Annotated in this window: 44 protein-coding genes and 1 riboswitch (1 of these 45 cut by a window edge); of the genes, 35 read left to right on the top strand and 9 right to left on the bottom strand. The window is 46.9% G+C overall.

The annotated features are described in order from the left end of the window. Positions 1–110 precede the first annotated feature (110 nt). The 9 genes from ACXAD6_RS15150 to ACXAD6_RS15110 all read left to right on the top strand — a co-directional run bounded on the left by ACXAD6_RS15150 (position 111) and on the right by ACXAD6_RS15110 (position 8,672). Entirely contained in the window at positions 111–719 is a 609-nt protein-coding gene (locus ACXAD6_RS15150; RefSeq protein WP_474969589.1) for a pyroglutamyl-peptidase I, read from the top strand. A gap of 150 nt (positions 720–869) precedes the next feature. Next, the gene (locus ACXAD6_RS15145; RefSeq protein WP_474969588.1) at positions 870–1,487 is read left to right on the top strand and encodes a hypothetical protein; all 618 of its coding nucleotides are present in this window, start codon (positions 870–872) and stop codon (positions 1,485–1,487) included. 131 nt (positions 1,488–1,618) lie between these two features. Further along, positions 1,619–2,455: a MurR/RpiR family transcriptional regulator gene (locus ACXAD6_RS15140; protein ID WP_474969587.1), complete on the top strand. Its 837-nt coding sequence runs from the start codon at positions 1,619–1,621 to the stop codon at positions 2,453–2,455. Positions 2,456–2,482: 27 nt separating this feature from the next. After that, the gene (locus ACXAD6_RS15135; protein ID WP_474969586.1) at positions 2,483–3,859 is read left to right on the top strand and encodes a YjiH family protein; all 1,377 of its coding nucleotides are present in this window, start codon (positions 2,483–2,485) and stop codon (positions 3,857–3,859) included. 13 nt (positions 3,860–3,872) lie between these two features. After that, entirely contained in the window at positions 3,873–4,997 is a 1,125-nt protein-coding gene (locus ACXAD6_RS15130) for an amidohydrolase (protein ID WP_474969585.1), read from the top strand. Then, the gene (gene menC, locus ACXAD6_RS15125) at positions 4,994–6,142 is read left to right on the top strand and encodes an o-succinylbenzoate synthase (protein ID WP_474969584.1); all 1,149 of its coding nucleotides are present in this window, start codon (positions 4,994–4,996) and stop codon (positions 6,140–6,142) included. The genes ACXAD6_RS15130 and menC overlap by 4 nt, the downstream gene beginning before the upstream one ends. A 1-nt stretch (position 6,143) precedes the next feature. Further along, positions 6,144–6,839, top strand: coding sequence for a GNAT family N-acetyltransferase (locus ACXAD6_RS15120; RefSeq protein WP_474969583.1), 696 nt, complete (start codon positions 6,144–6,146; stop codon positions 6,837–6,839). 121 nt (positions 6,840–6,960) lie between these two features. Beyond that, positions 6,961–8,325: a hypothetical protein gene (locus ACXAD6_RS15115; protein ID WP_474969582.1), complete on the top strand. Its 1,365-nt coding sequence runs from the start codon at positions 6,961–6,963 to the stop codon at positions 8,323–8,325. Positions 8,326–8,516: 191 nt separating this feature from the next. Continuing rightward, positions 8,517–8,672, top strand: coding sequence for a hypothetical protein (locus ACXAD6_RS15110; protein WP_474969581.1), 156 nt, complete (start codon positions 8,517–8,519; stop codon positions 8,670–8,672). 58 nt (positions 8,673–8,730) lie between these two features. On the opposite strand, the gene ACXAD6_RS15105 is transcribed toward ACXAD6_RS15110, so the two are convergent. The 3 genes from ACXAD6_RS15105 to cidR form a co-directional block, all read right to left on the bottom strand. Further along, positions 8,731–9,102 carry a hypothetical protein gene (locus tag ACXAD6_RS15105; protein ID WP_474969580.1) on the bottom strand — a complete coding sequence of 124 codons (372 nt, stop codon included), beginning with the start codon at positions 9,100–9,102 and terminating at the stop codon, positions 8,731–8,733. Next, on the bottom strand, positions 9,077–9,631 hold the full coding sequence (locus ACXAD6_RS15100; protein ID WP_474969579.1) for an acyl-CoA thioesterase: 555 nt from the start codon (positions 9,629–9,631) through the stop codon (positions 9,077–9,079). Before ACXAD6_RS15100 ends, ACXAD6_RS15105 begins: the two co-directional genes overlap by 26 nt. A 210-nt stretch (positions 9,632–9,841) precedes the next feature. Next, on the bottom strand, positions 9,842–10,732 hold the full coding sequence (cidR, locus tag ACXAD6_RS15095; RefSeq protein WP_474969578.1) for a cidABC operon transcriptional activator CidR: 891 nt from the start codon (positions 10,730–10,732) through the stop codon (positions 9,842–9,844). 149 nt (positions 10,733–10,881) lie between these two features. Here cidR and ACXAD6_RS15090 point away from each other — a divergent pair, with 149 nt between their 5' ends. The 13 genes from ACXAD6_RS15090 (at position 10,882) to ACXAD6_RS15030 (ending at position 30,698) form a co-directional block, all read left to right on the top strand. Continuing rightward, entirely contained in the window at positions 10,882–11,811 is a 930-nt protein-coding gene (locus ACXAD6_RS15090; RefSeq protein ID WP_474969577.1) for an aldo/keto reductase, read from the top strand. A 93-nt stretch (positions 11,812–11,904) separates the two neighbouring features. Beyond that, positions 11,905–12,249 carry a VOC family protein gene (locus ACXAD6_RS15085; RefSeq protein WP_474969576.1) on the top strand — a complete coding sequence of 115 codons (345 nt, stop codon included), beginning with the start codon at positions 11,905–11,907 and terminating at the stop codon, positions 12,247–12,249. Positions 12,250–12,428: 179 nt separating this feature from the next. Next, positions 12,429–16,400, top strand: a complete 3,972-nt coding sequence (locus tag ACXAD6_RS15080; RefSeq protein ID WP_474969575.1) for a cell wall-binding repeat-containing protein — start codon at positions 12,429–12,431, stop codon at positions 16,398–16,400. Between the two features lie 98 nt (positions 16,401–16,498). After that, positions 16,499–18,976, top strand: a complete 2,478-nt coding sequence (locus ACXAD6_RS15075; protein ID WP_474969574.1) for a cell wall-binding repeat-containing protein — start codon at positions 16,499–16,501, stop codon at positions 18,974–18,976. A gap of 126 nt (positions 18,977–19,102) precedes the next feature. Further along, positions 19,103–19,207: riboswitch (SAM riboswitch) on the top strand. Between the two features lie 86 nt (positions 19,208–19,293). After that, positions 19,294–20,703 carry an amino acid permease gene (locus ACXAD6_RS15070; protein WP_474969573.1) on the top strand — a complete coding sequence of 470 codons (1,410 nt, stop codon included), beginning with the start codon at positions 19,294–19,296 and terminating at the stop codon, positions 20,701–20,703. Further along, the gene (gene mmuM / locus ACXAD6_RS15065) at positions 20,669–21,619 is read left to right on the top strand and encodes a homocysteine S-methyltransferase (protein WP_474969572.1); all 951 of its coding nucleotides are present in this window, start codon (positions 20,669–20,671) and stop codon (positions 21,617–21,619) included. Before ACXAD6_RS15070 ends, mmuM begins: the two co-directional genes overlap by 35 nt. Before the next feature lie 273 nt (positions 21,620–21,892). After that, entirely contained in the window at positions 21,893–23,617 is a 1,725-nt protein-coding gene (locus ACXAD6_RS15060; protein WP_474969571.1) for an LTA synthase family protein, read from the top strand. Positions 23,618–23,915: 298 nt separating this feature from the next. Beyond that, entirely contained in the window at positions 23,916–25,097 is a 1,182-nt protein-coding gene (gene pgsB, locus ACXAD6_RS15055; RefSeq protein ID WP_474969570.1) for a poly-gamma-glutamate synthase PgsB, read from the top strand. Positions 25,098–25,116: 19 nt separating this feature from the next. After that, positions 25,117–25,566: a poly-gamma-glutamate biosynthesis protein PgsC gene (gene pgsC, locus ACXAD6_RS15050; protein WP_160837953.1), complete on the top strand. Its 450-nt coding sequence runs from the start codon at positions 25,117–25,119 to the stop codon at positions 25,564–25,566. Between the two features lie 12 nt (positions 25,567–25,578). Beyond that, a complete protein-coding gene (locus tag ACXAD6_RS15045) occupies positions 25,579–26,736 on the top strand; it encodes a CapA family protein (protein WP_474969569.1) in 1,158 nt (385 codons plus the stop codon). A 43-nt stretch (positions 26,737–26,779) separates the two neighbouring features. After that, positions 26,780–27,157 carry a hypothetical protein gene (locus ACXAD6_RS15040; protein ID WP_474969568.1) on the top strand — a complete coding sequence of 126 codons (378 nt, stop codon included), beginning with the start codon at positions 26,780–26,782 and terminating at the stop codon, positions 27,155–27,157. Between the two features lie 183 nt (positions 27,158–27,340). Continuing rightward, on the top strand, positions 27,341–29,005 hold the full coding sequence (locus ACXAD6_RS15035) for a gamma-glutamyltransferase family protein (RefSeq protein ID WP_474969567.1): 1,665 nt from the start codon (positions 27,341–27,343) through the stop codon (positions 29,003–29,005). A gap of 85 nt (positions 29,006–29,090) precedes the next feature. Continuing rightward, the gene (locus ACXAD6_RS15030; protein WP_474969566.1) at positions 29,091–30,698 is read left to right on the top strand and encodes a C40 family peptidase; all 1,608 of its coding nucleotides are present in this window, start codon (positions 29,091–29,093) and stop codon (positions 30,696–30,698) included. 808 nt (positions 30,699–31,506) lie between these two features. Here ACXAD6_RS15030 and ACXAD6_RS15025 read toward each other — a convergent pair. After that, the gene (locus ACXAD6_RS15025) at positions 31,507–31,851 is read right to left on the bottom strand and encodes a VanZ family protein (protein WP_474969565.1); all 345 of its coding nucleotides are present in this window, start codon (positions 31,849–31,851) and stop codon (positions 31,507–31,509) included. A gap of 232 nt (positions 31,852–32,083) precedes the next feature. Between ACXAD6_RS15025 and ACXAD6_RS15020 the strand changes: the two genes are divergently transcribed. Further along, positions 32,084–33,025 (top strand): LCP family glycopolymer transferase, encoded by a 942-nt coding sequence (locus tag ACXAD6_RS15020; RefSeq protein WP_474969564.1) that lies wholly within the window; start codon positions 32,084–32,086, stop codon positions 33,023–33,025. Positions 33,026–33,139: 114 nt separating this feature from the next. Here ACXAD6_RS15020 and ACXAD6_RS15015 read toward each other — a convergent pair whose 3' ends face one another. Beyond that, entirely contained in the window at positions 33,140–34,867 is a 1,728-nt protein-coding gene (locus ACXAD6_RS15015; RefSeq protein ID WP_474969563.1) for an ABC transporter ATP-binding protein, read from the bottom strand. A 155-nt stretch (positions 34,868–35,022) separates the two neighbouring features. On the opposite strand from ACXAD6_RS15015, the gene ACXAD6_RS15010 reads away from it, so the two are divergent. From ACXAD6_RS15010 to ACXAD6_RS14975, 8 genes are all read left to right on the top strand, one after another. After that, positions 35,023–35,976, top strand: coding sequence for a hypothetical protein (locus tag ACXAD6_RS15010; protein WP_474969562.1), 954 nt, complete (start codon positions 35,023–35,025; stop codon positions 35,974–35,976). A 354-nt stretch (positions 35,977–36,330) separates the two neighbouring features. Next, positions 36,331–37,086 carry a YveK family protein gene (locus ACXAD6_RS15005; RefSeq protein WP_474969561.1) on the top strand — a complete coding sequence of 252 codons (756 nt, stop codon included), beginning with the start codon at positions 36,331–36,333 and terminating at the stop codon, positions 37,084–37,086. Then, entirely contained in the window at positions 37,079–37,726 is a 648-nt protein-coding gene (locus ACXAD6_RS15000; protein WP_474969560.1) for a CpsD/CapB family tyrosine-protein kinase, read from the top strand. The genes ACXAD6_RS15005 and ACXAD6_RS15000 overlap by 8 nt, the downstream gene beginning before the upstream one ends. Before the next feature lie 20 nt (positions 37,727–37,746). Continuing rightward, positions 37,747–39,207, top strand: a complete 1,461-nt coding sequence (locus ACXAD6_RS14995; protein WP_474969559.1) for an oligosaccharide flippase family protein — start codon at positions 37,747–37,749, stop codon at positions 39,205–39,207. Positions 39,208–39,445: 238 nt separating this feature from the next. After that, positions 39,446–40,441, top strand: coding sequence for an O-antigen ligase family protein (locus ACXAD6_RS14990; RefSeq protein WP_474969558.1), 996 nt, complete (start codon positions 39,446–39,448; stop codon positions 40,439–40,441). A gap of 14 nt (positions 40,442–40,455) precedes the next feature. Beyond that, on the top strand, positions 40,456–41,550 hold the full coding sequence (locus ACXAD6_RS14985; protein WP_474969557.1) for a glycosyltransferase family 4 protein: 1,095 nt from the start codon (positions 40,456–40,458) through the stop codon (positions 41,548–41,550). Positions 41,551–41,579: 29 nt separating this feature from the next. Beyond that, positions 41,580–42,845, top strand: coding sequence for a sugar transferase (locus tag ACXAD6_RS14980; protein ID WP_474969556.1), 1,266 nt, complete (start codon positions 41,580–41,582; stop codon positions 42,843–42,845). 14 nt (positions 42,846–42,859) lie between these two features. After that, entirely contained in the window at positions 42,860–43,627 is a 768-nt protein-coding gene (locus tag ACXAD6_RS14975; protein ID WP_474969555.1) for a glycosyltransferase family 2 protein, read from the top strand. 782 nt (positions 43,628–44,409) lie between these two features. Here the strand turns inward: ACXAD6_RS14975 and ACXAD6_RS14970 are convergent. Genes ACXAD6_RS14970 through ACXAD6_RS14955 form a run of 4 tightly spaced genes read right to left on the bottom strand, consistent with a single transcriptional unit; the run spans position 44,410 to position 50,133 of the window. After that, a complete protein-coding gene (locus ACXAD6_RS14970) occupies positions 44,410–45,519 on the bottom strand; it encodes a glycosyl hydrolase family 8 (protein WP_474969554.1) in 1,110 nt (369 codons plus the stop codon). Next, complete coding sequence (locus ACXAD6_RS14965; RefSeq protein ID WP_474970436.1) at positions 45,497–46,777, bottom strand: glycosyltransferase family 2 protein; 1,281 nt, start codon at positions 46,775–46,777, stop codon at positions 45,497–45,499. Before ACXAD6_RS14965 ends, ACXAD6_RS14970 begins: the two co-directional genes overlap by 23 nt. Next, complete coding sequence (locus ACXAD6_RS14960) at positions 46,770–48,485, bottom strand: DUF2334 domain-containing protein (protein ID WP_474969553.1); 1,716 nt, start codon at positions 48,483–48,485, stop codon at positions 46,770–46,772. The genes ACXAD6_RS14965 and ACXAD6_RS14960 overlap by 8 nt, the downstream gene beginning before the upstream one ends. Positions 48,486–48,537: 52 nt before the next feature. Then, positions 48,538–50,133: a DUF2334 domain-containing protein gene (locus ACXAD6_RS14955; protein WP_474969552.1), complete on the bottom strand. Its 1,596-nt coding sequence runs from the start codon at positions 50,131–50,133 to the stop codon at positions 48,538–48,540. 559 nt (positions 50,134–50,692) lie between these two features. Between ACXAD6_RS14955 and ACXAD6_RS14950 the strand changes: the two genes are divergently transcribed. The 4 genes from ACXAD6_RS14950 to ACXAD6_RS14935 form a co-directional block, all read left to right on the top strand. Then, positions 50,693–51,463: a tyrosine-protein phosphatase gene (locus ACXAD6_RS14950; protein ID WP_474969551.1), complete on the top strand. Its 771-nt coding sequence runs from the start codon at positions 50,693–50,695 to the stop codon at positions 51,461–51,463. Between the two features lie 175 nt (positions 51,464–51,638). Further along, positions 51,639–53,705 (top strand): S8 family serine peptidase, encoded by a 2,067-nt coding sequence (locus tag ACXAD6_RS14945; RefSeq protein ID WP_474969550.1) that lies wholly within the window; start codon positions 51,639–51,641, stop codon positions 53,703–53,705. Between the two features lie 116 nt (positions 53,706–53,821). After that, complete coding sequence (locus ACXAD6_RS14940; protein ID WP_474969549.1) at positions 53,822–54,226, top strand: GNAT family N-acetyltransferase; 405 nt, start codon at positions 53,822–53,824, stop codon at positions 54,224–54,226. A 228-nt stretch (positions 54,227–54,454) separates the two neighbouring features. Next, positions 54,455–57,671, top strand: partial view of a cell wall-binding repeat-containing protein gene (locus ACXAD6_RS14935; RefSeq protein ID WP_474969548.1) — the 5' portion only. The gene runs 1,073 nt beyond the window's last position; 3,217 of the gene's 4,290 nt are visible here — the first part of the coding sequence; the start codon lies at positions 54,455–54,457; the stop codon falls past the right edge of the window.

Here is a 57,671-nt window from a genome sequence, read left to right as displayed (position 1 = left end):
TAATGATTTTTTTATTGGTTTGAAGGTTTTTATATAAAGATAGAGGGAAAACTTTAATGTGGATAATATTACCTTTTATAAAGTTATTCTGAACGAAAGGGGATGGAAATGTGCCGACACTTTTACTCACTGGTTTCGAACCGTTTCTCAACTTTCCAATCAATCCAACTGAACAAATCGTAAATCAGCTTCATGGCCGCCGGATCAACGGATATCACGTTGAGGGACGTATTCTCTCTGTCGATTATCATACGTCCGGAGAGGAAGTTCTATCTCATATCGAAGATGTCCAGCCGGATCTGGTCATATCCCTCGGACTGGCAGCAGGAAGGCATACCATCACTCCGGAGCGGATTGCAGTCAACTGTAATGAGAGCAGGGAAAGAGATAATAAAGGAAACATGCCGGACGGGGAACCGATTCATGAGGGAGGACCTGATGGCCTGTTTTCATCGCTGCCGATTCATAGATTTGTGGAAGTTCTCCATGATAGGGGATATCCCGCGGAAATTTCGAACACGGCTGGGACGTATCTATGTAATCATGTGATGTATCAGGTGCTCTATCATTTTCAAAAGAAAGGAGAACAGGTTCCTGCCGGGTTCATTCACCTCCCTGCCTCACACGAACTGGCTGTACAGCACGGGAAGCTTCCGAGCTGGCCGCAGCGGGATTTAACGGAAGCGGTCGAATGCGTCATTCAATCGATAGACTCCTAGTTGAAAAGAGGGGGATGCTTCTTTCCTGCCAAAGAAGCATCCCCCTTTTAGAGGAAAAAAAGAAGGTTCAGATCCTTTTTTGTCAGGATGGTTTATGTAAAATCAATACAGGAGATAGACAAGTACTGTTGATGACAGGAGGGAAGGGAAATGACGCTGCGGCGTTCTTTATTTTTCGTATTGTGGATGCTTTTTATCTTATACGCCGTCTTCATAGCTCCGGATGGGAACGAAGGTTATCTTACCCAGCTGATCCAAATGAATGATCCTGATCCGATGCTCCTTATGGTGTTCAGCTTTTTAGGGATTTACCCGATCACTTTTGCGGCTTTTCTACTTGGGGAGGATGACGACCGCGTACCTGTATGGCCTTTCGTCATCGGCTCCTTTATGCTGGGGGCTTTTGCTTTGATGCCTTATTTTTTCTTAGCCGGAAGGGGATCAGATCGAAAGGTAAGAACGCCCGCCTGGGTGGTAAAGGTGCTTCGTTCAAAGGTTCTCCTCGTAGTAATGACTCTTGGAACAGCAGCTCTTTTCTTCTACGGAGTTATTCTGGGCAGTCCGGCTGCATACGGAAACGCCTTTCAAGTGTCACAGTTTGTTCATGTGATGACGGTTGATTTCTTCGTCTTGACCGTACTGGCTGTGTACGTTATCTACTGGCGGGAGCGGAAGTATGGCAGGGAGAATCAGCGACATTGGATGGGATGTATTCCTATTATAGGGTTGCTGGCTTATTTGGTAAGCGTCCGTTTATATGAAAAATAAAGCTGTTCCTCTATTAAGAGGGACAGCTTTATTATTGAATTTTCTAATAATTATTGATATGAAGGAAAAAGTACGGTAGATTAATAGAAACGAAGGAAAAACTTCACACATTCTTAGAAAGGAGGAGGAAGATGGAGGAACCGATCCTTCAGACCATTAAGACGTATTATCCCTCTTTATCTCAGGGCCAGAAAAAAGTGGCTTCTTATTTGATTGAGCATAAAGAGGAAGGAGCCATTATAACTGCGTCACAGCTGGGGCGGAATGTCGGCGTCAGCGAAACGACGGTCATCCGTCTGGCCAATGTGCTTGGGTTCCGCGGGTATTCCCATATGCAGGACGCCATCCGCTCCAACTGGCTTCAGTCCTCTCAGTCTTCTCCGATGTCAGGGCAGGTAAAGGAAGAAGACCGGTTTTATCAAGTGGCGGAACAGGAAAAGAAAGTGTTTGCTCATATGATGGATCAGCTGAATCCGGAGGAAATCCTGCATGCAGCGGAGGTCATGATGAAAGCGGACCGGGTATTCATCGGGGGCTTCGGAGGTTCTTATGCGGCCGGGTATTGGTTTTACTACGCGCTGAGACAGCTGAGAGACCGCGTGTCCCTTTTCAGCGCTGAGGGACTGCTCCCTGAGGAAATGATAGATATCGATCAACGGTCCGCGGTCGTCATTTTTTCTTTCCCGAGGTATCGGATAGAAGGAAAAGAGCTGTCAGACGCTGCCGGGAAAGCCGGCGCATCCATCATCGCCTTCACAGATAAGCCTTTGTCACCGGTTGGCAGGGAAGCGGATGTGACGATTACGACAGAAGAGCGGATGGAGACGGACTATCATTCTATTGCGGGGGCCGTCAGCGTTTCTGAAATGGTTATCCAGACGGCAGCGGACAAGTACTCGGAACAGGTGAAAGCGAGGCAGCAGAAAATTGAACTGATGTATGCAGAGCGGGGGATGTTTTTAGAGTAGGGACCTATAAAAAAAGGAGTGGGGATTATGCAGGGAGAGTTTCAGACGTCGAATGTTACAGAGAAAACCTATACGAAGAAGGATTACTGGAAATTTATACTGCCGTCATTATTCGGTCTTTTATTTTTTATCGTTCCTATTCGTACAGAATCAGGCATGACTGTTCCGGTAGCCTATTTTGCCAACAGCATCAACGGTGCTCTTGGTGCATATATACCAGCTTTTACCGTAGCGGTCATCACGCTTTCTGTTTTAGGTTCCATCCTGGCCAGAGGAATGAAGCCTGGCTGGATCATGAATTCTGCGTATATGAAAAATCTCTTCTATGTAAGTAACAACTGGCTCGTCACCCGGACAGCCGGGATGGTCTTCGGGTGGATGGTGCTGTTTGCTTTCGGTCCTGATTTTCTTGTATCGGATGTGACCGGTGGACTGCTCCTGAATGATCTGCTGCCTGTGTTGTTCACAACGTTTCTTCTGGCAGGATTCCTTCTGCCACTGCTTCTCAATTTTGGCCTGCTTGAATTCGTCGGGGCTCTGTTGATGAAAGTGATGCGCCCGTCTTTTACACTTCCGGGACGATCCTCGCTGGACTGTCTGGCTTCATGGGTGGGGGATGGAACGATCGGAGTGCTGCTGACTTCTAAACAGTACGAAGAAGGCTATTACACGAAGCGGGAGTCCGCCGTTGTAGCGACCACGTTTTCAATAGTTTCCATCACGTTTACGATTGTGGTCATCACTTATTTGAACATGGAGGCGTACTTCCTGCCTTATTATGCAACGATTATCATTGCCGGTCTGGCCGCTGCGATTATCATGCCGCGGATTCCACCGCTTTCAAGAAAATCGGATGATACGTACGAAGGCGCCGAACGAAGAACAGAGGAGCTGATTCCGTCCGGTGTATCTGTTGTCACATGGGGGAAAGGCCAGGCCCTTGAAAAAGCACGCCACAGTGGCGGGGCGAAGGCAACGATGAAAGAAGGACTGCAAAACGTGCTGGATATGTGGATCGGTGTCATGCCGGTCGTCATGGCTATCGGTACGGCAGCTGTTGTCATTGCCGAATTCACCTCTTTCTTCACGATCATCGGCAAGCCGTTTGAATGGCTGCTTGTAGCGATGCAGGTGCCGGAAGCGTCGGCAGCCGGCCAGACGATGGTCGTCGGGTTTGCTGATATGTTCCTTCCGGCTGTTATTGGAAGCGGCATTGAAAGTGAAATGACCCGGTTCATCATCGCCTCTGTTTCTGTCACCCAGCTTGTCTACATGTCGGAAATGGGCGGACTTCTGCTTGGGTCGAAGCTTCCGGTAAGCTTCAAAGATCTTGTTTTCATTTTTTTATTGCGTACCATCATTACACTGCCGATTGTTGTCGGTATAGCCCATCTCATTTTCTAAGGGGGAATGCATCGTGAATCAGCACCAGGATGACCTGATACAAACATACGAAGCGCTCCACGCGCTTGCGGAACCGAGCGGAAAAGAAGAAAAAACCTCCCATTATTTACAGAGCCGTCTGAAGGATGCCGGCTATCAAGTGCACAGCTTCGCCCGCCACTATGGATTTTACGTGGATTATCCGGGGGAGACAGAGGAAGTCATTGCGTTGAGGGCGGATATGGATGCGCTCGTTCAGGAGGTGGACGGGGAAGTGCGTCCGAATCACTCGTGTGGTCATGACGGCCATAGTACGATGGTGCTCCATACCGCATTAAAGCTTATGGAATCCGGTGAAAAGCCACATCATACGGTCCGATTCATCTTCCAGCCCGCGGAAGAAACGGCAGCCGGGGCGTTGCAGATGATGGAAAGCGGAGCCCTTGCGAATGTGAAATTCTTAGGCGGTATCCATCTGCGTCCGGAACAGGAAGTACCTGACGGCAAGGCCGCACCCGTGATTCTGCACGGGGCGATTATTACATTGAAGCTGACGATTAAAGGAGTACCCGCTCATGCTGCCCGTCCGGAACTCGCCAGAAACCCGATCGAAGCTGCGGGCCGCTTGATGGCTTCGTTAAAAGCTGTACATGTGGATACCGGCTATTCCTTGAAGCCGACAGAACTGCATTCCGGCGAAGCAGCGAACCTCATTCCGGAAACGGCGAGAATGACGTTCGATATCCGCTCCGTGTCCAACGACGGGCTGCAGCAGCTCATCGACCAGACGAAGGAAATCATCCAACAGATCGAGCAGGAAACAGGAACAGCAATCGGGAGCGAATGGGTGGAATTCTCGCCTGCCGCTGTCCCAAACGATAAGGCTGCAGGGCTGGCTGAACATGCGGTGGTGGAAGCCTGTTCCAAGGATGCTTTGGCACCGCCGTGTGTTTCACCGGGAGCGGAGGACTTTCATTTTTATACCTTCCACAACAGTGGACTGTCTGCGACGATGATCGGACTTGGGTGCGGGCTTACTCCAGGACTGCATCATCCAGCGATGAACTTTAACAAAAAGGCTCTGATTACCGGCCGGGATATTTTATATGAAATGCTGCGTCTGGCCGATCAAGTAGACTGGAAGGAGGGAACTCCGTGAATATCGAAAAAGTGATTCTCCGTCAGATTAAGATGGATCTTCTGCATCCATTTACGACCAGTGTCGGTACTGAATATGATAAGGACGTCATTCTTGTGGAAGTCCAGTCTGCCAACGGTCATTCCGGCTGGGCGGAGTCCGTATCCATCAACGAGCCGATTTATAATGAAGAAACGATTGATACCAACTGGCCGATGCTTCGGAAGTTTCTCCTGCCCGAACTGCTGGAAGCACCGATCGGTCATCCGAGTGAAGTTTCAGAGCGCTTTCAGTCCATACGGGGCCAATTCAACGCAAAAGCTGCTGTGGAGCAGGCGGTCTGGGACTTATACGCCAAGGAACAGGGACGTCCACTGGCCGAAGTGCTCGGTGGAACGAAAACGTCCATTGATGTGGGCGTCAGCATCGGAATTACGGAAAGTAAAGACGCCCTGCTTGAAAAAATAGCCGGCTATGTGAAGGAAGGATACAAGCGGATCAAAGTGAAAATCAAGCCCGGCTGGGATGTAGAGCTGCTTCGCGCAGTCCGGCACCGGTTTCCTGATCTTGAAATGATGGCGGACGCCAACTGCGCCTACACGCTCGATGACATTCCCCGTCTGAAGCAGCTGGATGATCTGAACCTGATGATGATTGAACAGCCGCTGGCTCATGACGATATCATTGATCATGCGGAACTGCAGAAGCATTTGAATACACCGGTCTGTCTCGATGAGAGCCTGCACTCCTATGATGATGTCCGGAAAGCGATTGAGCTTGGCAGCTGCAGGATCGTCAATTTGAAGATCGGCCGTGTTGGAGGCCTGCAGGAAACGCTGAAGATTCATAAGCTCTGCCAGGACCACCATATTCCGATGTGGTGCGGCGGCATGCTGGAAACCGGCATCGGCCGGGCGCATAACATTGCTGTCACAGCCCTGCCTCAGTTCCTTTATCCAGGAGATACAGCTCCTTCCAATCATTATTGGGAGCGTGACATCATTCATCCGGAAGTGAGGATGGACCGCGGTGAAATGAAAGTTCCGGACCAGCCGGGCATCGGTTTTGAGCCCGATATCGACTATATTGAACAATTAACGAGCCATAAAGAAACGTTTACACCAAAGGAAATGACTGCCGACAGCACGATTGGAAAGCAGGGATAGAATGATTGCCGAAGGGATATTACAGCATCAACCAACAGGACAGGAAAGGAAGTACAGCGTCCATGTTCTTTCTTTGGATGCCCTGAAAGAACTGCAGAGGATGCAGAAGGAAGTGGAGCAGCATGTTGATGATTCATCGACGCTGCAGCCGCTGAGCGAAGAAGAGTTCACGACTATTTTAACAGGCGGAGGGCTGCTGATCGGGGTTTATGTGCGGGATACCCTGGCTGCCTTCCGGGCATTATGGTATCCAGGAAAGCACATAGAGAATCTCGGCCGCGACGTCGGTCTTCCGGAAGCCGAGTGGGAGAAGGTCGTCCATCAGGAGATTTCATGCGTGCTTCCTGAATACAGAGGGAACCGTCTGCAGAAAAGCATGGGTGTTTGGATTATGGAGGCTTTCCACGCAGCTGACCACGGCAGGACTCATCTCTTTTGTACGGTTCACCCTGAAAATCCCGGAAGTTTAAAGGATAAGTTCTCTCAAGGGATGGTCATTGCTGCCGTCAAAGAAAAGTATGCCGGTATGCTCCGCTATATTTTCTATCGTCCGATTTCCAGCCCTGTGCTGTGGGATGAGTCTACCATTGTAACCGTTCAGCAGAAGGATTACGCTGAACAAAAATCTTTGATTGAACATGGGTACGTAGGCGTGCAGTGGCAGCCTTCCACGCTTCTCTTCGCTAAAAAACGATAAATAACAGAGAGGTGATAACGTTGTAGGCGTTGTCACCTTTTTGAGCTTTAGGATTGAAAAAAGTTCCATTCCTCTATAGGATGAGATCATTGGATACGCTACCATAGTGAGGAGAATACCTGTGCGCCATTGGTCGAATTATCTCTATTTATTCTACTCGTTTGTCTTTTTACTGAATATCCTTCATACGTTCTGGGCACATGAAACGCTGTACATAATCATTGGGGTCCTGGGGATGGTGATGACGGCCGTCAGTTTCCCCAGATCGGACCGCGTCTTTAAAATTTTAGGAACCGTGCTGCTGACAGCCGGCGGATTTTTCTACTTTTCCAGTGATGCGGTCCTCTCTGATATCCCTCAATTTTTTGCCGGGAATATCAGTCTGCTGCTGCTCATTTCCATGCTTCCGTGGATGAACAGTGTTGTGAAGGCCGGCAGATATAACAAGCTCCTCCAGTCGCTTATCGGAGGTGGGGATCAGAGCTTAAGCGGCTTGTATACGCGCAGTGAGGTTACGATGGTCTCTCTGGCGGCTTTCTTGAACCTTTCTTCCGCTGCGGTCTCTCAGGATCTGCTGAAGGAAAAATTGAAGCAGATGAACAAGAAGATGAAGAATAACTTCATTCTGATGGTCACCCTGCGGGGCTATTCGCTCGCTCTTCTTTGGAGCCCGCTGGAGATTCTGCTGGCCACATCCATCTTTATTACGGGAGCCGACTACCTCCAAGTGCTGCCATGGATGCTTGCGATTTCCGTGATCGGCATTGCTCTTGATTCGTTTGCGGCAACATTCACGTACAGGGGTGAATCGATTCCAGAAAACGACCGCACAGGAGCAGCTCCATTGAACAAACGGAAGTTCATGCAGTTTATTGCTGCCCTGGTCTTTTTTTTGTGCTTCGTTGTTTTTCTTGGAAATGTCGTCCAGCTTGATTTTCTATTTTCCGTGACGATTGCCATTTTTCCGTTTGCTTTTGTCTGGTCGCTGCTGATCAAGCGCAGGCGCAGTTTTATGAATATTGGGTGGCCGACATGGAAGTGGAAAACAAACCGGCTTGATAACTTTATCGTCCTGCTTCTGACCCTTTCGTTCTTAACGAAAACGCTGAATGCATCCCCTTATCTCCAATACTTACAGGATCCTCTCATCGCAATGGAAGGGCAGCCGATTTTCATCATGTTGTTCATCCAGGCCGCGTTTTTAGTGATGACCCTGCTCGGGGTCCATCCGATTGCTACGATGGGAATCTTTGGAGGGGTGAGCGGACTGTTGACCAGCGCCTTCCCGCCGGTGACCCTTACCATTCTGCTTTCGGTCTGTGCGATAGCCACCGTCCCGTCGGCGCCGTATGGATTGATTGTGACTTTAACGTCTGTGGCATTGAAGGTAAATCCTTACCAGATTGTGCTGCGGAATTTACCATACAGCATCGGGCTTGGTTTTGTAGGCATCGGAGTCGCTCTATTTTCGATGTGGATCTATTGATCTTGTAAAAAACCTCCAAAAATTGGAGGTTTTTTACATGGTTCATTTCTGCAGCAATGGGGTATTTATCTTTTGTCGAAAGATTATAGTTGCAAAATTCGTCATTATTTAACATAATTTTTACAAAGTAACGTTTCTAGTAGTAGTTTGAGTCGACTGGTAAACAACTGAAAAGAAAGAGGGGACATTCTATGAGAGAAGATATGATCCGTGTGTTAGACCAAAGAGATATTCTTGTGAAGGAAAATGAGAAATTGCAGCAGCAGCTGGAAGAAGAGCGTGAGAAAGTATCCATGCTTCAGGAAAAGCTGCAACAGGAGCAGCTGCTTTCTAAAAGTGGTGCTTAATGATCGTTGAGGAAAGAAAATCCCCGGGGTGTTGTTAAACCCCCGGGGATTTTCTTCTTTACTTCATGATGGTAGAACCGCGCAGCAGCTCTGGTTTAGCCCCGAGAATGAGGAGGAAGAGCTTGGCATCTCCGACTTCCCTGTGCTTGTCGAGAAACGCCTGCACGACCGGGAAGTCCTCGTGGTTTTTCAAGCGGTTCACTTCCCTTTGGTAGACGGAGAGAATCGATCCTTTGATAAATTCAGGATGGTAGGATTCCAAGTCTTCCTCCATCAGGAGGGCCCCCATGTATCCGTACTTGATCTGGAGCTGACGTGTGAAGCTGACTACATGATTGAGAATGGCGTACACATCCGGGTAGCGGGTTCGGATGTCCTGGATATCTTCTTTTGCCTCATAGAGCTCACCCAAGCTTGCTAATTTGATCATGTTCATCCACTCCTTTTTCCCATGGTTTTTCTAATCCGATGATCCGTGTTAACTCAGCACTATGGTCGCGGCGGAATCGTCTGCGCTTGGCGCGTTCCTCCCCGGACTTATAAAGGAACTTCTCTTCTTCGGTTTCAGGGATGACGTTTGGAACTTTCACGGCACGTTTGTTTTCGTCCAGAGCTACAAACGTCAAGAAGGCGGTGGCAGCCATCCGCCGCTCCCCGGTAATCATATCCTCGGCAATCACCTTGCAGAAAATCTCCATCGATTTCGTTCCTGTATAAGAAACAAAGGATTCCACACAAACCGAATCCGTCTGATGAATCGGGTGAAGGAAGTCGATAGAGTCTGTCGACGCTGTCACACATTCCTTGACTCTGGCGTGCCTTCTTGCAGAAAGGGTGGCATTGTTATCCAGCTTCTTCATCAACACCCCTCCGAACAATGTATTGTAGTTGTTCAAATCGTTTATCATCACTTGATCTGTATTAATTACAAGGCTTTCTCTGGATCGTTTATCTGTCATTTTTCCGACTTCCTTTCTGTAAATAAAATCATTTCGAAGCGCTTATTCGTAAAGACATGTCCCTACAAAAAGGAGAACACCATCAGTGTAAGCCTGAAAAAAGAGAAAGTGAAATAGCAATCCGGCATTCCTACGATAGACAATATCTATGGAAATGCTTACAACCAGTCAAAAATGGCATGAAAAAATCAGCTTGGAAGTCCAAGCTGATTAATATTCAATGCTGTGCATGCGGTTTTGGGTGTATGCCAGCCACTCTTTGGCGGCAAAGGAGATGTATTGATCTTTCGGCCAGATGATAGCCAGTTCCCACGCCATGGAAGGCTGGGTCACTTTGATTCTGCGGACGTTGTCATTCAGTAGTTGGGAGACGCTTTTAGGAAGCAGGGAAATCCCGAAATTGGAAGCGACCATTTTGCCTATAAAGTTCCATTGAGAGCTCTCCGACACAATTTTCGGCAGGAATCCAGCTTCCTGACAGGCCGTCGAGATCCGGTCATTCAAGACGAAGTCCTTGTTGAATAATATAAAGGATTCCTCTTTCAGTTCCGTCAACTGGATTTCTTCCCGGCCGGCCAGCGGATGTTCCGGATGGAGGACGACTTCCAGTTCTTCCTTTAAGAGGAAAAAGTAATGGAATCGTGCTTCATCCGTCGGCAGTACAGTGATCCCCACATCCAGTTCCTCCTGGAGAATCTGTTCCTCGATCTTTTTTGCCCCGCTTTCGACCAGTTGGAAAGTAATGTGCGGATATTTTTTGTGAAAGCTTCCAAGTGTCTGGATAAACTCCTCGGCATCCATGATCGGCGGCAGGCCGATACGCAGGTGGCCTTTCTGCAGACCGAGCAGGTCATCCAGCTGAGTCGTCAGATTTTGAAAGGCTTTATCGATGGTTTTCGCCTGGGTAAGGATGAGGCGCCCCGCGTCTGTCAGGACGACCTTTTTCCTCCGCCGCTCGAAAAGCTCGACACCGAGGTCGTTTTCGAGGTTTTTAATCATTTTACTGATGGTTGGCTGGGAGATATAGAGGTGTTCAGCTGCTTTCGTGAAGCTTTGGAAGTGTGCGACTTCAATGAAATACTGCAGGTGGCGGATGTCCATGAATGAAATCTCCTTTGACGTTTTTTTCTCATCATAAAGGAGCAGGTTCGAGACATCAATCATGGACCGGATGCAGCAATCACTTGTTTTTGGACAACCGGATTGTGGTAAACACCGAAAAAGGATGAATTTTAGAAGGAGATGAAAAGATGGATAACAAAACAAAACTCGGTAAATCAGATTTGTATGTCAATCCCATTGGTCTTGGTACAAATGCCGTCGGAGGACACAACCTTTACCCGAACCTGGATGAGGAAGCCGGGAAGGACGTCGTCCGGACAGCACTGAACCACGGCATGAATTTTCTCGATACGGCCTTTATTTACGGACCGAAACGTTCTGAGGAACTTGTCGGACAAGTGATGAGCGAATATAAGCGTGATGATATCATCCTTGCGACTAAAGGTGCTCATGAATTCAAGGGTGAAGAGGTTGTGTTCAACAACTCCCCTGCTTTTTTAAAGCAGTCTGTTGAAGACAGTTTGAACCGTCTTCAAACCGATTATATCGACCTGTTTTATATCCACTTCCCTGATGAGGATACGCCGAAAGACGAAGCGGTCGGTGCCCTTAAAGAACTGAGAGACCAAGGGAAAATACGATCCATTGGTGTTTCCAACTTCTCTGTCGACCAGTTGAAAGAAGCCAACAAGGACGGATATGTGGATGTGATTCAAAGTGAATACAATCTGTTCAAACGTGGGGCGGAAGAAGATATGCTTCCTTACACAGCGGACAACCAAATCAGCTTTGTTCCATATTTCCCGTTTGCTTCCGGGCTGTTGGCTGGTAAGTATGATAAAAATACGACGTTCAACGATCTGCGTGCAGAAAACCCATTGTTCCAAGGGGAAGAGTTCAAGAAGAATCTGGATAAAGTCGAAAAACTGCGTCCAATCGCTGAACAAAAAGGCGTGGACATTCCTCATATTGTCCTGGCGTGGTATTTGAATCAGCCATCTATTGATGCGGTTATTCCCGGCGCAAAACGCACCGAGCAGGTCGTCGATAATCTGAAAACGCTGGATGTGAAGTTGAGCGATGATGAAATCTCCAAAATCGATCAAATCTTTTCCTGAAAGCCTGCCTTTGTGCAGGCTTTTTTTTTCTGTGGCTAGAATAAGAAGGGTGGAAGGGGCCATCCTGGAAATAGAAAAGGAAAGAGGTGGAGGATGAAAATTCTTGGATACAGGTATGTTGATGTTTCTGAACACAGCGAGGCGATGGTGGATTTTTTTCAGAACAAACTGGGCATCGAGAATGCGTGGGAGGATACCGAGGAATACCGCGGTGGTATTTTTAAGACAGGAGACAGCTGGCTTGAATTCTGGCACAAAAATGAGTGTATGATGCCTGTGAAAATGCTGCAGCTGGTCGTGGATGATGCGGATGCTTTTGCGTCTCACGCTAAACAGCAGGGGGTTGAGGTTCACGGCCCCATTGAAGAACATGGGGAAAAGATGTATTCGACAACCGCTCCTGACGGGATGCCTGTGACCATCTTATCCTCTTTATAAAAACAAAAGCCCGGCAAATCAGCCGGGCTTTTGTTGTGGGCAGATGTCTATTCTCTTGATTGTAAACGGATACATATTATTTGTCTAATATTAATACTATTTACACAAATCAAACAACTATTGCTTTATAATGGGGGATGTTGGTGTATCGTGTCAATAAATATCGGGGAGGACCACAAATGAAAAAGAAAGGCCTCGTCAAAGGGGTAAGTTCAGTTGTTGTAAGTTCTATGGTGCTGGGGATGTTTGCCGGACCCGCTTATAATGTCAAAGCGGAAGCACCCACAGCAGATACGCTGTTGTTTTCGGAATATGTGGAAGGCGGTTCCTTTAATAAAGCGCTGGAACTGTTCAATGGGACAGAAAAGGATATAGACCTTAGTCAGTTTACGCTTGATCACCATAATGGGGGGAGCGGGGAACCTACCTATTCCTTCGAGCTTAAAGGCACACTGGCCGCCGGGGAAACGCATGTGATTGCGAATGAGAAAGCGTCACCGGATATTCTCGACGTAGCGGATGAAATAACCGATGATCAGACGATGGGCTTCAATGGAAATGACACACTTGTTCTTAAAAAAGATGGAGTGGTCGTTGACTCCATCGGGCAGGTCGGGTTGAGTGATGATTTTGCTAAAGACGTTACACTCACCCGGAAAATGGATCAGCTTACTGGAGATACCGATCTATCAGACAGTTTTGATGGAGACGCTTCGTACAATACTTACCCGAAAGATACCTTGTCTTATTTAGGACAATATCCAGACGATGTTGAACCGGAACCGGATGAGCCGGTGGAATTACAAACAATTGAAGCTGCGAGAAGTGTGGATGATGGGTCGACGGTCAAAGTTCAGGGGATTGTGACAGCATCGTTTGTAGAAGGCGGACAAACCAACATATACATACAGGATGATACGGCAGGCATTGTCGTCCGCGCCGCTGGTCTGGATGCTTCTATTGGGGATGAAGTAACTGCACAGGGATCTTTGACTGATTATTATGGCCTGCAACAGATTGAAACAAGTGCTGAACAGGTATCTGTGACAACTGAAAACAAAGGAATTCCGGATCCTCAGCTCGTGAAAAGTAAAGATTTCTCCTCTGATGAGGGAGAGAACTTCGAAGGTGAATATGTAAAGGTCAATAATATTACCGTTACAGAGAAGAATCAATACGGTGACTATATTGCTGAAGATGAAAAGGGCACTTTCCTGATCTCTCCTAAAACAGAAGTGGAAATGGAAGCCGGTAAAACGTATGAGTTGGTTGAAGGCGTTGTTACGTATGATTTTAATCAATACCGCCTTGTTCCAAGAGAAGAAGCCGATGTCGTTGAAACCATTTTCTCAGTAGCTGCCAGCCCGTCATCAGGCAGCGTAGTGAAAGGGTCCGAAATCAAACTTCGTACCGCCCAGCCGGATGCGTCGATCTACTACACGATGGATGGAAGTGACCCGACAAAAGAAAGTACTGCCTACACAGGTCCTATCACACTGAATGAAGATACAACGATCAAAGCTGTTGTTATCAAAGACAGTGGAGAGGTCAGTGAAACGGCGAGTTTCTCATATGAAGTCATGGCGCCGCTTGATCATGTAGATATTCATGACATTCAGGGTGCAGCTCACGAATCCCCTTATAAGGATATGAACGTGGAGAATGTAGACGGAGTGGTAACCGCCTTGGATGGGAGCAGCGGTTTCTATATGCAGGACCAGGAGCCTGACAGCGAAGTGGCCACTTCTGAAGGTATTTATGTCTATTCCAGAAATTCAGGTGTGGCAGTCGGAGATGTCGTTAATGTCAATGGCCAGGTGAACGAATGGAGAGAAGACGGCTATGATGATGCGGACGATCTCTTGACAACGCAGATTAGTGCGGCTGCTGTGGAAGTGACTTCTTCTGATGAGACGCTGCCGGATACGACGATCATCGGTGAGGACCGCATCCAGCCGACCGAAAATATTGAGGATGACGGTCTGACCAGCTTTGATGCAGAGGAGGACGCCATCGACTTTTATGAAAGTCTGGAAGGAATGCGCGTGGAACTGAAAGATGCCACGGTTACAGGACCTCCAAAGTACGATGAAGTAGCCGTTTATGTAGATAAAAGTGAAAACCAGCGGATGACAAATGCCGGCGGGCTGCTCATTTCGCCTGATGACTACAACCCGGAGCGGGTTCTTGTGGATATCGATGGGTACGATGTTGATGTCACCGTAGGCGATCAGATGGACGGATCGATCACAGGTGTCGTCGGATATGATTACAGTAATTTTAAAATCCGGACAACCGGGGATTTCCCAACGGTTGAAGGTGGCGGGACGGAACGCGAAACGTCTGACCTGCAGGTGGAAGAAGATAAACTGAATGTGGCCACGTACAACATGGAGAACTTCTCTGCGGATACTCCTCAGAAAAAAGTGGACCGCATTGCCGAATCTATGGTAAACAACCTGAACCAGCCTGACATTATCGGACTTGTCGAAGTCCAGGACAATAACGGCCCGACGGATGACGGCACCGTAGAGGCTGATGAGTCCTACAAGAAGCTTATCCAAGCGATTGAGGATGCCGGCGGACCGTCGTATCAGTTCACAGATGTCGCTCCGCTGGATAAGACCGATGGCGGCCAGCCGGGAGGGAACATCCGTGTCGGATTTATCTACAACCCGGAGCGGGTTTCTCTTCCTGACAAAGAAAAAGGGGACGCTGTGACAGCGGTGGATGTGGATGAAAACGGCCTTACGCTGAACCCCGGACGGATTGACCCTGAAAATGAAGCGTTTGATGATTCCCGTAAGCCTTTAGCTGCTGAATTTGAGTTCAACGGGGAGAAAATCGTTGTCGTTACAAGTCATTTTAACTCCAAAGGCGGAGATGATGCCTTGTTTGGAGCCAGCCATCCGATTGAACTGGGCAGCGAAGTCCAGCGGATGAAGCAGGCGGAAGTCGTCAATGAATTCGTCCAGAAAGTCGTGGATCGTGTCAGTGATGCAAACGTCGTCGTGATGGGCGACTTAAATGATTTTGAATTCTCCAACCCGATTCATGCCCTTGAAGGCGATGTGATGACAAATATGGTGGAGAAGCTTCCGGTAGAAGAGCGTTATTCCTATAACTATCAAGGGAACTCCCAGGTGCTCGATCACATTTTAGTGACCAACAATCTTTCCGAACGCACGTCGATCGACAGTGTCAATATCAATGCTGACTTCTCAGAAGAAGCCGGACGTGCCAGTGACCATGACCCGATGCTTGCGCAGATTGATTTCGCGGATACCGCCGAGAGGATCTCCGGTTCAGACCGCTATCAAACAGCCATTGAAGTATCTAAAAAAGGCTGGGATCAGTCGGAAACGGTGGTCATTGCACGTGGGGATTCATTCCCGGACGCCCTGGCCGGAGCCCCGCTTGCGTATAAGCTGGATGCCCCGATTCTTTTGACGAAATCTAATAAACTATCATCCGAAGTCAAGGCAGAGTTGAAACGTCTTGGTGCGGAAAAAGCGGTCATTCTGGGCGGCGACGGTGCGGTATCCGATTATGTCCGCTACCAGCTTGAAGGTCAGGGTCTTTCTGTTGAACGTATTGACGGAAAAGACCGCTATGAGACGGCTGCCAACATTGCCGCTCGTCTCGACGGCAGCCCGGATAAAGCGATCGTAGCAGACGGAAGAAATTATCCAGACGCTCTGTCTGCGGCTTCCTTTGCTGCACAAAACGGCTATCCGATTCTATTGACCAAAACGAACGAACTGCCGTCTGAAACCGAGCGTGCCTTAAAGAATATGGAGAGCACGATTGTTACAGGTGGAACGAAAGCGGTCAGTGATGAAGTTTTGAATCAGCTTCCTGACGCTGTGCGCATCAGTGGAGCAGACCGCTACGCAACAGCAGCGAAGATTGCCGGCGAACTCTCCGGAAATTCTAAAGCCGCTTTCGTTTCTACAGGGCGTGACTTTGCCGACGCTCTGACCGGATCTGTCCTTGCTGCAAAATACGATGCGCCTATGCTTTTAGTGAAGCCGGACGATATTCCGGACAGCATTGATGATGTCATCGAAAGGAAGGACTACCGTAACTTTCATGTACTTGGTGGAACAAAAGCCGTAAGCGATGATGTGCTGAATGGTTTGCAGGACTGAAACGTTCCATCTATTCCTCCAGCATCGGATCTGCCCTTTCCCAGCAGAGGCGGGACAGAACTGATGCCGGAGACTTATAAAAGGGGAGAATGAAGAAAATGAAAAATCTGAATTTGAAAGTGTTGGCAACAGCCGCTGTCACAAGCGCCATTGCATTGGGGACTCTGGCCATTCCTGGAGGAGAAGTAAAAGCCGCTGAGGGCGATTTTGACTTGACGATTATGCACACGAACGATACGCATGCACACTTAGAGAACGTTCCCCGACGTGTGACCATCATTGATCAGATCCGTGCTGACCGTGACCATTCAATCCTTCTTGATGCCGGGGACGTGTTCTCAGGTACGCTTTTCTACAATCAGTACAAAGGCCTTGCAGATGTCCAGTTCATGAACATGCTTGATTATGATGCGATGGTTCCAGGAAACCATGAATTTGATGATGGTCCTTCTGTGTTTGCAGATTTTATTGATCAAGCAGAATTCCCGATCGTCAGTGCCAACATTGACTACAGTAAGGACGAGCGCTTGAACGGATTGTTCAACGATGAAATCGGTATGCCTGGAGACGCTGGGAACATCTATCCAGCTTCTGTCATCGATGTGGATGGTGAGAAAGTCGGTGTGTTCGGTTTGACGACAGAAGAAACGAAGTTCCTTGCCAACCCGGGAGACACTATTGATTTTGAAAACTATCTCCAAAAGGCTGAAGATACAGTGAAGAGGCTTGAAGGGGAAGGCGTCGATAAGATTGTCGCTCTGACCCACCTTGGCGTTAACTATGACAAAACGCTTGCTCAGGAAGTGGAAGGGGTGGACGTTGTCGTTGGATCTCACAGCCATACAAAGCTGGAGGAGCCGCTTGTCTATAACGAAGAGACTGAGCCGACACTTGTCGTTCAGGCAGAGGAATATGGAAATTACATCGGTGATTTAGAAGTTTCCTTCGATGATGAGGGTGTCCTTACGGAGTGGGACGGGAAACTTATTGATGTTGATGAAGAAGATGAAAATGAAGAGTATGTGATTGAATCCGATGAAGAGGCAGCCGAACTGCTTGCTGAACTGGAGAAGCCTCTTGATGAATTGAAGAAAGAAGTCGTTGGAGAAACGACGGTTGCCTTGAACGGAGAACGTAATGATGTAAGAAGTGGAGAAACGAATCTTGGAAACTTAATCACAGACAGTATGCTTGCCAAAGCTAAAGACAAAGTGCCGTCTACTTCAATTGCGATTCAGAATGGTGGAGGCATTCGTGCTTCCATTGATCAAGGACCAATCACGATGGGAGAAGTCCTTACAACGATGCCATTTGGTAACACCCTTGTCACTCTGGACCTAACAGGGCAGCAGGTGTGGGAGGCTCTTGAAAATGCAGTGAGCGACATTGAGAATACCGGCGGCCGTTTTGCTCATGTATCGGGAATGCAATATACGTTCGATCGCTCAAATGAAGCAGGAGACCGTATCGTTAATGTCAAAGTGAAAACAGAGGATGGATATGAAGCGCTTGATTTGGACAAAGAATACACGGTGGCTACGAACGCCTTTATCGCTGCAGGTGGCGATGGATATGAAACATTCAAGGAAGCCAAGGATGCCGGTAAGATGACAGAATTATTCTTTGTAGACTATGAAGTATTCAATGAATACCTGGAAGAGCAGGGCACGGTTTCTCCTGATGAAGAATCCCGTATTGTTGAAAAAACGACAGAACGTGTGAGCGGAGAGGATCGTTACCAAACAGCCGTTGAGATTTCTAAAAAAGGCTGGGATTCTGCTGACACAGTCGTCATTGCCCGGGGAGATGAGTTTGCGGATGCTCTTGCCGGTGCTCCTCTTGCCTATAAGGAAGATGCGCCGATCCTTTTGACAAAGTCCGGAAACTTGAACAGTGAAGTAGCTGCGGAAATCAAGCGCCTGGGTGCTGAAAAAGCGATTATTCTTGGAGGGACCGGTGCCGTTTCTGAATATGTGAAGTACAAATTATCAGGAATGGGTGTCGACGTAGATCGCATCTCTGGGAAAACGCGCTTTGACACGGCAGCCAATATTGCCGCCCGCCTTGACGGAAACCCTGAGAATGTAGTTGTAGCAGATGGATTCAACTATCCGGATGCTCTGGCTGTGGCTCCTTATGCGGCGAAGGAAGGCTACCCGATTCTCCTTTCTAAAACAGATGAGCTGCCATCCATCACCAAAACAGCTCTTGCTGACTTTGAACAGAGCATTGTTGTAGGTGGAACGAATGCCATTTCTGAAGAGGTCGAAGCGATGCTTCCTGACGCTTCCCGTTACAGCGGTAAGACTCGTTATGAAACAGCCTCTACCATTGCAGAACAGCTGGGTGTGCAGGAAGGGAAGACATTCGTAGCGAATGGTCAGAACTTCGCTGACGCTTTAGCGGGCTCTGTTCTGGCTGCGAAGGAAGAAGCGTCCATGCTCCTTGTTAAGCCGGATCAGCTTCCGGAATCCACAAAAGAGACGATTGGAAAGCTTGAAATCAACAACTTCCAGGTGCTCGGCGGTACAAATGCTGTCAGCGATGAAGTGGCAGAGCAATTGGAACAGAAATAAGCATATGAGTATGAGTGAAAAGCCTCTGGTTATGAACCAGGGGCTTTTCATTTGGATGGTATGAAGGATAGAATATTGAAAATAAATTGACAATTATGATTAAGACTAGTAGAGTTATAAAAAAATATCTTATCCAGAGAGGTGGAGGGACTGGCCCTTGGAAGCCTCAGCAGCAGGTCTGTGAAGATACTGTGCTAATTCCAGCGGGTGAACAATCCTGATCGATAAGAGACTTCCATCTATTATTTGTCAGTTGACGCACTCATTCAAGGGTGCGTTTTTTAATTGTTTGCCCACCATCACAAGGGGGGAGACAAATGGAATATCAATTTAAGAGAGAAATGAAAACAAGACACCTGGTGATGCTTTCACTGGGAGGAGTTATCGGTACGGGACTGTTTTTAAGCTCAGGGTACACCATCCAGCAGGCCGGTCCGTTCGGGACAATCCTAGCCTATTTGATTGGTGCTTTGGTCGTGTATCTGGTGATGCTCTGTTTAGGAGAGCTGGCCGTTCATAACCCTGAAACAGGGGCTTTTCATACATACGCTCATAACTACATAGGGCCGGGGACAGGCTTTACTGTAGCATGGCTGTACTGGCTGACGTGGACGGTAGCTCTCGGGTCAGAATTTACAGCTGCCGGGCTCTTGATGCAGCGGTGGTTTCCCGATGTAAGTGTGTGGATTTGGAGTGCGTTGTTCGCCGCTCTTATTTTCGGATTCAATGCCTTTAGTGTGAAATTTTTTGCGGAGGCAGAATTTTGGTTTTCCTCTGTCAAAGTGGCAGCCATTGTCCTTTTTATCATTATCGGATTCGGGGCCGCCTTTGGGTGGATACAGCTGTCGGGGTCAGAACCGGCTCCATTCTTTTCAAATCTTACGAGTGAGGGCTTGTTTCCAAATGGTATAACGGCAATCTTCATGACGATGCTTGCTGTCAATTTTGCTTTTTCCGGTACAGAATTGATTGGGATTGCCGCAGGGGAAACGCAGGATCCAGCGAGAACCATCCCGACGGCAATTCGGACAACGGTGGCACGGTTGATTATTTTCTTCATTGGGACCATTGCCATTTTATCCATCTTTCTTCCAAGTGAGGCGGCAGGGGTTGTGGAAAGTCCGTTTGTCGCAGTCCTTGACCGCATCGGTATTCCTTATGCGGCCGATGTCATGAACTTTGTCATATTAACAGCCATCCTTTCCGCAGCCAACTCCGGATTATACGCGTCGGCCCGGATGCTGTGGTCACTGGCGGACAAGGATACCATCTCCCCGGTGTTTGCGAAGCTGACAAAAAAGGGAGTTCCTTTGACAGCGATCATCTTTAGTATGCTTGGCGGCGGTCTGGCGCTGCTATCCAGTATCATCGCCCCGTATACCGTTTACATCATTCTGGTATCGATCTCAGGGCTGGCTGTAGTCGTCGTTTGGATGAGCATCAGCGCTTCCCACTTCCTTTTCCGGCGGGCGCACCGGCGGGCAGAAGGAAATGATAGTGATTTATCCTACAAAGCCCCGTGGTACCCGGTGGTCCCGATTGCGGCTTTTCTTCTATGCCTGGCATCCTGTATCGGCATTGCCTTTGATCCGACACAGCGGATCGCCTTGTACTGTGGGGGTCCGTTCATTGCATTCTGCTATGCGGCTTATTATGTGAGAGAATCTATGAAAAAGAAAAGGGGAGTAAAACATGTCCAACAAACAAAATCTATCCAATCCCATTGAATCTCTTTTGGAAAAACAATCGATGGTTCTCCTGGACGGGGCTTTGGCAACGGAACTGGAATCATACGGATGCGAGCTTGATGATCCTTTATGGTCCGCAAAAGTGCTGTTGGAAAAACCTGAAGCGATCAAAGATGTGCATGCCTCCTACTACAGAGCGGGAGCAGACATCAGCATCACCGCAAGCTACCAGGCGACGACTGATGGTTTTGCCCAAAGGGGCTTATCAGAAGAAGAGGCTGTCACTCTTATTAAAAAAACGGTCACGCTTGCCGGGGAAGCACGGGACGAAGTGTGGAGGGAAAATCTTGAGCGGCCAAGGCCGCTTACAGCTGCTTCTGTCGGACCCTATGGTGCCTATTTAGCGGATGGCTCGGAGTATTCCGGTCATTACGGCGTCACGGATCAGGTTTTATTTGATTTTCACCAACCACGTATTCAAGCACTTGTTGAAGCGGGTGCTGACGTTTTAGCGGTTGAAACGCTGCCTTCTCTGCAGGAAGCAAAGGTGATCGGTTCAATTTTACAGGAGTATCCATCTGCGTCTGCATGGATTTCTTTTACGTTAAAAGATGGTCAATCGATCAGTGAGGGTACTCCGCTCAAGGAGGTCGCTTCAGCGTTGGAGGGTAATACACATGTGGCTGCTATAGGTGTGAACTGTGCGCCTCTGGAACATGCGGCGGAAGCTTTACAAGAGTTGAACCGCTGTTCGAGCAAGCCGCTGATCGTCTATCCAAACTCCGGGGAAGATTATGATCCGGAAACGAAGACGTGGCATGGGTCTGCCAGTCGGCTTGACTTTCATGAGCAGTCCAAACTCTGGTACGAGCATGGAGCAAGGATCATCGGTGGCTGCTGCAGAACGACGCCCGCCCATATAAAAAAGCTCGCAGACATGTGGAAATCAGAGTGAATAACAGAATCTTTTCAAGCGCCTTTTGAAGCCATGCTGATGAAGCGGCCTTATTCTACCTTATTTACATTAAGTTTACATAAACTTTACATTTGGGTAGAATAATAGAGAGGTGTTTATATGAAAGATTCGATGAAACGTTTACTAACCAGTTATTTCTTTTACTTTTTTATTATGATTTCCTTGAAGTTTATAATTTTGCGTTATCTGCTTCTTCAAGATACGAGTATTTGGGCAGGAATTTGGTATGATGCTTCGTTTATCTTGATTTTTATGGCTCTCATTGAGCTTGTCTTTAAGCGGGGCAAAGCGGCTGCCTATCTTGTTCTGGATTTGTTTTTGTCTCTTTTGTTTATTGGCATGTTGATTTACGAGCGTTACTTCGGAACCGTTCCTACATACTATGACCTATCCCAGCTTAATCAAGTTGGCAGTGTGAATGAAAGCATGTGGCTGCTCGTCAATGGCACAGACTTTCTGTTTCTCGCAGATCTGCTTCTGCTTGTTGTCATTTGGATTGTGGGCAGGACATGGACGTATCCAACGAAACAGACGTCCAATTTCGCTATGTCTGTCTTCCTTATTGCTGGTCTTGTAATCGCCATTTTCAATTTTCAAATGAATAAAGGAGAGCCCATTCTCGACAGCGCTCTTTTTGCTAAGGAAAACGGCTTATTCAATACGCAGTTTGTTCAGTATTACCAGGACCAGACAAACAGTGAAAAAGCCTTCGCTTTTTCCGGTGAAGATCAAAATGTCACGCAGCAGAAAATAGAAGAGCTGAAAGGCAATTCCTATACGCCGATGAGTGAGCATGATCATTTCGGAGTGGCGGAAGATCGGAACTTGATCGTCGTCCAGATTGAATCGCTTCAGGACTTCGTTATCGGTGAATCGATCGATGGCCAGGAAATCACACCGAACATAAATGAATGGCTGAACGATAGTATGTATTTCACGGATGTCTACCAACAGATCGGTTCAGGCAATACATCAGACGCAGAGTTCCTCATGAATACGTCACTTTATCCATTAGGGAAAAAAGCGACCACCGATCAAGTCGGCGGCATGGAACTTCCCTCTCTGCCGAGAATGCTTGATGAAAAGTCGTACCATAACGTGACCATGCATGCCGATGAGGTGGAGTACTGGAACAGGGACGAACTTTATCCAGCTCTTGGTTTTGATGATTATTATGATGATAAGTTTTACGGAGAGAAAGATACGGTCGGCTTCGGACCATCGGATGGATGGTTTTACCATCGCTCGATGGGTGCGATTGATGAAATCGACGAAGAGTATGACAAGTTCTATGCCCATGTGCTGTCGTTAACGAGTCATACACCGTTTGAAATGCCTGCAGACAAAGAAGGCCTGGAGCTTCCTTCTGAGTATGAAGGAACTTTAACAGGGAACTATCTCCAGTCTGTTCATTATGCGGATCAGGCGCTTGGGGAGTTCTTCCAGGACTTGAAAGACCGCGGCCTCTGGGAGGAATCAGTCATTGCCCTCTACGGCGACCATTCCGGTCTTCACGGCAAACTGCTTAAAGACGAGGATCAGGATCTTCTTGCTGACTTTTTAGGGGAGCGGTATTCCTTGTTGAACCGTTTTAATATCCCGTTTATTGTAGGTGTCCCCGGTGAAGAGGAGCTGACAGGAACGAATGATCATACCGGCGGGCAGATTGATATGATGCCGACGCTCCTGAATCTGCTGGGTGTGGAACCGGAGTCCCTGTACTTTGGACATAACCTGCTTCATTATGAGAACAACCTGCTCGGTATGCGTTACTATGTTCCGACCAGCTCGTTCCTGAACAATGGAACGTTCTATATTGCACAGAACAGCCGCTTCGATGCACGTATATTGAATATGCAAACAAACGAGCGGATTGAAGATACGTATAAAGACCCGAATCATGCTTTTAAAGAGGAAAGAGAAGACATTCAACAATTGCTCCAATGGTCGGATGCCTACTTCGAAAGCCTGCGTTAAAATAAGAACTATACAGAACCTTGTCCTATATTGGGTAAGGTTCTTTTTTTCTGTCGGGAAATGATAGAATTATGAATTTTTAATGGAATGGTGTCCTTCTGTTTACAAACTGGAAGGATTTTGGTAGTTTATGAGTTGTGTCTTCTATGATTAGGTACATAGGACTATTGTGAACAAAATTTGTAAATCTACTATTATATTTTCCGCTGTCCATTATAAAAGTATTGTCGAACGATGAGGCTTATTCTATAATTATCTAGTCTATTGAAGAAATATGTTTAAGAGGAAGTGAGCTCATATGCTACTGATCCCTATTGTGCTGATCATCGTTCTAGCTGCTGGTATTTATGAATGGCAGCGTCATAAAAAGAACATCGATGCTCTGCCGATACGCGTCAACATCAACGGGGTACGTGGGAAATCCACGGTTACACGTCTTGTTACGGGGATTGTAAAAGAAGCGGGTTACAAAACAATTGGAAAGACAACAGGAACGTCTGCCCGGATGATTTTCTGGGATACACCGGAAGAACAGCCGATCAAACGGCGTCCGGAAGGTCCGAACATCAGGGAGCAGAGAATGGTTGTGAAGGAAGCCGTCGATCGTGGTGCAGAGGCCCTCGTCAGTGAGTGCATGGCAGTGAATCCTGACTACCAGATCACGTTCCAGGAAAAGATGCTCCAGGCCAATATCGGAGTCATCGTAAACGTCCTGGAAGACCATATGGATGTTCTGGGTCCGACATTGGAAGAGGTGGCTGAATCCTTTACGGCTACGATTCCATACAACGGTCATTTAATTGTTTCAGAAAGTCCTTATGTAGAAATGTTTAAAGAGATTGCAGCGAAACGAAACACCGAGGTGATTGTTGCGGATAACAGCAGAATTTCCGATTCGTTTTTACTGCAATTTGAATATATGGTATTTCCTGAAAACGCTTCGTTAGCATTAGGCGTCGCTCAGGCCCTCGGTATCGATGAGGAAACAGCATACAGAGGAATGCTGAACGCTCAGCCGGACCCGGGAGCGATGAGGATCCTCCCGATGGGAGACCAAGAGAAACCATCTTACTTCGTGAACGGTTTTGCTGCGAATGATGCCGTTTCTACAATTAATATATGGAAACGTGTGGAGTTCCTCGGATATCCGACAGAGAATCCGATTGTCGTCATGAACTGCCGGGAAGACCGTGTGGATCGTACGGAACAGTTCGCCCGTGACGTTCTTCCTTTCATTCCAACGGATACGCTTGTGTTAATCGGGGAAACGACCGAACCGATTGTCACGGCGGTTGACGAAGGAAAGATCAAAGTGGAAACGCTGCTTGATTTAGAAGGGAAGACGACGGATCAGATTATGGATGTCCTTTCAGAGATGTTCACGGACCGCGTCATTTATGGAGTTGGAAACATTCACGGAGCTGCAGAACCGATGATTGAACGAATGCAGGATTATAAGATTCAAACAAGCGTCAGCTGACGAGGGGGAAATGAAAGAAATGTTTGGTTCGGATTTATATATATCCCTTGTATTAGGGATCATTCTAAGCTTGATTTTTGCTGAGAAAACGGGTGTCCTGCCCGCAGGCCTCGTTGTACCCGGATATCTGGCTCTGGTCTTTGACCAGCCGATTTTTATTGCGGTTGTCTTTTTTATTAGTCTACTCACTTATGTCATTGTTACATTTGGAGTTTCAAAGTTTACAATTTTGTACGGACGCAGAAAGTTTGCAGCGATGCTGAGTGTAGGGATTGTACTCAAGCTGCTGTTTGATTTCCTCTACCCGGTTGTTCCATTTGAGATTATGGAATTCCGCGGCATCGGGGTTATTGTACCAGGGTTGATCGCTAATACGATGCAGAAGCAGGGCTTGGTTGTCACAACAGCAAGTACATTGCTGCTCAGCGGTCTGACTTTCTTGATCATGACGGTTTATTACCTGATTTAAGGTGGATATCACATGTCTAAACAATTAGATTTCAAAGAGAAACTGCTGAAGAGGATTAAACGTGATAAAAAGGCCACCCCAAAGCATGTATTCATCGCTTTGATTGTGACCTTCCTGTTTATCGCGGGATTTGAAATGTTTTATACCCAGCCTGTCCCGGAAGCTGAATCCAAGGAAGATTCTGAGTTCAGTGCCACATTCGTAGGCGATATGATGTTTGGGCGGCACGTGCTGGAGGTTACAGAGAATAAAGGGACCGACTTTCTTTTTGAAAATGTGGCCCCGTACTTCCAGAGTTCTGATTATGTGACAGGTAACTTTGAGAATGCGGTCACCCTTCAAGACGAAGAGAGTTACCAGAAGCTTGAAAAATCGATTCATTTAAGTTCAGATGCTTCACCTGTCCAATCACTGGCGAGGATGAACTTCACGAACATCAACCTTGCCAACAACCACACGATGGACTTCGGGGAGCAGGGGATGATTGAAACGATGGCATCCCTTACCGAAGCAGGACTTCCTTATGTGGGGGCAGGGGAAAACATTGAAGAAGCTCAGGAGATTGATTATCAGGAGATCAACGGTTTGAACGTTGCGACTCTTGGGTTTTCTGATGTTCCTGTAGCCGGTTCCGAGGCCCTGCAGTTCCGTGCAGGTGTGGCAGATGCCGATCCTGAACAGTTCCTGCCTTTAGTACAGGAAGCGAGTGAGAACTCGGATATGGTCTTTGTCCATATCCACTGGGGAGCCGAGTACGACAACGAACCGCACCCGAGACAGCGGAAACTGGCCGAGGCGATTGTGGATGCAGGAGCAGATGTCATCATCGGGCACCACCCACACGTCTTGTCACCGGTGGAAGTGTATAAGGATTCTGTAATCTTTTACAGTCTTGGAAACTTTATTTTTGACCAGGGATGGTCCAGAACACGCGATAGTGCTCTGGTCAATTACAACTTGATGGATGACGGGACAGGCCGTTTCGAAATCCTCCCGATGAGGATCAGGGAAGCGAGACCATCCTTGACGACCAATCCTTATAACCAGAAGAAAATCTTTCTGCAGTTGACTCGTGGAGAGCCACAGGAAAACTTCACAGAGGAGAACGGCAGATTAACGATAGAAGTCGATCATTCATCCATTTTAGAGCAGAAAAACAACAGCCAGTAATTGTATACCGGCGTTCTACATTAAAAAAGGAGTGCGTATGAAGATGAAAGTAGTTAAATCGGTGTTTCCATTTGTTTTGTTGTTCGGAGCTATGTTTTTTATGACGCAGTATAAGCAGCTGGAAACATTGTCTGCTACAGAGGCGTACCAAATTGATGTATTCCAGCAGGAAGCGGAGGCAGCAGCTGAGGAGCAGTCAGAACCTTTGACGGCATCAGCAGAAACGAGTGCCGGCATGGAGAGTGTCCAGTCCGAGCAGCCTCAGACGGAAGCTGCTGTAGAAAATGATTATGCTGTCACAAGTGATGGAAGTATTGTCCGTGTTTATAACAACTCCGGTGAGCAGGTCTATCAAACGACATTGACCGACTGGGAGCAGAACCGCGAACAGTACTATGAAAAGTATAAGCTTGGGTCATAATGTTGGAGCACATTCTTAGGAATGTGCTCTTTTTCAAAAGCATAGAGTATTTGTTGTTTGAAAGTTTTTATCATATAATAGAAATCGTTCTGAAAATACTAAAATTACATGGGAAATGTTATAGAGACATAAAGGACCAAAGATTTACGAAAGCTGTAATTCTTAAATCAATCATTTAAAAAGATGAAAGGTGCGTCGGGATGGATGGAGAATAAAGGGTTGTTTATTAGCCTCTTTATCATTGTGGTTGTAGGCGTCGGTATTGTGTACTACAGTCAAGGGAAGTTTCAAAGTGATGAAGTGGATTACGAAGTGGAGACGACGGATCCGATTGAAACGACGAATGGTTACGGGGTCAGTTCCACACACCCGCTTGCCGTTCAAGTAGGGATGGAAGTTTTGGAAAACGGGGGAAATGCTGTTGATGCAGCTGTAGCGGTTACATATACCCTTGGTGTGGTAGAGCCCTATGGCTCCGGAATCGGGGGCGGAGGGGAAATGCTGGTTCTTCCAAGTGACGCAGACACCCCGAAAAGTTACAACTACAAAGAGACCGCACCACTTTCCGGTGGCGATCCACAGTATAATTTCGCCATTCCAGGCATTGTTAAAGGAATGGAAGCCATTCATGAAGACTACGGTACGACAGATATAGCCGAGTTGATCGATCCTGCTGTCACTTATGCAGAGGAAGGTTTTACAACGGACAAGCATTTGACAGATCGTCTGCAGGGAGCGGCCTACCGGATGAACATGAGCCAGCTTCAAAACTTTTATCCACAAGGGCAGCCGGTTGAGCCGAACCAGACATTGAAGCAGCCGGAACTGGCTGAAACGCTCCGCAAAATCCAGGAGCAGGGATCTTCCGTTCTTTACTCCGGTGAAATTGCGGAACAGATTGCCGGAGAAGTCAACGGAGTGGAAGTCAGCGACTTCGGCGCTTATGAAGTTGTCGAGAGCGAACCGGTCCAAGGGGAATTTGCCGGCTTCGATGTGTATGCGTCTCCGCCGCCGCTTGCAGGGGCAACGACCATTCAGTCGCTGCAGATGGCTGAAATGCTTGATATTAAAAGTTCAGAGGGAACCTCTTCGGATTTCATCCATTTGATCGGGGAGATTTCTAAGCGGACCTATGATGATCGTCTGAGTGAAATCGCTGACCCTGATTTCCATGAGATCGAAACGGATAAAATCATGACGAAGGAATACTCTGAGGAAATGGCTTCTACGATTTCCATGGATAAACTATCGGAGAACTATGAAGTCGATGATTCGATTGCTGATATCGAAGATGATGATAATACGACCCACTTCGTCATTGTAGATAAAGACGGGATGATGGTGACAGCGACGCACTCCTTGAGTAACTTCTTCGGATCTGGTAAGAATGTCGCCGGAATCTTCCTGAATGATACGATGAGAAACTTCAGTATGAATGGGTTGAAACCGAATGATAAGGAGCCTGGAAAACGCCCGCGCAGTTTTACTTCACCGACAATTTTAACGAGTGACGAGAAAAAGATTGGCATCGGTACACCGGGTGGGAAAAGGATCCCGCAGGTGCTGACACAGGTGTTGACCCGTAATCTCCTGTTTGATGAACCGATTGAAGAGGCTATCGCTGCTCCACGTTTTTACATCGAGGATGACAACATCTTTGTAGAAGAAGATTTTGACCCTGCGGTAAGGCAGGAACTGGAAGAACGAGGGTATACCGTATACCTGGAAGACTCTGCTTTCTACTACGGCGGAGTGCAGGCGCTTGTTGTTGATGAAGTCAACAGCACGATGTACGGCGGTAAGGATGACCGCCGCGATGGAGCCTGGCAGGTGAAAGACAGCGAATAATGTAAACAAATGAAGACTGCCGTCCGATATTAGGACTGCAGTCTTATTTTTTTGAGCTTATTTATAAAGCAGAGGAGAAGTGATGGTGAAACGATTTTTTTACGGGGTCTTGACGTTGATGGTTTGTACGGTTTTATTGTTGGATGAAAAGCTTGTGGATGCCGCTCTGACGTCCGTTGTGGAGGAAGCTGAGAAGCATGTAGGTGTTCCTTATCAATACGGTGGTGAATCTCCTGCAGAAGGATTCGACAGCTCAGGGTTCAGCCAGTATGTATACGAGGAAGGAGCCGGCATCGATCTGCCGCGGACCGTTCGCGATCAGGCGGCGTTTGGAGCTTCTGTACAGAACAATGAGCTTCAATCCGGGGATCTGCTCTTCTTTAGTAAAGATGAGACGAGCGGTGTGACCCATGTCGGTATCTATGCAGGGAATCAAACGATGATTCATGCTTCAGCATCCAAAGGCATTGAACTCATCAATTATGAAAACAGCAGCTATTGGTCTTCCCGTTATACGAAAGCCGTGCGGGTGAATGAAGAACCGGCCGGATCATCTGTTTCAACTTCCCACCCGATTGCCATGGAAGCCTTAACCCATGTAGGCGCGCCTTATGTCTACGGTGGAGAGCAGCCGGATGGTTTTGACAGCTCGGGATTTGTGCAGTATGTCATTCAGCAGGTCCTGAATTTTGATATGCCTCGGACGTTGGCCCAACAGATTGGTATGGGAGAGCCGGTGTCCAGGGAATCGATCCAGGAAGGGGACATCCTTTTCTTCAGCAAGGATGGAAGTAAGCCTACCCATACGGCTGTATATGCTGGCAGTGATCAAATCGTCCATCCTACTTTATCGAGCGGTGTAGAAGTGACCGCATTTGAAGGAAGCAGCTATTGGAGTGGGAGCTTTATGGAAGCCCGCAGAATCACAGAAGGTCCTCAAATCGCTGAAGATCATGATCTCGTAGCAGAGGCCTTGAAATACTTAGGGGTCCCTTATGTCTTTGGTGGTGAATCACCGGAAACAGGCTTTGACTGTTCCGCCTTCACGCGGCATGTTTTTGAAAAGGCCGGGCAGATCTTCCTGCCTCGTTCCACGGATCAGCAATGGCAGGTAGGCGAAGATGTGGACCTTGCTGATATCCAGCCGGGGGACGTCGTCTTTTTCAGTGACACGTACAGAGAAGGGATTTCTCACAACGGGATTTATGTCGGAGACGGGCAGTTTATTCACGCCTCCCGCTCAGAACAGGTGACCATTTCCTACTTGAGCGAATCGTACTGGCAGAAGAAGTTCACCGGTGTAAAACGATTTGACGGTCTACAGATCCCGAAGGAGCATCCGGTCGTCTCAGCAGCGACCCAGTTCATTGGAGAAGTCCCTTATCAGTCCGGAGGCACGACACCGGAAGGATTTGATACGGCAGGATTCGTTCAATACGCGTTCCAGCAGGGAGCGGGGATTTCTCTGCCGCGGTATGCGGACGACCAGTGGAATACAGGGGCAGAAGTAGCGAAGGAAGACTTACAGCCTGGAGATATCGTCTTCTTCCAGGGCAGCTACTTGAACCCTGCAATTTATATCGGGAACGGCCAGGTGGTCCATGTGACGTTATCGGATGGGGTGAGAGTCACGAACATGCATACCAACAGTTACTGGGCTCCTAAATATTACGGCGCTAAAAGGATCAACTGAATGCTAGGAGGACCGCGCTTCCCTGGAGGCCACTGAAAATTCCTTCCTATCAAGAGAAGTGGTTGGAGGTGGTTGTTGTTTCTCACGAATCTCTTGTCGATGGATGCTTGCCGGGGGGCACGGCCTCAGCTAACTTGGTCAAGAAGATCACTTGACCAAGTGGATCTTCGGCTCGCGCTGTTCCCGCAGGCGTCACCATCGAACGCTCATCGTGGAATCAACGGTGTCTTATCTAAAAGGCTCTGTTATTGCTTGGTGTTGTTATTTAACATATGAGCTCCTATCACCCCTTTCTGTCATGGAATTTGTAGGAGGCGGCCTTGGGAATGACTCCCTTTCCGTGGAGTACCGTGAGCCTCCTCAGTCAGCGCCTTCAGGGGTCTCATGATGTACCTTCATGCCACAGGGGTCCCGCCATTCCCAAGGCCGCCTCTTCAAAGAAGGGTAGTTAGAAAGGACATAACCGAAGTCCGAGGAGGCTTATCGTTCCTCGCGGAAAGCGGACGGTTTCCCCTGCCATCCCATGCTCTGAGTAACCAACGGACCGGAACCCTAATTCCAGACGGAGACGATTTAGTAATCGTTTAAATATCAACAACAGACTTTAACAGAGCTATCTAAAAAAAGTGATTTTCTTTGATTTATAAAAGAAAATCACTCTTTTTTTCTTTTGAAACAGTAAGAATATCAAACAAAGGCCTAAAAAAAAGGTATAAAATTGAAGCGGAGCATAGTGAATTAAAGCTCAGACCCAAAGATGAGGTTGCCTCATCTTACATGGAATATTTTATCCATGCAATCCGCATTTTTACTTTACCTTTGACAAACCCTCAGTTTTTAAGAGGCCTTCTTCCCGGCGCGGTCTTTTTTTATGGAACGTGGACTTCCGCAGCTTCCAGTGGACCACGGCCATCATGACAAGGACGCCGGTCCAGTCTTTAGCGATGTCGATCACGGAGAACGACCGGCCGGGGGTGAACCATTGGTGACACTCATCCACGACCCCGTACGTCATACTGAATATCCCGGCGGCGATGCTTGTCCATTGGGTCAATCTCCCATAAACACACAGGGCCGTGATGATCCATGCATATAATAGAGCGAACTCTATTACATGCATGGCTTCAAGAAGTGTCCCTAAGGTTACAGCCATGATAGGATCCATCCTTTCACAACGGATATCGAATAGCTGGACTGAATCCAAATAGCAGCCATATAGAGAATAGGAAGCAGGACGACGGTTATTTTTTTCAACATGTAATCAACTCCTCCCTGCTAGCAGTTTCGGGGGAAAACAGGAGTTTTATACAAAAAGCAATTGTCATAATTGGTAGATTTTTTATATAATGGTTGTTAGATTGCTTGAAAAAATTGGAGGAACGAGAATGAGCCGCGTACAAGAAAAAAAGAAAAAGAGAGGCCGTTGGTGGAAAATCCCCCTGCTGTTTGTCAGTATCCTTATTGTAGCTGGAGGGGTTTATCTATTTACGGTCTATAATGGGGCCAAAGCGACGGTCGATAAAAAAATGAATGAAGAGGTCGCATCGATTGATCATGAATTGACGGAAAAGAAAGTCCAGGATAAAGAGCCGTTGAATATCCTTCTGCTCGGAGTAGATGAACGCTCTAATGATTCCGGTCGGTCCGACGCTTTAATGGTTCTTTCTCTTGATCCTGATAACAACCGAAGCCAGATTGTCAGTATTCCAAGAGATACACGGACAGAGATGGTCGGGGACTCCAGCCATAATGGAGAGCAGGATAAAATCAACCACGCCTACGCTTTTGGCGGGACGGATATGGCCATTCAGACGGTAGAGAATTTCCTCGACATCGATCTGGATTATTATGTTCGGATGAATATGGAAGGCCTTGCTGAAATGGTCGATGCTGTGGGCGGCATCACTGTCCAGAATTCCCTCGACTGGCAGGGGAGCAACGGTTACCATTATAAAAAAGGAGAGCTGAACCTGGACGGGGAGGAAACCCTCGGATATGTCCGCATGAGATATGAAGATCCACAAGGGGACGCCGGCCGTAACGAACGCCAGCGTGAAGTCATCCAGGGTGTGATTGAAAAAGGAGCAAGCTTTGGCTCTGTCAATAAAATCGGGGACATGCTTGATGTGCTTGGTGGGAATGTTACGACCAATATGGACTTTACGGTTATGAAGGATCTGATGTTGAATTACGGCAGCGCCCGCAAAAACATGACAACCTATCAGATGACCGGAAGTGGTACAAGAATAGACGGCATCTATTATCTGCTGGTTTCAGAGGATGAAGTGGATAAAGTCCGTTCACAGATTCAGGGATATCAATCCTAAATAAAAAAGCGCCCCTTTCCGGGGGCGCTTTTTTGCCTGTGAAAACAGGACCTGTCATTTAGTAAGTCTGTCCGATTTCAGGGTGGTCACATGCCGCATACACGCTGAAAAAGTTTATCCCTCGATACGCAGCTGCTGGCGGGCGAAGTCCTGATAAAGAGCATGTGTGGCGAAGAGCTCTTCGTGAGTGCCGACACCTGTAACTTCACCTTTTTCCAGAAAGACAATCCGGTCGGCATCAACAATGGTCGATAACCGGTGTGCAATCACAAGCGTTGTCCGGCCCTTCATCAAGTTTTTCAATGCGTGCTGCACCACGACTTCAGACTGACTGTCCAGGCTGGAGGTGGCTTCATCAAGCATTAAAATCTCCGGATCTCTCAGCAGGGCACGGGCAATGGCAATCCGTTGACGCTGGCCTCCGGATAATTTGATCCCACGCTCTCCGACTTCTGTATCATATCCATGGGCGAGTTCGTTGATAAAGGGATGGGCATAAGCCATTTCAGCGGCCTGGATCACTTTCTCCCGTGTCACTTCCTCCTCCAATCCGTAGGTGAGGTTCTCCATAATGGTGCCTGCATAAATCGGACTGTCCTGGGATACATAGCCGAGTTTTTTTCTCCACGATTTTAGTGCATAATGGCTGATCGATTCCCTTCCGTACAGGATTTCCCCGGACGCTGGCTTGTAAAATTGCTCAATCAGCGAAAACATCGTTGTTTTTCCACTCCCACTTGGACCCACGACTGCCGTTACTTGTCCTTTTTCAGCAGTGAAGGAGACCTCTTTTAAAATCGGTTCATCCGGCTGGTAGTGAAACGATACATGCCGGACAGCCAGGTTCTGGTGGTCAGGTACGTTACAAGTTCCTTTTTCCAGCTCTTCTTCATCCAGTTCAAGAATGGTCAGCACTTTCTCTGTCGCTCCAATTGTTTTCTGGAACTGGGTCACAAACACGACCATCTGGGTGATCGGCATGATAATCTGAAACAGGTAGATGAAAAAGGCAGCCAGTTCACCAGCTGTCATCGCTCCGGAACTCACTCTTATGCCGCCAAATCCGATAATCAAAACAAGCACGACAATAATTAACGAGGACACAAGAGGGGACATCAGAGCCTGGATAACGCCCTCGCGAACGCCGAGACGGTACAGCTTCCGAATATCCCTCCGGCCGTTGTTCCATTCCATCGTCTCTGCGTTCGATGCTTTCACAAGTCTGATTTCAGAAATCACCCGCGTGAGGTGGGCGGAAAATCCGGCGGTTCCTGCCTGCAGGTTCCGTGATATCTCGGCCATTTTCCGTCCGACAGGGATCAGAAACAGCAGGGATAAGGGAATAATGGAAAACATCACAAGGGTCAGAGGCCAGTCCAGGTAAAACAAAATTATGACAGCGCCAACGACTGAAATCACACCTGTAATAAAGCCGGTGAAATGCTCGGTAATCAGATTTTTTATGACACCGGTATCGTTGGTCATCCGGCTGACCGCATCCCCGGTTTCATGTTCATCATAATAACTGACGGGGAGCACAAGCAGTTTCTTCCACAATCGCTCCCGGAGCGAAGCAATGATGTGCTGCCCTACTTTTGCCAGTACATAAACAGAGACGCCGCCGGCCAGAGCCTGAATGAAGAAAGCAGCAATGATGCCGATGATGACGCCTGTACTCAGCTGACTGACATCAAAGTTGTCGATCAGCCGGCTGGCGAGCAGGGGAATGGCGAGGCTGGCCATCGTAGTCAGCAGACTGAGCCCTATTCCGATGCTGAATAACAGCCTTGGGGGCTGGGTGGTGCGGATGAGGGTGATGAGTTGTTTCCATTTTGGTTTCATATAAGAGAGTCCTTTCAAAACGTAGTCAGGCTTGTTTCATTATAAACGAAAGATCCCTTCTTTATAAAAAGGATGTCATGAATTTAAAGGAATTTTATTCCTGAAACGAGAATTATCGAATAATGGATAATAGTTCTGTCCGGAGGAGGAGTCATTTGAATAAGAAAACGGTTCTTATGGTTGTCGGTCTTTCATTTATTACAACGGTTGTCGTTTATTTGGCGATGATGTACATATTCTCCGGCTCTGCGGATCATGAAAGAAAAGGGTTCGTAAATGCAGCAGATTTTGGAGCGGTCGCCGGGGATGAAAAAGATGATGCCGGGTCTATTCAAAAAGCTGTGGATTACAGTGCTGAGCATAACATCAGCACGGTAAAAATCACAGGTGCAGAGCGTTACAGGGTAGAGAGTGGGATCACCATCAAACAAGGAGTCGAAATAGAGTTTGACCATCATACCATAGTGGAAGTGGCCGGCGATTATACGGTTTTCACGTTGGAGAAAAATGCTTCCATCACTAATGGGGTCATAGAAATTTCAGACCCTGCCTTCCGCTCGGATGTCCTTGCTCTGGATGGAAAAGAACAGTTTTGGTCCTGGGAGACGACAAAGGTCCAGGGGCTCACCCTGATCAATACAAGTGGTGAAAACTTAGGGACAGGGATCAACGTCACGGCGGATCAAACGGATGAATATGTGAGCTTTGTTGATTTTGATTCTGTGACCATTATAGGGTTTAACAGGGGTATTTACTTAAGAGCTGAGCCTTCGGATGAGGAACCCAACTTTGTAAACGGAAACCGGTTTACGGATATGACCCTGGAAGATTGTGTGGAATGTATCGTTATGGAAGGAGCTGTAACCGTTCCTAATGAGGTATCCGGCAACCAGTTCACCAATATGCAGATCCAGCCGACAGAGAAAACGGAGTCGATCATGATTGTGTCGGGAACGAACAACTATTTTCAAGGCATGATTTGGGATGTTCAACTGCTTTCCAGCAATCAACCGTTAACCCTTACCGATCAATCGAGCGGGAATACAATCAAGACGAATTTAGATGCCCCATATATCCTGGATGATGGCACGGAAAACATCTATGAATAATGAATCAAACGCTAAGAGAACGCCTGGTCCTCCCTTAATGGGATGAGCAGGTGTTTTTTTGTTCTCATTAAAGAACAAAAACAGAGATAATGGAAGATATAAACAGTAAAGAGCAGGTATATCCGTTTAAGTAGGAAATTTTAAAAGAATTTGCCGATTTATAAATTATAAAGAATGAATTATAATCAAGCCAAGTATTCTTAATAGAGAACAAAAAGTTCGTTATCGAATGAAAACAGGAAAAAAGGCAGGATGGGACGCGGTGTTTCTGAGACCACGAGGGTGAAGGAGGGGAAATCAGAGGGATAAAGGATAGGGAATAAAGCGACACATCTTTTTCTGGTGGAGGTCATTATGGAAGAAAACATGGATATTAAACGTTTCCTTGCTGTTCTTAAACGACGGATCGTGACGATTATTCTGGTAAGCAGCTGTTTGTTTCTTTTAGCCTGTGCGGTTACATTTTTCGTTATGAAGCCTACGTATGAATCGGTGGAAAACCTTGTTGTAGGGAAATTGAATAAGGAAGACTCGGAATACGGAGAATCCAAGGATTTGAGCATGCTTCTTGCTTCGACGATCGACATCGTTCAAAGTCCGAATGTTCTGAATGCGGTCAGTCGGGAATTCAATATTCCGTATGATGAATTGAAGGAACAGATTGTTGTGAAGAATTCCCAGGACTCTCAGGTTGTCAGTATTCTAGTGAGAGGCGAGGATCCGGAAGAGGTTAGTAAAATAGCTAACTATACGGCCTTGACCACCGTACAGAAAATGAATGATTTGTTTGAAGTGAAAGATATCCTCGTCCTCAATGAATCCTCCGGTGAAAACCGCGGGGAAGAGGTCGGAAGCCAGCTTGTTAATTTAGCTATCGGGCTTGTCGTTGGTTTGTTAGCAGGTATTGGAGGAGCGGTTGTGAAAGACCATCTGGATGGATCGATACAATCGGCTGCTCAAATAGAGAAGGAGATAGGCGTCAGGAGTCTCGGCGAGGTTAATCTCAGGAAAAAGATGCCGGGAAGAAAAATTCATAAGAAAAGAAGAGGGAAAGAGCCGCTGAGAGTCGTGGATGAAGAGAAAGCGAATAGAGGTGAAATGAGTGTTTAAAGCAGGTGAAAAAAACGCCAAGAACCTCTCAAAGGCTGTGTTGGATGAGCGCTATGTCAGTACCGAACAGATTCGGATGATCCAGCTGCGTGTTCAACACTTCATGGGGAAAGACACCGTCAACATCATGGTGACTTCGGCTGATGATAAAGTGGAAAAATCACTGCTTGCCGTCAAATTGTCCATGGCGATGGCAGAGCAGGGGAAAAAGGTTCTCCTTGTCGATATGGATACGGGAAAACCGAGTATTCACCGATGGTTTGGGGAAAGCAACCGCTCCGGTTGGGCCGAGGCTGTCTACGGTGGTAAAAAAGCTGGCGGGTTGATACAGGATACTATCCAGCCCGGCCTTTACACCCTGATGGCAGGGAACGGCAGATACGCTCTGCAGGATGTGCTGCTCCTTGTAGAGGTGAAACGGACAGCAGCTGAATGCCGGAAGAATTTCGATTTAGTCATTTACCATGCGCCGTCGTACAGGTCCTCTGCGGATGCCCAGCTGGTCGTTCACGAGTGTGATGGTGTGATTGTTACGGCGAAGACCGGTAAAACGAAAGCGGCAGACCTCCTGTTAACGAGGAAGGAAATAGAGAAAGCAGGGAATCAGGTGTTTGGTGTTATTTTACAGACAGGCAGATAAATCGGAGAGGGGGATGGGCAGTGAATACAAAGAAAAATTCCATTATGACCAACATTGCGCACCTCTTTTACAGTACGATCCTGTCGAGTCTGTTGAATGCCGGAGCCCTTATAGTCCTTGCCTCCTATCTCCAATCCTATCATTATGGATTATTCAGTGTGACGCTGGCTTTCGCCATGATCATGGGATACTTCACGGATGCAGGTTTAAGCGGTGTTGTCCTTCGTGAAGGAGCAAAAGAAAAAGTGGATCAGAATGTTCTGGTGACCTCTTTTATCAAGCTGCGGATCCTTCTGTTGTTCCTTACTTTCCTGCTGGGGCTGACGATAGTCTACCTTATGAACAGGGATCATTCGGAGCTGCTGCTTACAGCAGTCGTTTTGATTCTGCCCATGGTGAGCGGTTTAGCCATGCAGAGTATCGGAACGACATTCTTCCAAATGAGAGAGAAAATGCATATGAGCGGTATGATCCGGATGACATCTGCCTTCTGCCTGGTGACCTCCATGAGCATCGGCATTTTGCTGGAACTTCCGCCTCTCTGGATGACGGCTCTTTACGGCAGCTCTTATTTAACGGCTGGACTGCTGAGTATCATTCTTGTCTTAAGGCATGTACGTATTCGATTTACCCTTCCCTTTCATAAAGGGTTGATGAAGAACTTAGGGGCCTTTACTTTGGGAGGATTGTTGTTCGTCATGCTTCCTCACTTGGGGCCGATCCTTTTGGAAAAGACGATTCCGCTCGCTGCCGTCGGCTTGTTTGCCGTCGCCTACCGGATTCCACAGGCTCTGCAGCAGGTGCCGTTTATCGTAGCGGGGGCCTATTATCCGGTGTTATTTAAAGCGTATCAAAGGAATAACGCGGGGGAACACCTGCATCTGCATGTGACGCAGATTAAAATTATGAGTCTCGCTGGAATGATGATGACGATCCCTTTCTTCTATCTATCTCCTTTTATCGTAGAGCTTTTGTTTGGTTCGCAATGGGCCGGCGCTGCGCTGCCGTTGAAGATTATGTCGTTGATGCTCACGGTGCAGGCGGTGAATATAGCTGTTGCCGATGGCTTGACGACGATGGAAAAACAGACCTCAAGGACCATTGTACAATTGATTGCCGTCCTCATTGGGGCAGGCTTATATACGGGTTTAAGCTTGTCCTTTGGTGTGACAGGAGCAGCCTGGGCCGGCGTCAGTATTGAAGTGGTGGCGTTGACGGGATTTTGGATTTGTTCACCGGTACGTGCTGTTATATTGAAAAAGTCTATTTTTCCGTATCTTTCCTACTTCATCGTCACGCTGGTGGTGCTGGAACGGCTGGCTTTACCGTCATTTTTCAACGCGGCCATTCATCTTCTTCTGGTCATGGCACTGCCTGTTATGGATGGCGATCTTCGCTTAAAGATGATCAAGATGGGCGGAAAGGTATGGAGTGGGTATGCAAAAAGAAGGATGAAAGAGGAAGTGAATCATGGATCATAATCTGACGGAACCTTCCAAGGGACATGTGAAAACCATATTCTTCCTTATTCTCTTTGTCACTTTTGCAAACTTTTATTTGTATATAGGTTTCGCCTTGAAACCTTATATGCTTTTCTGTTTTTTATATTTGGTTTTTTCCATGAAATTCTTCCGTTTGTACCCGGTGCAGCTTTTTGAAAGTGCCCTCTTCTGTTTTTATCTGTGCTATGCCTTTTCTGGAGTGTTTGCTTTATATCCGATGTCCAGCGTGAGAATATCTGTCGGCATATTCATCTATCTTGTATGCTATTTCATTATGAAATCCGTTCTGGGACGGGCGCAGACAGGGGCGGTCCATAAAGGATTGGCTTGGACCGGTGTCATCTTCAACCTATGCAGCCTTCTCTTCTATGTGGCCGGCATGCAGAAAGCAGGGTTCAATTTTGACAGGGAAGGAGAGAGGATTACCGCCTATGGCTTAATGATTGATCGGGACTACCCTCGTTTGATCGGTCTGCTGCAGGATCCCAATTTCTTTGTCTTTTATAATACGCTCTTTTTTGCTTTCTATTTGTGTAACCCCAGAGGGCTGCTCAATAAAACGGGTTTGCTATTGTGTATTACGGCCAACATTCTCACATTTTCGCGCGGGGGCCTGCTGGTTATGCTTGTCCTGTTCCTGATTTACGGGGTCATCCATCATCCGCTGAAGCAGTTGAAGATGATCCTCGGTGCGGGATTGTCCATGGCATTTCTCTCCTACGTGCTCGTTATTTACTTCAAATTCGATTTGTATGGAATCCTGGAATCCCGCATGGAAGATTTCGGCGAAGATGGCGGAAGCGGACGTTTTGAATTATGGGGTAAAGCGTGGGGGTATTTTGAGAATCATATCGTGACAGGGGTCGGCGCCTTTAATTTCCCGGACTACAATGCGTACGAGTACGGGGAAGCCTTATCTGTCCATAATACATTTCTGGATATAATATCAGAGTCCGGGCTGCCGGGCATCTTCCTGTATCTCCTGTTTATCCTTTTGCTGTTTTATCAACTCGTCCAGAAAAAGGTGTACAAAGACCGCCCCTATCTATTCCTGACGTTTATAGGACTGCTGCTTCAAATGGCCTTTTTATCCGTAATTATTAATGACATGTTCTTCTTATACCTGGCTTTGGTTTCCACTTATCTGCACAAAAGGACAAATGCAGCTGTAAATGAGCGAGGCGAGAGCCCTGTAAATCGGAGAGCTTCCTAAATGGAGGGATGGAAATGAACGTATTGTTGCTGACGGACAAGTTGATCGTCGGTGGAGCAGAAACCTACTTTTGTAAGCTGGAAAATCATTTAACTCACAGGAATCTGACCTTCTATTACGGAGCTGCGGGGGGAGAGCTTCAAAGCCGCCTCCTTCATCAAGATAAGTATGTAAAGTTGACAAGATACTCTCACAGGCGGAATTATAGGATACTTTCGCGCTTCATTAAGAAGCATTCGATCAAGGTCATCCACGCGAACAGTCTGCGCATGCTGGGATACGGGATCTTATTGAAGCATTTCTGTAAGTGGGATATCCAATTGATCTATACGAAACACAATGTCACCATTCTCGAAAAAAAGATGCCATTTCTTTTCAGAAAACTTTTAAACGCGTATGTAAAACGGATCATTACAGTAAGTCAGTTTGAAAGGGATTCGCTGGTTATGCTCGGGGTCAACCCTCAACGGATTCAGACGATCCATAACGGAGTTGATCTTCAACAGTTCCCTTTTAAAAAAGCCGGACAAGCATCCCCCATCCATGTAGGCATTCTTGCACGTCTATCAGATGAAAAGAACCACGAACTGTTCATTGAAATAGCAGAAAAAATGAAGGATGAAAAGCAGTTCCGTTTTTTCATCGGAGGTGACGGGCCTGGGAAGGACCATCTGCAGCAGTTGATTACCCGGAAACGTTTAGATGATCAGGTGGTCATGTGTGGAGAAATCGAGCATCCGGAAGCCTTCATTAAAGAGATGGATGTGATGCTGGTCACTTCGAAAAGAGAAGTCTTTCCAATGGTTGTGATTGAGTCGATGGCTGTCGGTACCCCGGTGGTATCCATCGACCGCGGTGGAATCAAGGAAGCGGTGACCGATGGTGTGACAGGTTACTTGATCCCACGGCACTCGGCGGACTTGTTCAAGGAAAAAATTACGCAGTTGTTTTCCAATCCCAGGCTGCAGAATCACATCGTAAAAAACTCAAGGGAGCGGGTGGAACAGGATTTTTCCCTTGACCAAATGGTTGAAAAAACACTCCGGGAATACTTGTTCATCACAGAAGGAACAAAAAAATTTTCGCCTGTCGTTCTTAATAAAGAATAAAAATTCTCTAAGGTGAAGGTGGGTAAAGCATGGATATCATGACTCAATATGGATGGTTCGTTACAGCGGTTTGCTTTAGTGCTGCCCTTCTCGTTTTCGGACTGGTGTTGTATATCAAGTCAGCGGTTTTCCAGGTGCCTCATGTCTTAAGGACTCTTCCTTTGAAGCCCATAGGACTGATCATGGGGGCTGTCGTTCTCTTCCTGTTAAATATAAGCGTATTAACGGAAGCTCCTTCTCTGTCGAACGTTCAACTCGTGCTGTTTACGCTCGTGCTCCAGACAGGTGTGCTTCTCCTGCTTCTTCCTGTTTTTGGATCGACAGGAAAGCCGAGAAAGCACACCCGTGTCCTCTTTATTGGCGAGGATCCCTTTTCAGCTGGACATTTCTTTCATGAAAACACCAGGAACGAACTGATTTATTTTTTGAAAGATGCTGATGAATCCTTTTTCAACCGTCAGAAGGACGGCTTTGACCGAGTGGTCATCGATCATATGATTCCCTCGAATCAGAAGGTAGCACTGACCAACCTTGCTTTGAAGTATGACAAAGATATTTTTATCATTCCTGAGCTTTATGACCTTGGCGTTCATCAGGCGAAGACAGGATATGCCGGTGATTTACTGGTTTTTACGATTAAACCCTTTCATATGACAACGCTCCAGAAGCTCTTGAAAAGGGGGATGGATCTCTTATTATCTGCATCCTTCCTTCTAATGACAAGCCCTGTCCTTGCGGTGTTGACCATCCTCATCCCGATCACTTCCAAAGGACCTGCTTTTTATAAGCAGGAAAGGCTGGGGATGAATGAAAGACCTTTTTCCATATATAAGTTCAGAAGTATGGTGGTGGATGCCGAGAAGCACAGCGGCCCGGTGCTTGCCCAGGATAAGGATCCACGGATTACACCAGTGGGGGCCTTCTTACGGGCGACCCGGCTGGATGAACTGCCTCAGCTTTTCAATGTGCTCAAAGGAGATATGAGTCTTATTGGTCCAAGGCCGGAGCGGGATTATTTCGTCAAACAGTTCAAGAAAGAAAACGAGGAGTATGGTTACCGTTTTAAAGTGAAGCCGGGAATAACCGGGCTGGCACAAGTGTATGGGAAGTACACGACCTCTCCTCTTAATAAGCTGCGCTTTGATCTGACCTACGTGAGGAAATACAGTATTCTGCTGGACATCAAGGTATTACTCCTGACAATCAGAGTCATTTTCCAGCGTGATCAAGCTCGAGGTGTGGAAGTCACAGACGCGAAAATGAAGCGCATTGAAAAAAAGCAAGCGATCCATTAATAGGAGGTTGAGACATGATGAGCAAGGATAGGGTTAGTATCATTACGCCTGCCTACCATGCTGCAGGGCATATTATGGAGACCATTCGAACGGTTCAGAAACAGACCTATACCGATTGGGAAATGATTATCGTCGATGACTGCTCCAAAGATGGGACTGTATCCATAGTGAAAAGAGAGCAGGAAAAAGACGATCGAATCCGGTTGATCTGCCTGCATGAAAACAAAGGCCCTGCCTACGCCAGGAATCGGGCGATTGAATCAGCCCGGGGAAGATATCTCGCTTTCTTAGACAGCGATGATTTATGGATGCCCGAGAAGTTGGAAAAGCAGCTTTCTTTTATGAAAGCCAAGCATGCCGCTTTTACCTTTACCGCCTATAAAATGATGAAGGAAAGCGGTGAAAAAACAAACCTTATTTTCAAGGCACCAATGGAAGTCCGCTACAAAGATCTTTTGAAAAACACTTCCATTGGAACACTGACGGTGATGCTGGACCGCCGCAGGTTCGGATCGATCCGTATGCCTCTTTACAGAGATTGCTCAGAAGATTACGGCTTATGGCTGATGCTGTTATCCTCAGGAGCAACGGCTTATGGATTCGATGAGCCACTCGCCTTCTACAGGAAGTGCAGCGATTCTTTGTCCAGCAACAAATGGAAGTCTGCAAAAAAGACGTGGAATACGTACAGGAAAGTGAAAGGGATCGATAGTGTGCGTTCACTCTGGTATTTTATGAATTATACGGTTCATGGAGTGAAAAAGCACTTTCGTCCTGTGTAAGCAGGCACCTCAGAGTAGGGAGATGGCAGACATGAAAAATCAAAGCAGACACAGACTGGGATCTATATAGTTTTCCCGTGTCGCTGCCATTCTTTTTGTTGTCATCGGTCCCAGCACCCATTTTTTATTCAGAGGCGGGATAGCAGTGGATGAATGGGGCTCTGTGGGAACGGACAGGAGGTTGATTTCTTCTTTGTGGTTACAAGGTTTATGATCGAATACTTATATCATCGTTAAGCCGGCGGGATTTCGCAGGCCTGCACCTTTCTCATGAAAAGGCGGATCCGAGTTTTTCCGTTTTACGGGATATTTACAGCGACGGCTGTCATCATTGCTTATTTTTTTCCTGGTTTCGACGGGGTTTATTCTTCAAAAGAAATCTCCTTTTCCTTCTCTTTACTCCCTTCCTTTATAATCCTGAATTTTTGAAGCTTCTTTTGATCCTGTATGTTTTCTTTACTTGTTCTTTAAGTTCCATGTGCTCCATCACACTCGAATGATCATGGTTATGACCTTCAGTATCCTCTCCTCCTGTTTCGTATACAAATGATGCAGCGGCCACTTTCCATAGTATGGAAGAATTATGTGCTGGACAGGAACAAGTCCACGTTTCCAGCGGTACCTGCTCATGTAGAAAGGGTGTCGAGAAAGTTCTCGACACCCTTTTTCCATCCGTGGTATTCCGAATGTCTACCGTTGAGTGACAATCAACACGACATACGTACAGCTTTACTCGTAAATGAATAGATAACAACTATCTGCGGTATAGGGGCTTGTCCGCCTTAAAGCCATCCGGTATGCTTAAGTTTTTCAACAGCCAGTAAAGGAACGAGGTTATCAAAAATGTGTGTGTTTCCATCATGAATGGAGTATCCCCCGCGGTAACTCACATGATTGGAACGGAACGCTGTCATACGATCATACGCCTGCATGGCTAATTCTTTGTCTTTCAATTCGATGGCGTACATGATTAAAAAGCCGTACACAGCTGGAGATTCATAGTCGACTACGGGCTCATAATCAGAAGGGTTGTATCTTCCATAAAGAACACCGTCCTGTTCCATTTCTTCCTTAATAAAAGAAATCAAGGCATTGGAAGGAATCCCCAGCTGCAGCCGGTTATTGGCGGTAATCATCTGGTCGATCATGTTGATTTCTTCATCATAGGCAAAAGACCCCTTCGCAATGTCGTAGGTCTTAGGGTAGAAGGAGTTCTTCGTTTCTGCCTTTTCAAGTACGTCGATGGTCGTATCATAGACGTCCTGAGTGATATGCCCTTGCTGCCGGAGAAGTTCTATCCCTTCCACATCAATATAAGAAAGCGTGAGGGAGTGGGCTGTTCCTCCGCTGGACTGATCTGAATAATCGACAAGGGTGGACTGATACGTTAAGGACCGGCTGACATAGTTTCCTGCCTGTGCTGCGGCTTCTGTATATTTCGGTTTGTTCCATTGTTCTCCTGCAGCATAGAGGGCCTTTACGATTCTTAAATCATCCACTAGAGCATTCACAGGTACTTCAGGTTGTCCGGAAGAGTTAATCTTCCAATAGATCAACCCTTCCTCATCCATAAAGTAATCCAGAAGTAATTGAAACTGCTCTTCAAACAACGACTCATCCTCAGCTTCTACCGCATAGAGGAGAAGAAAACCCATCGACTCTGATAAGCTCTCCCTTCCCTGCACTTCGTCAGAATCAAGAGCTGTTTCCGGTTTCATATACGTGGCAGGTGTGTTGTTCTCGTTCGTTAAGGACGTCTTTAAAAAGGCAAGGGTATCCTGGTTGTCTTCATTTCCGTAAATGATTCTCCCTCCGATCATGACTAAGAGGATAACCAGCAGCCAGACCGCTGCCTTTTTTCCTCCTGCTTTAAGATGCTGAACGGTTTTCATTGGTCTGCTTACCTTGGAATCGCTGTGTTTTATACCATTTCACTTCCTGTTTGAACAGAATACGTTTCGCCTCAAGGAAGGAGGCGTAGACGACGAGAATGATCCAGAGCTGGGAGTAGGTGAAATACATAAACAGGACGACCGCAAAGTTTTTCCACGTGAGCTGCTCTCTTTCAAAGCTGAGGCTGAGTGTCACCTCTGTGACAAAAAGGAGGAAGCCCAGGACGAGAAGGACATAAGAAACCATTCCCATAGACAAGTTCAAATCCCAGAAAAGATTCAAAATGAAAATCGAGTGGGAAATCATCACCCCTCCGAAGAATAATAGATAGGTGAACAGGAAATAGACGAGGTCAATCACAATCTTCTTTTTCTCCAGCTTGTGAAGCGAGAACAGGTATTTGAAAATGACATACTCATTGCCACGCGCCCAGCGTGTCCGCTGTTTCCACCATACTTTCAATACTTCCGGCTCCTGTTCCCAGGTGATCGCCGCTGGGAAGAAGCGGATGTGGTAGCCCAGATTGTAGACCCGGAAACTCAGCTCGGTATCTTCGGATAAGGCTTTCTCATCCCATCCGCCAAGTTTTTCAAGGATCGACCTGCGGATCGCAAAGTTTGTTCCGGGGATGGTGGCCATTTTGAACCAGAACCATCTTCCGGCCTGCGCCAGCCATTGGAAGGTAATGGTCTCAATATTGATCAGGCGGGTAAGCAGGTTTTTGTTTCCGTTCGTGACCCGGAACTTACCGACGACGGCCCCGGCTTTGGCATCGTTCTCAATGCCGAGCGCCAGGTAGCGGACCGCGTCCGGCTCGGGGGTATTATCGGCATCATACACGACAATCACATCGCCGGTCGATTTCTTTAAACCCTGGTTCAACGCACCGGATTTACCTTTGCCGGCGTGCGGGGGTTTCGTATGAACCGCCTTGATTCTCGGGTATTTTTTGACGTAGGTATCAACGATTTCCCCTGTGGCATCACTGGAATTATCATTGATGACGATGACTTCAATTTTGTCTTCTGGATAATTGAGGTTCAGCATCGCCTTCATCGTTTCTTCAATCACCATTTCTTCATTGTGAGCCGGAATCAGAACACTCACAGAAGGATAGTGGAAGGGTTTCTTTTCCCACCGCTCTTTTGTACGGCGGTATTCAATGGAATGCCTGTAGCCTCCCTGCATAAGGAACATATGGTAGAACAACATGGCCCATATGAGGAAAAGGGACGTGTAGAGAAGAATGTCAGCCAACTTGATCACTCCGTTCGTTTCGTATTAAGCGTCTGTAGGAAATGAAAGTGTAAAAACAAAACAGCAGGACACTGACAGAACTGACTCCGACCATCGCCCACGTCACTTTATCCGCGGTATTCTGCACAAAATAGTTAAACAGCGTTTTGGAGTCTCTGAATAATTGGAACGTATTCTTATCTACATGCACTTGTCCGTCAACAGTGGTGATGACCACTTCATCTGACTGGACCGTTGTGTCTTCTTCTTTCAAGTCAATCCAATCAATACGCATTTCCTTCAGTCCACCCACCACTTCTTCCAGGCGCTCAGCTCCGAGGTAAGGGTGATAGAAGAAGGAGACCATGCCGTCTCTTACCAACAACTGCTGCTTTGCCTTCTGAACAATCTCTTCTGCTGCATGGTTGTTATCAGGTTCCACATAGCCTAATGTTTCGGGCAGAACCGTCATTCCATGAGTGAATGACGGGGAGGTGGTGTATGGAGCGCTGTCCATAACCTGCCAATTCTCGTCGGATAGCTGCATCTGCCCTACATACGTGGAAAAGAATTGGGAGGCTATTTCATATCCGTGCTGCGACATCGTGTAGTGAGGGGCCTCAAACGCAAGGGGGTACAGGCCGAATCCGGTGAGTTCCTGTATCCCTTTATTCAACTTAGTTTCTGTATACTCTTTTTCAAAAGCTTTCAGTTCTGCCATATAGTCTTGATAAGCTTCTCTTGTATGAAAATCATCTGGTCTTTTTATCGGGGTTGGATCACTGCCTTCTTTATAGACGGGGGTATTGTTCTCTACATCCCAAAATTCAAATCCTTCCCCTGTTTCAGAGGTACGGTACTGGTGGGTATACCCGTGAAGAACAACCGACCCACCATTCTCCTGCAGGTCTTTAATGACCTCAAGCGTTTCGGGATAATCTGAGAAGTGTGACCTTTTGCCTGTATCAGGATCCGTATATACAGGGATGACTGCCATCATAAAAGGAATATCGTTTTCAATGAGAACCTCGCCTGTTTCTTTTAATTTTTCAGGATCCACCAGCGGGTGAATATCTTCGAGGCGGATGTACCCTGGATGCTGTTCCTCGTAGGAGCTGTGATAGATTTCATGAAGGAGATCTCCGAACAGTGTAGAAACAGGGGAGATGACGTCAGGAGACGCCACAAAATAAGATCCATGCTCCTCCACTATTAATGGATGAGTTTTCTTTCCACCTTTTCCCCAGGCGAGCACCTGCATGTCTTTGGTCTCTGGAACGGTGAATAACGATTGAAGAGGGATCTTTATTTTATCTTTCTTATCTCCATCAAGGTACATATAGTTGAAGTTGGATAACTTCTTCGACGCTTCAAAGCTGAAATGATTGTTGAATTGCTTTTGATTATGACCGATCACAGTAAGGGTGCCATCGTAGGTGCCGATGGATTCCAGGAAGGAATCGGGAAGCTGTTCGCTCCGGCTGCCATAATAGAAGACGTGAGTGGTATCCTTCGTATCTTCCGGCTGGAAATCAGACACATGAACGAAATCGATGTTTTCTGTGAAATGACTCAAAAGCATGTCCAATTTGCGTTCGTCTTCGTCAATCTGACGGTTCAAGGATGAATAAACAACCAGTGTTTTTGTATCTTCTGCTTCAGCAGAAACCAGGCCTTTACTGGTGAACACCATCAGGAAAGCACATAAGACGATCAGGTATTTCTTCATGTTTGCACCTCTTTAAAGAATGTTTGTTTTTTATAAAGAACGAAAGGGTATATTAAAACTCATCTTCCCGTCGTTTTCTGATCGATATCATATACGACATACCGATGACTATACTTGAAAGACTGATCCCGGTAATAATGGGTAACCATTCCATAGTAAATGTAACCTCCCGTTTATTTAATGCAGGTGTTTCTGCGGGTTTTTCCACTTGCGGTTCTTTTTTGTCTTCCCCCAGCCACTCCTCTTCTTTTTGAGGATTCACCGGAAGCCCCTGCCACACGAGTCCAGGAATTGTGTTCAATTCCTGGATCATCTCCTTCAATCCGTCGACTCCCATATAAGGGTGGTAAAAAGCACTCATCACACTGTCTCTCGTAAACTGAAGGCGGGACGCCCGTTCCATCATATCGTCTATAGAAGAAGTGTTACCATCTTCCTGATATCGAAGAGTCTCTGGAATAAATGTCATGTTATTCAGCATATCAGGCTTGGTCAGTACCGGTGACTCTTCCATTACCATCCAATTGGAATCAGATAGCTGCACCTGTCCAATGTATATAGGGAAATAACGGGAAACCGTCCGATATCCCTCCTTCGTGAGGCTGTAGTGGGACGACTCAAATCCATAAGGGACCAGGTTGTGTGCAGCGAGTTGATGGATGCCTTTCTGCAGTTTATTGTTCAGCGTCTGTATGAGATTTTCTTCATTCATCTGCTCGTTTTCTTCTGGTGAAAACTCAAACCCGTCTCCGGACACTCCTTCCCCGTGTTGATCGGTATACCCATGCAGGACGATGACAGCTCCTTTATTCTGAATGGTCTGCAGAGCTTCAATAAGCTGGGGAGCATCCTCAAGGTAATAGGTTTCCCCTGCCTCCGGGTTTTTGTAAACGGGTGTGACCGATACCATAAAAGGGATATCCTGAGAGAATAAAAAATCGGCACAATCCATAAGCAGGGATGGATCGAGGGTCGGGTTAACATCTTCCAATCGTAGAAAACCAGGGTGGATCTCTGAATGGGGCATGCCGAAAATTTCATGAAACACTTCACTCAGTGCAATGGAATCTGAATAGGAGATATCGGTATCCCCGTAATAATAATGGGAGGATGCTTGAATGAGCAGGGGAAATGACGCCCCCTTGTATTCCCCATACAACCAGATTTTCCCGGCATCTGAAACCTCGATATCCAATACCTGCTGAGCTTCTGTAAGAGGGAGTTTCTCTTCTGTGAAGGGACCGGATAATTCGGTTGCCAACCGCTTACCCCCGGTATATTGATAAAAATCAAACCCTTCCAGCTGATCAGCATTATAGCCAAAAGCTGTCTTGATCCCATTGAATTGATCAATGGCTCTTCGAGTGGAGTTGGAAAGAGAACGCTGAACAGCTCCGAAATATAAAAGATGCGTTGTTTTTTCAAGATCTTCCGGTTTTAATTCTCCGGCATCCATCCATTCCTGCTTGGTTGTAAAATGACTGATGAGAAAATCAAGCTTCTGGATGTTCGGATCAGATTCCCCCTGATCTGACGAATAGACGACGGTTACAAAAGGCGGTTCTTTGATTCCTTGTTCCTCCTGGGCAGAGACAGCGAATGGAAATGCCAGGACTATCCATAGGAACAGGAGGATTTTTTGAGGCAATTCGACCTCCTCCCTCAGACGTATTCTTTATAAAGAACGTACAACAAATTACAAAAGATTACAAGAAGTATATCTGAAGATGGAAGATACTCTGGAATAATGAACATTTAGACTCATATTATATGGCTGCAGGTTCGCTCGTCCACACTCCACAGGGAATTTGAAAGCTATGGGAGCAGTTTAATCCTTATTATATGTCGTTTTTTCTGTATAGATAGTATCTCATATGTTCTCGATTGAGAAATAGGGATAAGAATACAGAACATATCTTTTTTTTGGAAATTCTATGAAATTTATCATTTCTACATTAAAACAAAAATGGAAGATATATAAAGTAATATAGAGATATAGACCTCTATAGTGGGGAAGATCCATAATTTAAGGAGAATGACGTTTAAAATAAAGCAAAATCCCCCTTTATTCCAGGAGGACGTCTGTATTATACTGGATATAGTTCTCAATAATGAACGTCCGGGGAAGCCTTCAGCTTCTTTTATTTTTTAGCCATTTGTTTCCTTTAAAGAAGGATTCTTCTATAAAACGCAGAGAGGTGAGAGGTATGATTGATTTGAACTGCAAAATCCTTCCGGGTACTGTTGATGGACCGGAGTCGATGCAGGGGAGCCTGGCGATGGCCCAAAAAGCTGCTGAACAGGGTGTAGAAACGATTGTAGCCGCTCCAAGATTCCATCCTGAGCAGAGTCCAAGAGCAGTTAAAAACCAATGCGAAGAGTTAAACAGGGAATTGTTCGATCAAGGGATTGAACTCCATATACTCCCAGGACATGAGGTGAAGATCTACGGTGAACTTGTCGATGATCTTAAAAATGGTTCCATTCTCCCGATGAATGAAAAGACCCCATACATTTACGTGGTGTTCTCTAACAAGGACGTCCCACATTATGCCAAGCAGGTTCTGTATGATATGCAGATGGAAGGGTTTATTCCTGTCATCGTTCATCCTGAACAGAATCAGGTGTTCCAGCAGCAGCCGGATCTGCTGTACCAATTTGTGAAAAATGGTGCCGTGACCCAAATTTCAGCGGCAAGCTTAGCGAATAAACAGGGAAAACCTTCCCAGAAGCTTGCGATGCAGATGATCCGTCATAATTTGGCGCATGTGGTTGCTTCCCATGCTGTAGATGATAAGAAAAGAGGCTCTTTCTTAAGGCAGGCGTATGATAAGGTTCAGAAATCATTTGGTTCTGATGTGATGTATCAGTTTATGGAGAATGCGCATGTACTCCTTGATGGGGAGATGGTTTATACTGATCCACCGGAACGGATGAAAACGAAAAAGACACTTGGGATTTTCCCATTTCAATCGTAAACGCTGGGTATCAAATCCAGCGTTTTCTTTATGCCTGATCAACGTCACGGTCCATAAGGATGGGTACAAAGTCAATATTTAAAAAAACTGCAGCCCCATGTAAACTAAAAGGAGGATACGGGCATCCGACTAGAACCAGTCCCGTATTCTCTACTACATAAAAAGGAGTACATATATGAACGGGAACTTCGTACGATCGATCATTGCAGCCGCAGTCTTCTTTATGATGTTCAGTTTAATGATTCCAGCGATCCATGCCGAGGAGGGAGAACAGGTTCACCTGATCGTAAAATATAAAGATAACGTCACCTCACAGTCAGGGGGGCAGTCTTTCCCGGTGGATGTAGTACCAGTTGATAAAGAACAAGTCGCTGAGAAACAAAAGGAACTGGCGAAGGATCCTGATGTGGAATACATTGAAACAGATGTGAAAGTGTATGCTCAGGGGGAAATTCCTGACGATCCCTATTACCTTAATCAGAAAGAGACTTTTGATGCTGTGAATGCGGAAGAAGCCTGGACGACTTATGCAAAGGTAAGAGGAAAGGACCCGGTCGTTGCGGTCATTGATTCCGGAGTGAGCCTCAAGCACCCGGATCTAAAGGGCAGATTAGTCGAGGGGACGAATATCCTCGAACCATCAGAGGACCCGGAAGATACCTTCGGCCATGGAACCCATGTTGCCGGTTTGATCGGTGCGGCTACAAATAATAATCTCGGCGTTTCATCCTTATCCACGGGAGATGTACAGATGATGCCTGTGAAAGTGATGGAGGCTAAGTCCGGGAATTTGTCCGACGTAATTGAAGGAATTGACTACGCTGTAGAACAAGGCGTAGATATCATCAACCTAAGCCTTGGAACGTATGTCTACCGGACAGCACTGGCCGATGCCATTGCATTTGCTCAACAGGAAGGCGTCCTCGTCGTGGCTGCCGCTGGGAACGATGATCGCGAAAAAGCGTTGTACCCCGCGGCTTTGGATCCGGTGATTTCTGTCGGAAGTTATGACCTCGAAGAAAAAGAAAAAGCTTCTTTTTCCAATTATGGCCCTGAAGTTGATGTCATCACTCCGGGAACAGACCTTTATAGTACCTACCTGGACAATGGGTATACGAGCATGGGGGGAACAAGCATGTCCTCCGGTCATGTGAGTGGTCTTGCGGCCTTAGTTGAAAACCACGCTCCTTATTTAAAGGCTGGACAGGTGCAGCGGTTGATTGTCAATGCAGCAGAACCTGCTTCCAGTACGTACGAGCTTGGAGAAGGGATGATTGATGCCGGGAAAACGCTTGACCAGGTTCGGGATTATCGACGGATATCTGGAGCGACTTCCGTTGAAACGTCGACAGCCATTTCTGAAAAAGGATGGGACGCTCTACAAGAAGAGACGTTGACCATCGACGGAAAAAAGGAGCAGGGGAAATTCGTGATTCTCGCTACAGGAAAGGATTTTCCTGATAGTCTGGCTGCATCACCGCTTGCTTCTTATCTGGACAGCCCTGTTCTCTTAGAACGCCGCAGTGAACTCTCCCTGTCGATTAAAGATGAATTGAAGCGGTTGGACGCGACCGACGTCATCATTATCGGAGGAGAAGTGGCCGTTCCTTCTGGAGTGGAGGACGATGTTGAAAAATCAGGCTATGACGTCCACAGGATTAAGGGAGCGGACAGGTATGAGACGGCTGTAGCTGTCAATGAATCCATTCCTTATGATACAAACAAAGGTTTCGTTGTTTCAGGTCAGGAATTCCCTGATGCTTTATCGGCATCGGCGTACAGCGGAATAAAGCAGTATCCGATTTTATATGTGAAGCAGGGTGAAATTCCAGAGGCTGTCCAAACATATATGGAAGAAGAAGGCATTACAAAGAATTATATTGTCGGTGGGACCCAGCCAATTTCTGAAAAGGTCGCCACAGCCCTTCCCGATGCCAATCCACTAAGGGTTTCAGGGAAAAATCGATATGAGACGAACAAGGCGATGCACCAGACCTTTGGCTCTCCTTCTGCCGGTACGCTCTATTTTACAACTGGACAGAACTTCCCGGACGCGATGGCAGCTGCTCCTCTGGCCGTGAAAACGGAAAGTCCGGTTATTTTGACGAACGAGAGGTATGCACCTGTAACAGCTGAAAGCATCCGGAGGTTCGATGAACGTTCCAGTTATTACATGATTGGAGGGACGCAGCCTGTACCTGCAGAGCATGCGTGGGAAATCGATGATATTTTTTACCGGTAATTTATAATAGGAAGAAAGTCGGTTTTTCTTTGGAGGAATAAGTTCCTCCTGCAGTTTCTTTCGTAGGACAAAGGTACGGGAGGGAATTCGGAAATCTTCAGGAAAGGAGGTTTTGTATGGAAATCTCCTATGCTTCAACGACAGGGAACATCACCCGGGATGATCTGCAGACGTTATTCACCTCTGTGGAATGGGACTCAGGCAGCTATCCTGATGAACTGTTACAAGCGATTCAGGGATCACATTCCGTGATGACAGCCTGGGACGGCAGGCGGTTGATTGGTTTGGTGAATGCGTTGTCTGATGGTGCATTGACGGTTTATTTTCATTACATGCTGATCCATCCGGAGTACCAGGGCAGAGGTATTGGGAAAGTCATGATGGACCACATGCTGGGTCGATACCAAACATGCCGGACGAAGGTGCTGATTGCCTACCCGGACGTGATGGAGTTTTATGGAAAACTTGGTTTTCAAAAAGAAGAGGGAACCACCCCTCTGTTCATCTCGGACCTTATTTGACATGACTCGTTCATGTGCATGATTTTTCATAGGAAGAATGGCCGAACCCGGTGAAATCACCGGGTTTTTTATTTGTCACAAATATTCTAAATTGAGCGAATATTCATTGACGATATTCGGAGGATAACGTACAATCTAATTTGTAATATTTTGAAATATTTATGAAAAAAAAGGAGGCATAGAAATTCTTATTGTTGGACCAATATCATAGGGAGGTCATTTACTTTGGTGGCTGAGAAAAACAAAAAGAACGTGAAGAAGAAAGCATTATCGGTGTTAGCCAGTGCAGCTATCGTTGCGTCTTCGTTTGCCGGGATTGGTACATATGGAACAACAGGGGTTCAGGCAGAAACAAAAGCTGCGAAATCTTTTAACACGTTAATGAATTATGATGAAGTCGTTTCCCTCGCTAACAGCTCGGAATCAAAACAAGAGCTGGTCATAATCGGTGACGGGAAAACGGATGCGACAAAACAGTTGGAGAAGCTGGGCGTCAAAGTCATCCAAAACCATAAAAACTATGGCTATCTGGCTGAAGTGCCGACCAATAAAATTCTGGATATCGTAAAGCTTGATTCGGTTCGTACGGTTGGGGAGAACCAAGAGCTTGAACTTGCACCGGTCAATCCTGATGAATTGAATACGGACGGCCAGGACCAGGTGGATAAAGATGCAGTTGTTGACCCGGATCAGCTGGAGACCCATCCATCTACAGGCGTTGATGGTTTCCACGATAAATTCAGCGGTGAAGGTGTCCGTATTGGAATCATCGACTCTGGTCCAGATCCAGGACACGAATCCTTCACAGATCTTCCGGAAGTTGATGAAGAGTCGGATGAAACTTCTGAGGAAGTATTTGAGGAAACGAGAAAATATGGGGATTCCCAGATTACAGACGTCAGAGACTATACGATTTCCAACGAATTCATAGACCGTCCTTACGCCGCTGAGGAGCGTTATTCCAGCTACAAGGAATATACGGGTCAGAACGCCAATTATCTGGCGGAAGGGGATGTTCCTTTCTTTGATGAGTTTGAAGAAGGAGACACGATCTACGAAGGTATTTTCAAGACCGAGGGAATCGACTCTTCCGATGATAAGTTGTATTACGGAGAAACCTGGTTCGAAGCCAAGGCCGACCTTAACGGCGATGGTGAGTCTGGAGAAACCTTTGGCGACTGGTTCCCTGTCCTTCTAGCAGGGGATGAAGTCTATGTGGATACAGACTTTGACTTTGATTTTACAGATGAGACGGCCTATAAAGAAGGCGAAACGGGTACTTTTGATATCGACCCTACGGATGATGTAGCCGGTGCCAACTTCCGTGTGAACAATTTGGAAGAGCAAAAACTATTAAACAATGAAACTCAGGAATTCGATGCTGTGAAGAAGGTCAACTTGTTTACAGACTTCAACGGTCACGGTTCCCACGTTGCCGGAATTTCTGCAGCTAATGGGCCTCTGAAATCCAACGCTACAGGAGCGATCGCCGGTGAAGGTGTGGCTCCGGAAGCTGAGCTTGTCGGTCTTCGTGTGTTCAAAGAAGAAGGCGGAGCTTATACGTGGAGTATTCAACGCGCGATGATTGATGCTGCCCTGCCTGAATCTAAAGGTGGATACGGTGTCGATGTTGCCAACTTGAGCCTTGGCTCTCTGCCGGACTTGAATGATGGCGGCGGAAGTTACGGCGAGTTGATGACTCTGCTCAGCGACCAATACGATATCGTTTTTGTTACATCTGCGGGGAACAGCGGACCTGGAATTGATACGGTCGGTTCACCTGGGGACGTAGCCAGCGTCATTTCTGTTGGTGCACATATTGATGAGCAGATGTGGGCGAAGGAATATGGTGCCTATCCTTATGGTAAAGATGAAGACGGCAATCCGCTTGAAGGGGATGGCCTCTGGTACTTCTCCTCTGTAGGACCGAATGAAGCCGGAGATCAGAAGCCGGATATCGTAGCGCCTGGTTCTGCCTATGCGGCTCAGCCTGTCCACCAATTCCCGGAAGGCCATGCTTATGATGTCCTCCAGGGAACGAGTATGTCAGCACCGCATGTAGCCGGGGCTGTAGCATTGCTGAAATCAGCTGCAGAAAAAGACCGTCTGCCATTTGATTATGAACTGGCCCGCGAAGCACTCGTACAGACAGCGGATAAACTGGACGGTTACAACCGTGCTCAGGAAGGTCAGGGACTGATCAATGTTCCAGCTGCCTACGAGTACATGAGAGATAACTTTGTCAATGATGTGGAAAATGTCGATGTAACGGTCTTCCACGGGGAGAAAATCTCCGGCGGACCTGGATTGTATGTGCGCAACAAGGACATTCCAGAAACCGTGGAAGTGTTGATTGAAAACACTTCTGATCAAGCCAAGACTCTTGATGTTTCCGCCTCCCATGACTGGTTTACGCCATCGGTTGATGAAGTCAAACTCGGTGCAGGCGAATATGAGTATATCGATGTCGTGTACGATGCATCCAAGCTTGAAACGGGTGTGAACGCAGGGAACTTAATCATTGATGATGCTTCCACACCTTATGTCGAAGCTAGAAGTGCCCAGACGATCATCACGGGCTATGAGTTCACGAAAGAAAACAAACACCGCTTCAGAACGACAGACGAAGTGCAGTCTTCCCAGACGAAAGGCTACACCTTCGACGTTGATTCCGGTGTAAGTGAGCTGCGTTTCTCCTTGAACGCTCTGAAGGAAAGCGGAGAGTTCCAAGGCCGTGTCCGTATGCTGGTGTTTAATCCAGATGGCACACAGGTAAATGAGTTTGTCGGATATGCCGGCTACGACGGCATTGATGTCGAGGATGTTGTTGTTCCATCTCCGAAGGCCGGGGTATGGGAAGTCCATGTTTATGGAACGATTGCTCCTCAAGAAGGTAAGGAAATGAACAAGTACACCTTAGATGCAGTCGCCCAGGATATCGTCAGTGAGCCGGGCAGCATCGATCTTGGTAAAGTCGGATCTTCTGAAACCTTCGAGGAAGAAGTATCCTTTACCAACTACATGAAAGAAGCGGCAAACGTGAAGTTCGAAACGGTCGGCTTCAGCGGCCCTATCAACAAAACCATTGAAGGAACAGTCACTCAGGAAGTCGACGAAATCCCGAATGATGGTGATTTGATTGATGTTGAAATCAAAAACAATGTCTCCTTGAGCGTAGATGTGGCTCCTGCTGAGCCGGTTGATCTGGACCTGTTCCTATTCAATGAAGATGGAGATGAAGTCGCCTCCAGTGCCTCCAGCTCCAATGATGAAGCTTTTACTGTAACGGGTCTTCCTGATGGAAACTATCAGATTGCTGTGGATTACTTCGGCACCGGTTCGGCTTCTGTTGATTACAAGCTGAACATGACTGAAGAAAAGCTTCTATCTTATGATTCTGATGAAAAAGGCGAAGGTTCTGTTACAACAGATGCCAAAGCTACTA

Source organism: Halobacillus sp. ABH2_015 (assembly GCF_056158945.1).
This window is presented reverse-complemented; position numbering and strand designations above follow the sequence as displayed.

Excerpts from the sequence above, each read along its gene's own strand:
- ACXAD6_RS14980 (WP_474969556.1), top strand. The coding sequence starts at position 41,580 with ATGGATATCATGACTCAATATGGATGGTTCGTTACAGCGGTTTGCTTT.
- pgsB (WP_474969570.1), top strand. The coding sequence starts at position 23,916 with ATGCTACTGATCCCTATTGTGCTGATCATCGTTCTAGCTGCTGGTATT.
- ACXAD6_RS15140 (WP_474969587.1), top strand. The coding sequence starts at position 1,619 with ATGGAGGAACCGATCCTTCAGACCATTAAGACGTATTATCCCTCTTTA.
- ACXAD6_RS14975 (WP_474969555.1), top strand. The coding sequence starts at position 42,860 with ATGATGAGCAAGGATAGGGTTAGTATCATTACGCCTGCCTACCATGCT.
- ACXAD6_RS14970 (WP_474969554.1), bottom strand. The coding sequence starts at position 45,519 with ATGAAAACCGTTCAGCATCTTAAAGCAGGAGGAAAAAAGGCAGCGGTC.
- ACXAD6_RS14950 (WP_474969551.1), top strand. The coding sequence starts at position 50,693 with ATGATTGATTTGAACTGCAAAATCCTTCCGGGTACTGTTGATGGACCG.
- ACXAD6_RS15085 (WP_474969576.1), top strand. The coding sequence starts at position 11,905 with ATGAAAATTCTTGGATACAGGTATGTTGATGTTTCTGAACACAGCGAG.
- pgsC (WP_160837953.1), top strand. The coding sequence starts at position 25,117 with ATGTTTGGTTCGGATTTATATATATCCCTTGTATTAGGGATCATTCTA.
- ACXAD6_RS15020 (WP_474969564.1), top strand. The coding sequence starts at position 32,084 with ATGAGCCGCGTACAAGAAAAAAAGAAAAAGAGAGGCCGTTGGTGGAAA.
- ACXAD6_RS15015 (WP_474969563.1), bottom strand. The coding sequence starts at position 34,867 with ATGAAACCAAAATGGAAACAACTCATCACCCTCATCCGCACCACCCAG.
- ACXAD6_RS14945 (WP_474969550.1), top strand. The coding sequence starts at position 51,639 with ATGAACGGGAACTTCGTACGATCGATCATTGCAGCCGCAGTCTTCTTT.
- ACXAD6_RS15100 (WP_474969579.1), bottom strand. The coding sequence starts at position 9,631 with ATGACAGATAAACGATCCAGAGAAAGCCTTGTAATTAATACAGATCAA.
- ACXAD6_RS15040 (WP_474969568.1), top strand. The coding sequence starts at position 26,780 with ATGAAAGTAGTTAAATCGGTGTTTCCATTTGTTTTGTTGTTCGGAGCT.
- ACXAD6_RS15080 (WP_474969575.1), top strand. The coding sequence starts at position 12,429 with ATGAAAAAGAAAGGCCTCGTCAAAGGGGTAAGTTCAGTTGTTGTAAGT.
- ACXAD6_RS15105 (WP_474969580.1), bottom strand. The coding sequence starts at position 9,102 with ATGATCAAATTAGCAAGCTTGGGTGAGCTCTATGAGGCAAAAGAAGAT.
- ACXAD6_RS15090 (WP_474969577.1), top strand. The coding sequence starts at position 10,882 with ATGGATAACAAAACAAAACTCGGTAAATCAGATTTGTATGTCAATCCC.
- ACXAD6_RS15120 (WP_474969583.1), top strand. The coding sequence starts at position 6,144 with ATGATTGCCGAAGGGATATTACAGCATCAACCAACAGGACAGGAAAGG.
- ACXAD6_RS15060 (WP_474969571.1), top strand. The coding sequence starts at position 21,893 with ATGGCTCTCATTGAGCTTGTCTTTAAGCGGGGCAAAGCGGCTGCCTAT.
- ACXAD6_RS15075 (WP_474969574.1), top strand. The coding sequence starts at position 16,499 with ATGAAAAATCTGAATTTGAAAGTGTTGGCAACAGCCGCTGTCACAAGC.
- ACXAD6_RS15045 (WP_474969569.1), top strand. The coding sequence starts at position 25,579 with ATGTCTAAACAATTAGATTTCAAAGAGAAACTGCTGAAGAGGATTAAA.
- mmuM (WP_474969572.1), top strand. The coding sequence starts at position 20,669 with ATGTCCAACAAACAAAATCTATCCAATCCCATTGAATCTCTTTTGGAA.
- cidR (WP_474969578.1), bottom strand. The coding sequence starts at position 10,732 with ATGGACATCCGCCACCTGCAGTATTTCATTGAAGTCGCACACTTCCAA.
- ACXAD6_RS15145 (WP_474969588.1), top strand. The coding sequence starts at position 870 with ATGACGCTGCGGCGTTCTTTATTTTTCGTATTGTGGATGCTTTTTATC.
- ACXAD6_RS14960 (WP_474969553.1), bottom strand. The coding sequence starts at position 48,485 with ATGAAGAAATACCTGATCGTCTTATGTGCTTTCCTGATGGTGTTCACC.
- ACXAD6_RS14990 (WP_474969558.1), top strand. The coding sequence starts at position 39,446 with ATGTCCAGCGTGAGAATATCTGTCGGCATATTCATCTATCTTGTATGC.
- ACXAD6_RS15035 (WP_474969567.1), top strand. The coding sequence starts at position 27,341 with ATGAAAGGTGCGTCGGGATGGATGGAGAATAAAGGGTTGTTTATTAGC.
- ACXAD6_RS14985 (WP_474969557.1), top strand. The coding sequence starts at position 40,456 with ATGAACGTATTGTTGCTGACGGACAAGTTGATCGTCGGTGGAGCAGAA.
- ACXAD6_RS15135 (WP_474969586.1), top strand. The coding sequence starts at position 2,483 with ATGCAGGGAGAGTTTCAGACGTCGAATGTTACAGAGAAAACCTATACG.
- ACXAD6_RS14940 (WP_474969549.1), top strand. The coding sequence starts at position 53,822 with ATGGAAATCTCCTATGCTTCAACGACAGGGAACATCACCCGGGATGAT.
- ACXAD6_RS15110 (WP_474969581.1), top strand. The coding sequence starts at position 8,517 with ATGAGAGAAGATATGATCCGTGTGTTAGACCAAAGAGATATTCTTGTG.
- ACXAD6_RS15005 (WP_474969561.1), top strand. The coding sequence starts at position 36,331 with ATGGAAGAAAACATGGATATTAAACGTTTCCTTGCTGTTCTTAAACGA.
- ACXAD6_RS15025 (WP_474969565.1), bottom strand. The coding sequence starts at position 31,851 with ATGGCTGTAACCTTAGGGACACTTCTTGAAGCCATGCATGTAATAGAG.
- ACXAD6_RS15070 (WP_474969573.1), top strand. The coding sequence starts at position 19,294 with ATGGAATATCAATTTAAGAGAGAAATGAAAACAAGACACCTGGTGATG.